This window comes from Methanosarcina baikalica (assembly GCF_031461075.1).
GTDB classification, from domain to species: Archaea; Halobacteriota; Methanosarcinia; order Methanosarcinales; family Methanosarcinaceae; genus Methanosarcina; species Methanosarcina baikalica.
This window is the reverse complement of the sequence record NZ_JAVKPK010000009.1, coordinates 1-57671: the sequence shown is the minus strand read 5'-3', so window position 1 is coordinate 57671 and position 57671 is coordinate 1. Positions and strand designations below refer to the sequence as shown.

General features: G+C 41.0%; 42 protein-coding genes (1 of these 42 running past the window's edge). 18 read left to right on the top strand and 24 right to left on the bottom strand.

What is annotated here, in order from left to right; all coding sequences use genetic code 11:
• From RG963_RS03515 to RG963_RS03505, 3 genes are all read right to left on the bottom strand, one after another.
• Nucleotides 1–1097: the 5' portion of a histone deacetylase family protein gene (locus RG963_RS03515; protein ID WP_310574896.1), read on the bottom strand. Its footprint begins 481 nt before the window's first position; 1097 of the gene's 1578 nt are visible here — the first part of the coding sequence; it begins with the start codon at nucleotides 1095–1097; its stop codon lies off the left edge, out of view.
• Nucleotides 1094–2806, bottom strand: coding sequence for a hydantoinase/oxoprolinase family protein (locus tag RG963_RS03510; protein ID WP_310574895.1), 1713 nt, complete (start codon nucleotides 2804–2806; stop codon nucleotides 1094–1096). The genes RG963_RS03515 and RG963_RS03510 overlap by 4 nt, the downstream gene beginning before the upstream one ends.
• A gap of 307 nt (nucleotides 2807–3113) precedes the next feature.
• Nucleotides 3114–5762: a PAS domain S-box protein gene (locus RG963_RS03505; protein ID WP_310574894.1), complete on the bottom strand. Its 2649-nt coding sequence runs from the start codon at nucleotides 5760–5762 to the stop codon at nucleotides 3114–3116.
• Nucleotides 5763–6227: 465 nt separating this feature from the next.
• On the opposite strand from RG963_RS03505, the gene RG963_RS03500 reads away from it, so the two are divergent.
• Complete coding sequence (locus RG963_RS03500) at nucleotides 6228–6377, top strand: hypothetical protein (RefSeq protein ID WP_310574893.1); 150 nt, start codon at nucleotides 6228–6230, stop codon at nucleotides 6375–6377.
• A gap of 377 nt (nucleotides 6378–6754) precedes the next feature.
• Here the strand turns inward: RG963_RS03500 and RG963_RS03495 are convergent, their stop codons facing one another.
• The 3 genes from RG963_RS03495 to RG963_RS03485 form a co-directional block, all read right to left on the bottom strand.
• The gene (locus tag RG963_RS03495) at nucleotides 6755–7459 is read right to left on the bottom strand and encodes a type 1 glutamine amidotransferase (RefSeq protein ID WP_310574892.1); all 705 of its coding nucleotides are present in this window, start codon (nucleotides 7457–7459) and stop codon (nucleotides 6755–6757) included.
• Between the two features lie 388 nt (nucleotides 7460–7847).
• A complete protein-coding gene (locus tag RG963_RS03490) occupies nucleotides 7848–8912 on the bottom strand; it encodes an acyltransferase (protein WP_310574891.1) in 1065 nt (354 codons plus the stop codon).
• 95 nt (nucleotides 8913–9007) lie between these two features.
• A complete protein-coding gene (locus tag RG963_RS03485) occupies nucleotides 9008–10258 on the bottom strand; it encodes an NAD(P)/FAD-dependent oxidoreductase (RefSeq protein WP_310574890.1) in 1251 nt (416 codons plus the stop codon).
• 437 nt (nucleotides 10259–10695) lie between these two features.
• On the opposite strand from RG963_RS03485, the gene RG963_RS03480 reads away from it, so the two are divergent.
• The 11 genes from RG963_RS03480 (at nucleotide 10696) to RG963_RS03430 (ending at nucleotide 28963) form a co-directional block, all read left to right on the top strand.
• Nucleotides 10696–12957 (top strand): phosphoadenosine phosphosulfate reductase domain-containing protein, encoded by a 2262-nt coding sequence (locus tag RG963_RS03480; RefSeq protein WP_310574889.1) that lies wholly within the window; start codon nucleotides 10696–10698, stop codon nucleotides 12955–12957.
• Between the two features lie 149 nt (nucleotides 12958–13106).
• Entirely contained in the window at nucleotides 13107–14213 is a 1107-nt protein-coding gene (locus tag RG963_RS03475; protein ID WP_310574888.1) for an AI-2E family transporter, read from the top strand.
• Between the two features lie 259 nt (nucleotides 14214–14472).
• Complete coding sequence (locus RG963_RS03470) at nucleotides 14473–16380, top strand: threonine--tRNA ligase (RefSeq protein WP_310574887.1); 1908 nt, start codon at nucleotides 14473–14475, stop codon at nucleotides 16378–16380.
• Between the two features lie 263 nt (nucleotides 16381–16643).
• Entirely contained in the window at nucleotides 16644–18956 is a 2313-nt protein-coding gene (locus RG963_RS03465) for a DEAD/DEAH box helicase (RefSeq protein WP_310574886.1), read from the top strand.
• 629 nt (nucleotides 18957–19585) lie between these two features.
• A complete protein-coding gene (locus RG963_RS03460) occupies nucleotides 19586–20887 on the top strand; it encodes a phenylacetate--CoA ligase family protein (RefSeq protein ID WP_310574885.1) in 1302 nt (433 codons plus the stop codon).
• A 381-nt stretch (nucleotides 20888–21268) separates the two neighbouring features.
• Nucleotides 21269–22531 (top strand): P-loop NTPase fold protein, encoded by a 1263-nt coding sequence (locus tag RG963_RS03455; protein ID WP_310574884.1) that lies wholly within the window; start codon nucleotides 21269–21271, stop codon nucleotides 22529–22531.
• Nucleotides 22532–22641: 110 nt separating this feature from the next.
• Entirely contained in the window at nucleotides 22642–24249 is a 1608-nt protein-coding gene (locus tag RG963_RS03450) for a tetratricopeptide repeat protein (protein WP_310574883.1), read from the top strand.
• Nucleotides 24250–25933: 1684 nt separating this feature from the next.
• Nucleotides 25934–26278 (top strand): hypothetical protein, encoded by a 345-nt coding sequence (locus RG963_RS03445; protein WP_310574882.1) that lies wholly within the window; start codon nucleotides 25934–25936, stop codon nucleotides 26276–26278.
• 135 nt (nucleotides 26279–26413) lie between these two features.
• The gene (locus RG963_RS03440; RefSeq protein WP_310574881.1) at nucleotides 26414–26623 is read left to right on the top strand and encodes a hypothetical protein; all 210 of its coding nucleotides are present in this window, start codon (nucleotides 26414–26416) and stop codon (nucleotides 26621–26623) included.
• Between the two features lie 562 nt (nucleotides 26624–27185).
• A complete protein-coding gene (locus RG963_RS03435; protein WP_310574880.1) occupies nucleotides 27186–28553 on the top strand; it encodes a tetratricopeptide repeat protein in 1368 nt (455 codons plus the stop codon).
• Between the two features lie 236 nt (nucleotides 28554–28789).
• The gene (locus RG963_RS03430; protein ID WP_310574879.1) at nucleotides 28790–28963 is read left to right on the top strand and encodes a hypothetical protein; all 174 of its coding nucleotides are present in this window, start codon (nucleotides 28790–28792) and stop codon (nucleotides 28961–28963) included.
• A 45-nt stretch (nucleotides 28964–29008) separates the two neighbouring features.
• Here RG963_RS03430 and RG963_RS03425 read toward each other — a convergent pair whose 3' ends face one another.
• Nucleotides 29009–29446, bottom strand: a complete 438-nt coding sequence (locus RG963_RS03425) for a CoA-binding protein (protein ID WP_310574878.1) — start codon at nucleotides 29444–29446, stop codon at nucleotides 29009–29011.
• Nucleotides 29447–29678: 232 nt separating this feature from the next.
• Nucleotides 29679–29879, bottom strand: coding sequence for a hypothetical protein (locus RG963_RS03420; protein ID WP_310574877.1), 201 nt, complete (start codon nucleotides 29877–29879; stop codon nucleotides 29679–29681).
• A 275-nt stretch (nucleotides 29880–30154) separates the two neighbouring features.
• Between RG963_RS03420 and RG963_RS03415 the strand changes: the two genes are divergently transcribed.
• The gene (locus tag RG963_RS03415; RefSeq protein ID WP_310574876.1) at nucleotides 30155–30928 is read left to right on the top strand and encodes a winged helix-turn-helix domain-containing protein; all 774 of its coding nucleotides are present in this window, start codon (nucleotides 30155–30157) and stop codon (nucleotides 30926–30928) included.
• 111 nt (nucleotides 30929–31039) lie between these two features.
• Here the strand turns inward: RG963_RS03415 and RG963_RS03410 are convergent, their stop codons facing one another.
• Nucleotides 31040–31270 carry a ferredoxin gene (locus RG963_RS03410; protein ID WP_310574900.1) on the bottom strand — a complete coding sequence of 77 codons (231 nt, stop codon included), beginning with the start codon at nucleotides 31268–31270 and terminating at the stop codon, nucleotides 31040–31042.
• An 81-nt stretch (nucleotides 31271–31351) separates the two neighbouring features.
• Between RG963_RS03410 and RG963_RS03405 the strand changes: the two genes are divergently transcribed.
• The 5 genes from RG963_RS03405 to RG963_RS03385 all read left to right on the top strand — a co-directional run bounded on the left by RG963_RS03405 (nucleotide 31352) and on the right by RG963_RS03385 (nucleotide 37465).
• Nucleotides 31352–31894 (top strand): hypothetical protein, encoded by a 543-nt coding sequence (locus RG963_RS03405; protein WP_310574875.1) that lies wholly within the window; start codon nucleotides 31352–31354, stop codon nucleotides 31892–31894.
• A 426-nt stretch (nucleotides 31895–32320) separates the two neighbouring features.
• On the top strand, nucleotides 32321–32644 hold the full coding sequence (locus RG963_RS03400; protein WP_310574874.1) for a hypothetical protein: 324 nt from the start codon (nucleotides 32321–32323) through the stop codon (nucleotides 32642–32644).
• Nucleotides 32645–33365: 721 nt separating this feature from the next.
• Complete coding sequence (locus RG963_RS03395) at nucleotides 33366–33773, top strand: DUF1699 family protein (RefSeq protein WP_310574873.1); 408 nt, start codon at nucleotides 33366–33368, stop codon at nucleotides 33771–33773.
• A 983-nt stretch (nucleotides 33774–34756) separates the two neighbouring features.
• On the top strand, nucleotides 34757–35215 hold the full coding sequence (locus tag RG963_RS03390) for a hypothetical protein (RefSeq protein WP_310574872.1): 459 nt from the start codon (nucleotides 34757–34759) through the stop codon (nucleotides 35213–35215).
• Between the two features lie 660 nt (nucleotides 35216–35875).
• Nucleotides 35876–37465, top strand: a complete 1590-nt coding sequence (locus tag RG963_RS03385) for a hypothetical protein (RefSeq protein ID WP_310574871.1) — start codon at nucleotides 35876–35878, stop codon at nucleotides 37463–37465.
• A gap of 206 nt (nucleotides 37466–37671) precedes the next feature.
• Here the strand turns inward: RG963_RS03385 and RG963_RS03380 are convergent, their stop codons facing one another.
• The 15 genes from RG963_RS03380 to RG963_RS03310 all read right to left on the bottom strand — a co-directional run bounded on the left by RG963_RS03380 (nucleotide 37672) and on the right by RG963_RS03310 (nucleotide 57219).
• Nucleotides 37672–39177: a hypothetical protein gene (locus tag RG963_RS03380; protein ID WP_310574870.1), complete on the bottom strand. Its 1506-nt coding sequence runs from the start codon at nucleotides 39175–39177 to the stop codon at nucleotides 37672–37674.
• 13 nt (nucleotides 39178–39190) lie between these two features.
• Nucleotides 39191–41281: a phage tail protein gene (locus tag RG963_RS03375; protein WP_310574869.1), complete on the bottom strand. Its 2091-nt coding sequence runs from the start codon at nucleotides 41279–41281 to the stop codon at nucleotides 39191–39193.
• Between the two features lie 93 nt (nucleotides 41282–41374).
• Nucleotides 41375–43378, bottom strand: a complete 2004-nt coding sequence (locus tag RG963_RS03370; RefSeq protein WP_310574868.1) for a putative baseplate assembly protein — start codon at nucleotides 43376–43378, stop codon at nucleotides 41375–41377.
• A gap of 2 nt (nucleotides 43379–43380) precedes the next feature.
• Nucleotides 43381–46530: a putative baseplate assembly protein gene (locus RG963_RS03365; protein ID WP_310574867.1), complete on the bottom strand. Its 3150-nt coding sequence runs from the start codon at nucleotides 46528–46530 to the stop codon at nucleotides 43381–43383.
• Between the two features lie 111 nt (nucleotides 46531–46641).
• Nucleotides 46642–47037, bottom strand: a complete 396-nt coding sequence (locus tag RG963_RS03360) for a GPW/gp25 family protein (protein WP_310574866.1) — start codon at nucleotides 47035–47037, stop codon at nucleotides 46642–46644.
• A 6-nt stretch (nucleotides 47038–47043) separates the two neighbouring features.
• Nucleotides 47044–47436: a PAAR domain-containing protein gene (locus RG963_RS03355; protein WP_310574865.1), complete on the bottom strand. Its 393-nt coding sequence runs from the start codon at nucleotides 47434–47436 to the stop codon at nucleotides 47044–47046.
• 153 nt (nucleotides 47437–47589) lie between these two features.
• On the bottom strand, nucleotides 47590–48273 hold the full coding sequence (locus RG963_RS03350) for a phage baseplate assembly protein V (protein ID WP_310574864.1): 684 nt from the start codon (nucleotides 48271–48273) through the stop codon (nucleotides 47590–47592).
• The gene (locus RG963_RS03345) at nucleotides 48273–49361 is read right to left on the bottom strand and encodes a phage late control D family protein (RefSeq protein ID WP_310574863.1); all 1089 of its coding nucleotides are present in this window, start codon (nucleotides 49359–49361) and stop codon (nucleotides 48273–48275) included. Before RG963_RS03345 ends, RG963_RS03350 begins: the two co-directional genes overlap by 1 nt.
• 6 nt (nucleotides 49362–49367) lie before the next feature.
• Nucleotides 49368–50054 (bottom strand): CIS tube protein, encoded by a 687-nt coding sequence (locus RG963_RS03340; RefSeq protein WP_310574862.1) that lies wholly within the window; start codon nucleotides 50052–50054, stop codon nucleotides 49368–49370.
• Entirely contained in the window at nucleotides 50055–53804 is a 3750-nt protein-coding gene (locus RG963_RS03335; RefSeq protein ID WP_310574861.1) for a hypothetical protein, read from the bottom strand.
• A 30-nt stretch (nucleotides 53805–53834) separates the two neighbouring features.
• Nucleotides 53835–54341: a phage tail protein gene (locus RG963_RS03330; protein WP_310574860.1), complete on the bottom strand. Its 507-nt coding sequence runs from the start codon at nucleotides 54339–54341 to the stop codon at nucleotides 53835–53837.
• Nucleotides 54342–54484: 143 nt separating this feature from the next.
• Nucleotides 54485–54709: a DUF6760 family protein gene (locus tag RG963_RS03325; protein ID WP_310574859.1), complete on the bottom strand. Its 225-nt coding sequence runs from the start codon at nucleotides 54707–54709 to the stop codon at nucleotides 54485–54487.
• Complete coding sequence (locus tag RG963_RS03320; protein WP_310574858.1) at nucleotides 54664–55026, bottom strand: phage tail assembly protein; 363 nt, start codon at nucleotides 55024–55026, stop codon at nucleotides 54664–54666. The genes RG963_RS03325 and RG963_RS03320 overlap by 46 nt, the downstream gene beginning before the upstream one ends.
• A 93-nt stretch (nucleotides 55027–55119) precedes the next feature.
• Nucleotides 55120–55557: a phage tail protein gene (locus RG963_RS03315; RefSeq protein ID WP_310574857.1), complete on the bottom strand. Its 438-nt coding sequence runs from the start codon at nucleotides 55555–55557 to the stop codon at nucleotides 55120–55122.
• Between the two features lie 90 nt (nucleotides 55558–55647).
• Nucleotides 55648–57219: a phage tail sheath family protein gene (locus tag RG963_RS03310; protein ID WP_310574856.1), complete on the bottom strand. Its 1572-nt coding sequence runs from the start codon at nucleotides 57217–57219 to the stop codon at nucleotides 55648–55650.
• Nucleotides 57220–57671 lie beyond the last annotated feature (452 nt).

The window sequence follows — 57671 nt, the reverse complement described above, 5'->3', positions numbered from 1 at the left end:
ATTGCAAGAATTATACCTGTATTCACATAAGGCAGTGCACTCTGGATTGCATAGCCTCCTTCAAGCACCGCCAGGTCAGGAGCAAGTTTCTCGTTCAGTTTTGCATAACCCTGTGCTGAAAAACGCATATTTGCGAGGGGGTCGGTATAGTGATTGTCCTGTCCTGCAGAATTAAGAACGAGCTCAGGCTTGAAATCCTTAAGAATCGGAAGCACCAGAGAATCGAGCACGTAGAGTATACCCTCATCAGGGGTTGCAGGCGGAAGTGGAATATTGATTGTCCTGCTAAGGGCTTTTGGGCCTCCCAGTTCGTTTATGAAACCCGATCCGGGATAAAGTGTCCTTCCGTCCTGATGGAATGAAATAAAAAGCACATCAGGATCGTTATAAAAGATTTCCTGTGTCCCATCCCCGTGATGTACATCAGTATCCACAATTGCTATCCTGCGGACTCCATATTTTTTCCTCAGGTATTCGACCAGGATAGCTTCGTTATTGATATTACAAAAACCCCTGTTCCCGTGAGCTACTGTCATCGCATGGTGGCCAGGCGGGCGGACAAGGGCAAAAGCGTTTTTGACTTCCCCTTTCATCAGGGCATCCCCAAGCACCAGGCAGCTGCCTGCTGCTATCAGGTGAGGGATTGTAGCCTGGGCTTTTATGTCAGGCACACAGAAGTGAACTCTGGCAATATCTCTGTAATCTGCAAGGCGGGGTTTATATTCGGCTATTTCTGGAAGGTCCATCAGGCCTTCCTCAAAGATCTGGTCCCTGGTATAGAGGAGGCGCTCTTCTCTTTCCGGGTGGGTCGGGGAAATGGCCCAGTCGAAGGCGGGGAAGAATATAAGGCCTGTTTTTTCTGCTTCATTCCGGTCTGCCGGAGATAAAGACCCATCTCCCGGTTCCAACCCGGTCTTTTTAAATTCCATTTTAGTTTCCTCGGATGTCTCATGCTTATATTCTTCACTTCTTACCTTCTGGATTTCTTCTTCGTCGACCTGCCTTTTCTCTTCGACATGTTCTTTTTTACCTTCTGAAGTGCTTTCCGCGGTCACACCTTTCAGTGCGTCCTTGATCCTTTCAAACCCTAACTTCATTCTTTCTCTCCCCTTTTCCATTCCGGTATCAGGCCTGCAGGAATCTGCATATTCACATCAAAAAGCCGCCCGACAGTAGACCAACCGCTGACAATGTTAAAAACTTCACTATTAACAATCTCGGCTTCGGCCGCATACTCGGAAATTCCATAGCTTTTGGCACGTTCCCTGAGGAGTTTTGCGGCAAGGGCTTCAGCTTCACCTGAACCCATCCTGTTGAAATTACCGATATCTGTTACATTAAGGCTGACGATCTCCCCTTCTTCGGCGACTGAGTACACTTTCCGTTCAGTATCAATGCGCAGGTTCAGAGTAAGCGTGGGCCTTGCAACGGCTGCTCCGATAGCATTTCCTACTTCTGCATATTCAGGAATAACAGGTTTTGCATCAAGTTTTTTCGCAATTTCTGCAATAAGACCTCTCGCCCCCCCTCCGATTCCTACCACGTTTTCGGGCCTTGCTTTCTTCTCTTGCAGAACTTCCCATATCCTATAAGCAGGCTCCTGTTCCCATTCAAGAAACATCTCATTGACTGCTTTGGTAATCATCTGTGTAGCTTTATCAACTATCAGGGATGCAGTTTCAATCTCGGATTTTCCCAGGCTGGAGCCTATGGCTTTAATTGCTTCCCTTGCACGTTCGGGATTTCCTACATCAATAAGCCCGAGCACCTTCAGGGCATCAGTCGGGGTAGTTTCTTCTCCTCCCATACAGTAAGCAGGGCCTGCCCTGTCAGGGCCAATAGTTATTAGCTTTGTACCGCTGTTTGAATTCTTAACCCTTACAACACTGTCTCCTCCAACAGCTATCGAACGGACAGAAAAAGCTCTAACATGCGTCAGGAAGCCTCCAAGCTTTGCGCCTTTAGAAGCCAGAAGAGGCTTGCCTGAAAGGATTAACGCAAGGTCTGTGGTGGTCCCTCCTATATCCGCTACCACGGATGTCTCCCCTTCCGGGGTAAGGGCAAGGGCTCCAATTGTGCTGGCAGCAGGGCCTGAAAAAATAGTTTCCACGGGGAACTCTATTGACTTCTCAACTGGGAGAGTTCCTCCGTCGGCTTTCAGAATATAAACAGGGGCCCTGATATTCCTCTCCTCAAGGGCTTTTCTAATTTTCTCAACAAATTCCTGATAGCTCTCTCTGGTAGCAGAGGCGAGCATTGTAGTTGCTATCCGCCTTGGGAAATTCAGTTTTCCCGAAACCTTATGTCCGAGTTCCAGTTTGCAGTCCGGATACACTTCCCTGAATATTTCCTCTATCCTGAGTTCATGAGAAGGATTTCTCTGCCCGAATTTACTTACAACAGCAGCCATGGAAAATCCAAGTTCCCGGATCAAAACCACTATTTTCCTGATCTCGGCCTCATCAAGGGGCTGAATTTCCCTTCCCCTGTAATCCATAGCCCCTTTAAGATAAAAGCTGTCAGGAAAAGTATAACTTGTCGGGTTAATACCAGGTCCGGGAATGAGCAGCATGGCTACCCGGTCAGTTTTGCCTTCGGCAATGAGATTTGTTATCACGGTTGTGCTGAATACCACTCTTTCCAGCTGCTCAGGAGGGATATCTCTGCTGATCGCGTCAAGGGCTTCAAGCAGGGAACTCAGGAGATTCCCGGGCTCAGTGGAAACCTTGGCAGTACTGTACACTTCTCCATTTCGGATCAGCACCGCATCCGTAGTGGTGCCTCCGACATCAATTCCTATTAGCATTCACAATTCGCCTATCCTCGCCTATATGTATTCCTTTGTTATTTTTTCTTCCTTATTTTATACCCAGTTTCAAATGAATTCTTAGTATAGAAGTATGTGTTATTTGTTTCAATTTATACAGCGCCATGTCTCTCATGCGCAAGATACTTATTTTTAAACCTTTAAGACAAAAAAATTTGAATGAAAAAAACCACTCTGCCCTGCAAAAAATTTCTGCCTTCAGGCATTAAAAGAAAACCCGATTTAAGATCAGGTTTGAAAATGGAATTCATCTTTTTATTATGTGCAAAAGTTAGTCTTTATACCTTTAGAGTGGTAACTTATCTTCAAACCTGAGAGTAAATTTTGTTTCGTTCTCTTTTTCAAGCTCGATTGTTCCGTTAATCTGCTCAACGAGAGCGTTTACAAGTTGCAGACCAAGAGTTCCGGGATTTTCGAAGTCAACATTTCCCGGAAAACAACCCCCATCGTCCGAATAGGTAAGAGTAAACCTGGAAGACGTCTCTGACACTTTCTTTCTTGTGGCTTCTGCAAAACCTGTTTTTTGACCTTCGGCTTCGTGTCTGTAAAGAGAAATCCTTATCTCTCCTTCTGAACCTCTGGGAAATGCGTATTTAAGGGAGTTTGAAAAAAGTTCGTTAATTACGATTCCAAGAGGAATGGCCGTATCAATCCCAAGAAATGTGCTGTCCACATCGAGTAGAAGCTTGACCTGCTCGTTTCTAACTCTGTAAGAATGCAGAATGTCAGTAGTCAATTTCCTGAGATATTCTGCAAAATCGATGCTCGTTGAGCCTTCTGATTTATAAAGCTCCTCATGGATTATGGACATTGAGACTACACGGTTTTCGCTTTCTCTGAAGGCTTCAATAACTTCCTGATCTTTAAATTTTTCAGCCTGAAGGCTGAGCAGGGACGAAACTACCTGAAGGTTATTCTTGATCCGGTGGTGAATTTCTCTCATGCCGATTTCTTCGGCTTTCGCAAGGGTTTCCTCAACTTTTTTCCTCTGAGTAATGTCATAAGCATAGCCCTGGATAAACAATGTTTCACCTGAAGCGTTGCAGACATTGTGGATTACCTCATGAACCCACTTCACAGTTCCATCCTTCTGCCTGAGCCTGTACTCATGCTCCATGATGGAGTTCGGGGAGGAAATCATTTTTTTCCGGCTTAGATTGAGAATTAGGCGATCTTCCGGGACAATAAGGTCAAACATATATATTCTACCGGAAATAAAGTCTTCTTCTGCATACCCGCTTATTTCCTCAATAACTCCCTCAATAAATATGGGAACAAAATTTCTGTCAAGTTTAAAAGAAATTCCTTTGAAATTCTGTAAAAATGACCGGTAGAGCTCTTCGTTTTCCTTCAATTTTTCAGAGGACTGTTTAATTTCAGTAACATCTTCCATTACTCCAAGAGCTCTGCATACACGGTCTTCCCCATCTCTCAGATACACACCTTTATTTTTCACACAAAAATAGCTTCTATCCTTCCGTCTGAACCTGAACTCCTCGTGGAATTTCTCCCCTGTATTCCAGCACTTTTTGAATGATTGCTGCACTCTTTTGCGATCTTCCGGATGAATATGCTCGAGCCAGTCATAGAAATCCAAATTCTCAATTTCTTTATAACTGTAACCGGTGAGTTCCGTGACTGCCCCTGCCCACTCAACATGGCCGTTTTTCAGTTCAATATCGTATATCAACTGCCCTGTCTGTTCCGCAATATGGCGGTATCTTTCTTCGCTTGTTTGCAGCTTTTCTTCCGTTTTTTTGCGTCCGGTGATATCAAGCATTACTCCTATAAGCCCTTCTGCAGCTCCACAACAGCTTTTGTATGTGGCCTTATTGAAAATAAAGTCCCTCGTCAATCCGTCAGAACATATCACTTTGGACTCGTAAACCTGGCTTCCTCTTTTCTGGAATAGACGCATGTCCATTCTTTTGTAGACTTCCCCAAATCCGGCGGGGATTGCTTCGGAAAGCTCATTCATTGAGTGTCCGGTTACCTTTTCTTTTGAACATCCAAGGATCATTTTTGCAAAGAGCTCGTTGCACCCCTGATAAACGCCTTTTAGATCCTTGTAAAATACAGGAGCCGGAATTGTATCCAGCAGCGTTTCCAGGAAATAAACCTTGTCTCGGTGGGCATCTTCTACTTCTTTTCGTTCAACCGTCAATGAAATGAGTATTGCAACAGAATTCAGGAAATGAGCATCTTCTTCGGTAAATTTCTCCTTTTTCGCGCTGTGGACCGTAAGCACCCCATAGGGCTTTTCAACACTTCCTATGAGCACACTTATCCCGCTCATTATATCCTGATACCCTTCAAATCCCATTGTTCTGATGGAATTCTTCCTATCCAGTTTTTCTAACAGAATAGGTCTTTTTGAAAGTACAGTGTAACCTGCTCTTGAGACTAAATCTTTTTTAATTATTTTGCCTGTATCCTCTGGCTTCCAGCCTATCCCCCTCTCAAACAAAAAATTTCCATCAGGCATGAGTTTCAGAATGTTACAGTATTCTACGCGAAGAGCAGCTGTAACCAGAGGTAAGGCTTCATTTAGCAGAGTCTGGAAATCCTGATTTTTGAGAGAAAGCTCGGCAATTCGGGAAAAGGCTTCGTGCTCCATCTTTCTTAAAAGTAGTTTTTCCTTGGTTTGTTTGAGCGGGGTGATATCAGATGCGCAGAGAATTATACCCTCACCGGCACGTAAAGGAGTAAAAGTAATTGAATATGTTTTTTCGCCTGCTTTGAGTTCCGTCTGCGCAGGTTTCTTTCGGAGTGCTACTTTCCGGACAGTATCCAGAATTTCAACCGGAACTTTATCTCTAACCTGGCTTTTAAGCACTTCCAGCAATGATTTTCCTGCCTTGTTTGCGTAAAGAATAATTCCTTCTTTCCCCGTTCTCAGGAGAGGGTCAGGGCTGTTTAAAAGGAATTCTCTCATCCAGTTTTCTTCAGTTTCCCCATCTACGCTGTCATTCCGGTTTATGCCTGACCCACCCGTTCCTTATTTTCTCTATTCTTCTTTTTAGGAAATTATTACTCAATATTTCGGATTCTTTATGCCAGGATTCAAATTCTTAAGCCTATTTTTTAAGCATTATTTTATGGTTATCTGTAAATACTTATAACCATATTAATATTCTGATAATTTACTTAAAATAGCTTATATAAGTACTCTGATAAAAATCCGGTTGAATTCAGACAATTAATCATGGATAGTTATAAAAAGCCTGGTATTTAAGCATCCATAAATTCCGGCACATCCTGCATCAATTCCGGATAAATACCCGGATAAAAATACCAAAATAATATAATTAATATATATAATTTAAAAATTAAATTTGGTTTTTGTAAAAAAGGTGTTCTTGTGGAGGACTTTAATCAGCTCAAAAGAAAACTTGATGATATGACCGTTTATGAACTTTTTGAGTATGTAAGGACGAACTACCCTGAAAACGAGGATCTTGGGCTCGGGTCCAAAAAAATAGTCATCAGGAAAATCCTTAACCTTGAAAGAAACAGAATGAATGAGCAGGAAGGCTTAAAGGAAGATTGAACAGGAAGATTTATTTCGCTTCCTGAATTGCGTCTCGCCCGAGTTCCGCTTCGGGATCACAGGAAATCGGAGATTTTCTGGGAGTTGCGATGTAATCGCAACAGCACGGAGTCCTTCTCGCCCGAGTTCCGCTTCGGGAGCACGGAGTCCTTCTCGCCCGAGTTCCGCTTCGGGAGCACGGAGTCCTTCTCGCTGCGCTCGAGAGGACTAATTTATGGAATGAAAAACATTATTTTTTACTTACTCAAGCGGACTAATTCACAAATCTACAGTTTTTCTATATTTTTCCGTGCGTGGCAATTATAGATGTTGTGCTTAACGATGATGTAAAAAACATTGAGGTAGCCCTTTTCTTTTAAAAGAAACTGTTTATAATATCAAAAACTGATTAGTGCTTCAAAATTATCAAGCAGTCTGAACATTAATTGCTTTGACTCTGTAAGGAATGAACACTTATCCAGCATTTCCTTTTCTTTCTGAATGTATTTTCCTACAACCAATTCATCTCTACAGTTTTCAATTACTTTTCCTATTGTTCTGTTGCTCATTTCAAGATGAAACTGGAGTCCAATAACCCTGTTTTTGTAAATAAATCCCTGATTTTCGCAAGCTTCGCTTACAAAAAGCTTCTTTGAGCTTTCAGGAAGGTTAAACGTATCTCCATGCCAGTGAAATGCAATAAACTTCTCAGGAATATCATTCAGAATAAAGGTTTCAGATTTCGTTTCTGTGCTTATATATACGGGAAACCATCCTATTTCCTTATAATTATTTTTAAATACTTCAGCTTTCAGGGCATCGGCAAGGAGTTGAGCTCCCAGGCAGATCCCAAGTATTGCTTTTCCTGAAGAAATCGTTTTTTCTATGAACGCTTTTTCTTCTCTAAGCCAGGGATATTTTTCATATTCGTAAATATTCATTGGTCCACCCATTATTATGAGAAGGTCAAAATCATCTATCCCGGGAAAATTCTCGTTTGTATATAAATGGGTTATAGATAAAGAGTGATTTTTTTCTTCAATCCATTCTGCATTAGTTCCCAACGTTTCAAATTCAACGTGCTGTAGACAGTGTATTTTCATGTGATAGACCTTCAGTTTTAAAGATTCAAGCTAATATTTAATTAATATTCATGTGTCTTCGGTTAAGTGAGGAATCATGATAAATTGAATTCATTCCCCTGAAATATATCTAAAACCCTGACATATATCTAAAATTTAGATGGACTTTGAACTGGAACAGGGTATTGATTTTAGGTAAAGAGGCTAAAATTTGAAGCCAATTTCTAATGTAAAATCGATAGCCTTCAGGCAAGAAAATTCCTTAACCGAAGACGCATGAATTAATATTATCTTTTTATTCTTCATAATTTTTGATTGATCAGGGTCAATACAAAGTAATGAAAACTGATGTAGCAGTTATCCGTATTTAAAAGAATAAAAGTAAAAGGATACAAATAACCAATTAAAATCAGGGCACAATTTTCCTTATCAAAGGTATTTTCTGCATTATTATCACCAGGATCAGAGAAACGAAGAACAATAAGGCCGTAACCAGCGGAACAGATATTATCGGGCTCAGAAAAGACGGAGATAATAAAAACACCCCGAATAACCCATGACGTATATAATGCAATAGGATTGGGTGGACGAGGTATATTCCCATGGAAGCTTCCGCAACAGCACTTATAGTTTCTGTCTTCATGCGCGACGTTTTTAACGTCATATGATCCAGGGTTTCCCGGAGCAAGATGAACAAACATATCGCATATGATGTTTGCGTTATATTTAACGAAGTTAAAAAATTATCGAATTTTCCGCTATTCATGCTCATAATATAAGACCCGAAGATCATAACCATTAACAAAGTAGCAACTATGACACCCGACAAATATACTATTTTGTCAGTTATCTGGGTTTTTTTGATGGCATAACCAATGATATATAAACCGAGATTCCCTGTTGCGGCTTCTACGGGTATCCCAATATTGTATCCGAAAAATCCTATTAACTGGTTGAGAGGCGTGAATAAAAACCAAAGTAGTAAAAAATATAATATGTCAGACATGTTTGCATGCGCTAAGATCCTGCGTAACAACGGTGTGAGGAGATATAATCCTATGATGTAGTAGAGGAAATAGAGGTGATAAAATATTTTATTAGACCAGAATTTTTGCACAAAATCTACGGTAAATATACTAAATATATTATAGTTGTTCGCGAATATCATATATATCATTGACCATGCAACTAGAGGAATAATGACCTTGCCAAACCTCTTTGAAAAGAAGGTCCGATCATCCTCCTGCTTATCCAATAATAGGTAACCGCTCAATATGAATAATATCGGCACCGCGAAAAGTATCATCGCGTTATAAATATTAGACGCCCACCAGTCTATCCATGATACTTTATTCCAAACGAATCCGAAATTGTTGACATGGATTGCCACCACTGCAAATATCGCTATTATCCGGATCAAATCAACCCAAATGTACCTATTTATAGTTACGGGTTTTTGAATAACATTCTCCATTTGATTCCTCAAATCCGTATTAATTTTTTATGTTGTAACGGCTTAACTTCCCATAATTGAGGTTTGTCTAAATTCTCTGTGCTCTTCCGGGCTCTTCAAAAAAGAGTTCCCAGGAATGTCCCAAAGGCTTTCATCAGCCTCAGGGAGTTTCCTGAAAACATGAGTTTCCTCATAAGGATAGAAGGATGGTCCATATCTCCATACTCAGTGATGGTGTTGAGAATAGATGGGGTATTTAGAGAGCCTATGAGGTCGTTTAACTGTCTGTCTTCCAGCTTCCCCATATAGTCATGGATTTTCATGCCAATTTCAAGCTCTTTTCCAAGGCCTTTCCGCCAGAGTTGATCATATTCGGAAAGCCTTTTTGCAGAAGTATCTCCCTCGAGGGCAGCGTTTGCTGCAACTTTTCCAGCTATTTTTGCCGCAAAAGCCCCTGTATAGATTCCGCCCCCTGACGTCGGTTTAGCTTGCCCGGCAGCGTCCCCTACCAGCATAATGCCATCGGAAACTGTTTTTTCCGGAGGGCCAATCGGAATTCCTCCGACTACAAAATCAAGCATACCTCCTGAATACCTGGATTTTACGTGAGGGTTGGAGTGGAGGAATTTCTCAAGGTAGAAAAGGGGAGAACAGTCTTTCTGACCGCTTTTCCAGGCAAGCCTCGGTTCAAGGGCAAGCGCGATCCTTGAAACTTTTTCATCAACCGGTACGGTCCAGGCAAAAAAGCCGGGAGCAAAAGAGCCAGGGAACAGTTCAACAAAGTGACTATCTTCCGAGGCATAGGGAGCTTCGATCTGGATGCCTGGAAGCACACGGGCAGGTTTTTCAAGGCCTGCATAGCTGGCTATCCGGCTTTTTACCCCATCTGCCCCTATCACAACGGATGCGCATATCGTTTCGAGCCTGCCGTTTTTGATTACTCTGAGTTTTACAGGAGAACTTTTCTTCCCTTTTTTACCGGCTTCCGGATTCTCTTTTTCAAATCCTACAGCCCTTGTCCTGAGAGAGAGTTCAACGCCTTCTTCCACAGCCATTACTGCAAGGGCCCGGTCAAAGTTTTTCCGCGAGACTACATATGCTTTTGTCTGCCTCCCGTCGATTGGCAGATATTGCCCGTCGGGAGCGTGTACAAAAGCCCCGCGCACAGAATTGAACACAAATTTTTCCGAAGGCTTGAGTTCGCACTCTGCAACAGCTCTCGTGCTCAAAAGCCCGGTACAGCCTACAGGTGACCCTATGGAAGAATGTTCTTCGAGCAGGAGGACCTTTGCTCCATTCAGGGCTGCATGGCGAGCAGCAGTGGAACCCACAGGACCGGCTCCAACCACAACAACATCGTACTTCATACCGTATCACCTTCAAGAATAAGCCTTTACATTAACAGGAAGCTTAATATATTCATAACTCATAAATATAATTACAATTACATACTAAATATACTACCTAAGTGATATTTCTATCGAAAATTGCCTTCTATCAAAGATTACCTTTTAAGTGATCTCCGAATGATGTTTCAAATCATCTTAAAACTGATCTTTAAAGTGACCTTTTAAAGGGTATTTTAATTATCTTAAATCGATCCTTTGGACAATCTTTTGAGTGCTTGTCTGGCCCTTCTATCACGTAGAATATCAGGTGAGATTTTCAGGTCCCAATGTCTTCTTAATTTTCCATACTTTCACAATCTTGATATATCGATAAACGTATCCGTGCTAAGACTGAACGGTAAAAACTGAACGATCAAATACTTAACCATTTCTTCGAATCACTGACCAGGATTTCCATGCAGCAGAAAAAAGACAAGTCCCAGGCATCGGGTCAACAGAAACAAAAAAGAAACAGTGAAGAGAGAAAAGCTTCCCAAATTCCTGACAAAAAAGTTTCCCGAACATCGGATATAGAGAATTCTCAGACCCGCAAAAACAAGGTAGAAGGCAAATCCGCGGATTTCAAAGGGAAACGTTCTACTGGGAAATATTCTCCGGAAAAGAGCCATGGCTCTGGAAAAAGTCCGGATCTGGCACTATCGAAGAAAAACAACTCCCAGCGTTTCGAGTATGAGGATGACCACATTTTCTGGTGCGGAAAATGTAATCTGCCCCTGATAGGGGAAGAATGCGGAAGATGTGGCAGCAAAGGAGAAGTTATTAGGCTCTCCCAGCCCGCAGATGTCCGTTTCTGTTCTCCTTACGAACGGGAAGTCCTGGAAGGGCAACTGTATTCGGCTTTCGGCTGCAATCCCCTTGGGGAGAAGCTTATTCTCCTTAATAAGATCCCCGGAGAGGATAAAACCGATGAAGTGCTTGTAGACGGCTTCATTTTCGGAATTCTCCGTTTCGAACTTTCGGAAATGGGTTACAGTTTCGAACCTTCCTTACAGGGAGCAAAAGTTCTCCTGAAATACGCTGAAGGCATGAAAGTCGAACTCAAAAAAACAAATGGGCACCTTAACGGGAAAAATGTGGCAGCAGAACTTGTGGAATCTTTTGCCGGGAACATAAAGGCAGAGGACTTCGTTCTGGTGACTGCAGGCAGCCTGACAGGATACGGAATTTCTTTTATCGACGGCGCAGATTTTCCAGGCCTGAAAACCCCGCATGAGACCGAAACCCGGAATGAACCCGAATCCTCATTCGAAGCCGGGAAGAAAGTCCTCAGGATCAGGAAAGTTGACAGTAGTGAGGCATTCCTTCATCCTGAAACTCCGAATCTCGGGGCTTGTGTCGAGGCTAACAGAAAGCACCTGCAGGTTCTGGGAAAAAATGCAATCAACACTATTCGCGGGCTTGTTTCCAGAAACGAATACCGAAAACTGCCTGTCTATGTTTCCTTCAGCGGCGGAAAAGACAGTCTTGTGGTGCTAGACCTGGCGCAGGCTTCCCTCAAGCAGAGGGAACTCAGAGCTTTCTTCCTGAATACCGGGATAGAATTCCCAGAAACTGTCGAATTTGTGCGGAGTTTTTGCCGCGAAAGGGAAATTTCGCTTGAAGAAGCAAGTGCAGGTTCTGCTTTCCGGGATCAGGTAACAAAATTAGGGCCTCCTGCAAAGGACTTCCGCTGGTGCTGCAAAGTCTGCAAGCTGGCATCTGCAGGAGACTTCGACGCAGGGAAAGAAGCCTGCTCTCTTAATGGAAAAAGAGCAGGTAATGGCGTGGCTTATCTAACAATCGACGGTAAACGGAAGCACGAATCTTTCTCAAGGGCAAGGATTGCGGCAAGTGAGACAAATCCCTTTGTCCCTGCCCAGCTCAACATCTTTCCTATCAGGGACTGGAAAGCGCTTGAAGTGTGGCTCTATATCCACTGGAGAGGACTGCCATACAATCCGCTCTATGACCTTGGCTTCGAAAGGGTAGGTTGCTGGCTTTGCCCGTCTGCCCTTGCTGCCGAGTATGCCAGGGTAAAAGAGTTGCACCCTGAAATGCATGAGAAGTGGAACACCTTCCTGCTCAAGTGGGCGAAAACCAGAGGGCTTTCGGAAAAGTTCATAGAACATGGATTCTGGCGCTGGAAGGAACTGCCTCCGAAAATGCTCAGGCTGGCAGAGGAACTTGGGATTTCCGTTCTTGCTAAGGAAAATATCGAAGACTTTGAAATTGAAGTCGTAGCAGGAATTTCCCCATGCAAGGCTGGAGGCTTCTCAATAGAAGCAGGAGTCAGGGGCATCAGGGAAAAAGAAGCTGCAGATTTCATGAATGTACTTGGAAGTACGGTTTATGCGGAGGACCTGGGTATGTTGCTGGTTAAAACCGGGGCCGGAACTGTAAAATATTTTTCAAATGGAAACCTGCTTGCAAGTTCGGAAACAAAGGAAAAAGCTGTTTGTCTTTTTAAGGAAGCTGCAAAGCAATTTATAAGGCTTTCACGCTGTACAGGCTGCGGCATCTGTGTAAAAGCCTGTCCTGTCGGGGCGATTTCTCTCAACGAAAAGAAACCGCATATAAGTGAAGCCTGCATCAGGTGCGGGAAATGTACGGAATCCTGTGTGGTAACCAGATATTTTGATAAGCTTGTACCTGATCTGGATAAAAAACTAAAAGTATGAATGGTCAAAAGTCCGGATTTGCCGGAATTTCCCAACTTTATGATATTTTTAAATAGTTCCTAATTATATTTTGATACTGGATTCTTATCAGCTTTCTGCATATATCTGATTAAATTTCTATCATCTATTTATCCAAACGGAACTGAAAAATGAAATTGAGCCAGACCCCTGACGGAGTAAGCCAGATAATTGCCAGCCGCTGGAAAATTGGAGCAGCCCTGGTATTAGCAGTGCTTTTATGCTTATCTTTTCTAATCCTCCTGCCTCTTGCAGACGGAATAGTACTCGGTATAGTCTTTGCTTACATCGCAAGACCTATCCAGATAAAATTCAACAGACACAGAAAAATCGGCGCTCTGGTTGCCAGCCTATGTATTTTCGTTCCCATAGTTTTCATTGTCGGAGCAGGTATTGTTGAAATCCTCAACCAGATCTCCTGGATTCTTGACAATCAGACTGCAGTCGTGGGTGCAATTCTTGATTTCATAAATGCTCTGGAAATTCCGGCAAAACTTCTAGAAAGTCTTAATTCTGCTATCTGGGACCTTTTTACCTCCCTTCTTCCTGCAATCGGCAGTATAGGAGTTATATCATATGCCCGGAGTATAGGTCTCTTTGTCATTAATTTTATAATATCGATCATTTTCTGCTATTTCATACTTGCTGACGGGGACCGGCTTTACTGCGCTTTTCTTGGCATGATGCCAAAAGAGTACAAAGGAATTGTAAACCGTTATGCGTGTCATCTGGATCTGATCCTTAAAGGAATTTTCCTGGGTAATGCCTACTCTGCCCTTATAGTAAGCGTAACTTCAGTTTTTGTTTTCTATGCTTTTGGGTTTCCTCATGTACTGGCACTCGCGACCCTCATCTTTATAGCATCAGTAATCCCTCTTTTTGCCGGTTATATGGTGCTTGTGCCTTTGTCTCTAATGCGTTACATTGAGCAAGGGTTTGAAGGTGCAGCTCTTTTCTTTGTTGTTTCGTCCCTCATAATCTATGGCCCTCCCGAACTGATTCTCAGGCCCTACCTGACCAGTTTGAAGTCCAGGATTCATCCGATGTTGCTCATGCTTGCCTTCCTCGGCGGAGCTTTTGTTGGGGGAATTGCAGGTTTTTTTGCAGCTCCTATTCTCCTGGGAGCTCTGGTTGCGGCTTACAGGGTTTATCAGGAGCAGATTCACCCTGAACTGGCAGAGATCAACATAGACCTCAAGAGTCTGAGACCCCCCTGTACGACTGGCTCAGAAAAGTAATTTCCAAAAATAAAATTACACAAATTAGCTGAATCTCGGGGATTTGAGAGCTTTTGAGGCTATAGTAAGAAATATCAGTCGAAAGGGATTGCTTTATATCGTTGCAGGATATTAGGACTGTCATATATTCTTCTTTACTTCCGTTAATCAAGATCTACTGACGGGTACAGACCGCAGACAGTCCTGAAATAAATTGATTATTTGATTAAGAACCGAAGCTAATTCGGAATCACATTCCAGCGGGAACACAGGTGTTAGAATGCAGTTATTGCTCATTCACTCTGATTATATTGAATACGAAACCAAAAAACAAACTCCAGTTGCTGAAAAAATAGAAGAGTCCTTAAAGTCCGGCAGGCTCGAGGAAGCACTTACCGTTTTCACGGCTGTAGAAAGTGTAGATGAGGTAAACCCTGAGGAAGCTATACAAAAGGCTGTTTCTGAAATCGAAAAGGTAGCAACCCAGGTCAAAACCGACCGCATAATGCTCTACCCTTACGCCCACTTAAGCTCCGACCTTTCTTCTCCGAAAGTTGCAGTAGAGGTCTTAAAAGGAATAGAGACAGCTCTCTCAGGTAAATACGAGGTCAAGCGTGCTCCTTTCGGATGGTATAAGGCCTTTAATATAAGCTGTAAAGGCCATCCCCTTTCCGAACTCTCCAGAAGCATCCGCCCTGAGGGGGCTTCAAAAGCAGCAGGCAAAGCAGCCGCAGCCGGGGAAAAAGAAGAGGTTGTTTCCGAAGCCCTGAAAGCCGAAGGGACTGCAAGGTCTTACTGGCGCATCCTGACCCTTGATGGAGAACTTCATGAAGTCGAGAGTTTTGACCTCACCCCTTACCCTAAACTTCAACAGTTTGTAAACTACGAAATTTCCAAGAGCAGAGCTGTTGAACGGGCTCCCCCCCATGTAGAACTTATGCGGAGGCTTGAACTTGCGGACTACGAACCGGGATCAGATTCCGGAAACATGCGCTATTACCCTAAAGGAAGGCTTATAAAGTCTCTTCTTGAAAATTATGTGCTTGATGTCGCAACCGAGTTCGGGGCAATGGAAGTCGAAACTCCTATCATGTATGACATGAACCATCCGACTCTGAAGAAATACCTGGATAGGTTCCCTGCAAGGCAGTATTCTATTGAGTCTGATAAGCGGCAGATGTTTCTGCGTTTTGCAGCCTGTTTCGGGCAATTCCTTATGAACCACGACATGACGATTTCCTACAAGAACCTGCCTCTGAGGATGATCGAAATGACCCGCTACAGTTTCAGGAAGGAACAGCGGGGAGAACTTGTGGGTTTGAGAAGACTCAGGGCTTTTACCATGCCTGATATGCACACCCTCTGCGAGGATATGGATCAGGCCGTTAACCAGTTCAAAAAGCAATATGACCTCTGCATCGATGTGCTTGAAAATATGGGAATCCATATTAATGATTATGAGGTTGCCATCCGCTTCACCAGGGACTTTTACGAGTCAAATAAAGAGCTTGTAGTCAGTATGGCAAAAACCGTCAATAAACCCGTACTTGTGGAAATGTGGGACACCCGTTTCTTCTACTTTGTACTCAAGTTCGAGTTTAACTTCGTAGACGCCCTTGCCAAAGCAAGCGCGCTTTCAACAGTCCAGATTGATGTGGAAAACGCCGAAAGGTACGATATTTCTTATGTAAATACTGACGGTAAACTGGAACGGCCTACCGTCCTTCACTGCTCTCCGAGCGGGGCAATCGAACGCTGTATCTACGCTCTTCTCGAAAAGGCTGCAATGGACACCGAAGAAGGAAAGGTTCCCATGCTGCCTGTCTGGCTTTCTCCTACCCAGGTCAGGATTGTGCCGGTTTCAGAGAAACATGTTGCCTTTGCTGAAGAGGTTGCACAGAAGCTTGACTGCAGGGTTGACATTGACGACCGCGACCTGTCCATAGGAAAGAAAGTAAGAGAAGCAGGCAGGGAATGGGTTCCTTATTTAGTGGTCATTGGTGATAAAGAAATAGAAGACGGCACCATTAACGTAACCATTCGGTCCGAATCCGAGCAGAATAAGCCGAAAAAAGTGCAAATTACTCAGGAAGAACTTAACGCGCGGATCAGAGGCGAAATATCCGATAAACCTTACAGAAAACTGCCCCTTGCAAAGTATCTCTCGGCAAGGCCAAAGTTTATCTAAACTTTTTAAAACAGTTTTTGGAGACGGCTAAAAGGAATAAATTTCCTTATTTGCCTCTTCCCTTTGACTTTTTTGGTACAATCTATAGGCATAACATATATATTGACGTAATTCTTATTATTGAAAAGGGATTCCTTTTAAATAAAAGCAGTTCCAGAATTATTCTTTTCCGCTTCTGAAAGAAAAGAACGTGACTTAAGTTTTTCTGGACTGAAGTTTTTATGAATTATTTGTAAGTTGCGGGGAGTTACTTCTTATAATGTTTGCAGTTGCATGCAACATCTACTGTTGCGTGGCTATACCAGTTTCCCAGAAACTTCTTTGAAAGGTATTTTCTGGTTTTTGAAAAGGTACTAAAAAGCTTCTACAGTGAAAAGTGTAAGGACAGCGTATTGATGATAAATTCAAATGAAACTGTAGCCGACATGGAAACCGTCGAGCTTGAGCCCTTGAGGGAAGATAAAAAGAAAATCTTCGAGGATATTCTGGAATATTTTGAAACCCATCAGAGAGGCTATATCAAGGTTCCCACCGGCTGGGGTAAGACCTTTCTTTCAAAACATATAATGAAAAAGTACTATGACGAAGGAAAAATTGTGCTTTTCCTGGTTTCTAAAAATAACCCTCTTCTTAGCCAGACTTATTACGACAGGAAGAAAAACAGGCCCCTTTTTCCCAATAGCGCTCTCCTCTCTTCTGAGAATAAGGTGGGTCGAAAGGAGCTTGCTGCAACTTTGAAATCTTTCGGGCAGGAAAAGGGTAAAGGTTTTGTGCTTTTCGCCTCTTTGCAGACAGTACTCGGAAAGCAGAGTTCTGAGATTAAAGAGCTGATTCTTGAATTTGCCGACCTTGCAATTGTGGACGAAATCCACAATTTCATCAATAACAGAGGAAATGATTTTCTCAATGAGTTAGGGACAAAAATCCTGGGAATGACTGCAACTCCGTTCCAGGGTGTGGTCGGAAATGTCAAGTTCGTGGATGAAATTGCAGGGGATATGAGGGAAATCTACGCAAAAACTCTTCCTGAATGCATCCTGGACGAAGAGCTTGCGCCCCTCAAATATACTATTGCCGAGAGTTCGGAAGATATCTTTGAGATCTTTGACTTTGAAAAAGGGTTGGATGAGCTTGATAAACAGGACCTTTTCCTTGACTGCAGCACTGCCGATAAGTTGAAAAAGGTAATCAGAAGAACTCAGCTTGCAAAAGATGTGTATGATTCTATGGTCAAACAGAGGAGTGCAAAGACTCTCGTCTTTTGCGCCCCTGTCCGAAAGCGCGTCTACGGAGCCGGTGCACTCGGCGAGAAAATTAATGCGTTTCATGCAAAGCTCACCGCCTCGGTCTTCAATGGGGAAATTTCGGTCCCGGAATTAGAACAGGACCCTGACCCTGTCCTGCCTGCTGATTTTGAGAATTATACCCCTGAAGGAGAGTTCAGAGATGCGGCTTTTATGACCTCCGAATTGCCCAAAGATGAACAAAGTGCCCTCCTTGCAGCTTTCAGGGAGATCGGAAAACCCCCCTATGTTCTCTGCACCGTAGGCATGCTGATTGAAGGTTTTGATTTTCCGGGGCTTGAAGCCCTTGTCCTGCTGCGGCCCACCCTGAGCATGCGGCTTTTTGAACAGCAGGTAGGAAGGATTACAAGGCTTTCTCCGCTATCGGGAAAGCAGCAGGGAAGCATCTTTGAGATTTCGGACAGTATTGACTCTCTCTACCAGCGCTTTGGGGAAGGGGTCTTTAACGGAGAAAAGGTTGATCAGGTTCAGATGCTCCAGCCCGAGATCCGCCTTGATGAGCTTTTCTCAGAAGGCGATGCAGCAAGGGCGATTGAGGAAGGAAAGATAGAGATTAATAAAGTGGACTTTGGCACCCTCATAAAAAACAAAGGAAAAGATACTCAACTCAGGGAAGTGCCTGTAAGGCTTCCTCCGACCGACATACGGGCAAAATACTTCTCACGCCTGCTCGCGCTGACCGAGGAAAAAGATATTGGAGCTTTTGAGCGGGAAAAGCGGGAACTCATGCGGGCTGTCCTGAGGTTCAGGATCAGGGAACTCAGGGACGCAGAAGAATTTTCAAACCTTTCAGGCCGGATAAATAAGCTCAAGCGAGAAGCCTATGAAGACCGCAGGCTAGGAGACGTTTCGAGGCAGCATAAACCCAAGGTTTTTGGGGAGGTTGAGTGGTTGCTGAAACTTCAGGCCCTAAATTCCCTCAAGTACGAAGGTTCACGCCTCTCGCTTCCCGAGAAAAACCGTATCCTGAAAACCCTTGGTTTCGAACCAGATTTCCGAAAGATCGAAAGCTACAGGCTTAAATGCCTTAAACTCGGTTCTGCCCAGAAGACCATTCCGGATCTTGTAAAAGTGCTCGGGTTCGTAAGCCGCCTGTCGTCTTCGGAAACATACCAGTTTCTCGATAAAAAGAAGAAGGAGCAGTGGAAACGGGAGTTTCTGCCTGCGGTTTACTGGGGTTTCTGTTTCATTGACGACTCTCCCGAAATCAGGGAACTTTTTGAGTCTACGGACTGGGACAGGCGGGTTAAAAACATTATCAGGCAGAAGTGATTTTTTTTTCAGCAATTTTTTGGGGGGAAATTTGACGCAGTTCCAAAATAAAGTGGTGAATGTAAAGTTAAAAATCACTCTATTTTGGAACAGAGTCGTCTGAAGAAAAAGTAATAGGGCCCTCAAAAAATGATCCGTTTTTTAAGGGTTATTGAGCCGTATTTATCAGATTAAATGTGGTTCTAATGCTTTCCCAATAAAAATACATTTGTATAAGAATTTACTTGTCATTTAACAGAATTATTCTCCTCAATTTACAGATTAAAAACTTTTTATTCCTTATTTTTAACATTAAATTTCTCTGGTGCACGACAGTTTTGTATGTGGGTTTTTATGATGGAAGAAAATATCAGTTTTTAGAATAATGTCAGTTTTTAGAAGACATCTGCGGAAAGTGGAATTCAGAATAAATAATGTTATTATTTAACCAGCTGCTGTTTCTTCTGAAGTATGAAGCTTTACTTCAACAATGTTTATATGTGGGAAGGAATTACAGTAGATTGATTTTTCCAGACGTTTTATCTTACTGATAAAATCACTCACTATATCGTGATATGTAGAGACATAGCATTCATGCATTGAAATTCATAACTGAAAACAGTTTCACGAATCAAAGGAAGGTTCTTTTAATGAAATACTGGCAGCCGAAATATGAAACGATGGATTCCGAAGAACTGAAGAGACTGCAGCTGAAACGCCTGCAACAGAGCGTAAAGCTGGTCTATGACAATGTTCCCTTTTACAGGCAGAACTTCATGGAGGCAGGAGTAACTCCTGATGATATCAAGACCCTCGAAGACATCCGTAAATTGCCTTTTACGAAGAAAACAGATCTCCGGGACAACTATCCATTCGGGCTTTTTGCTGCCAGAAAAGAAGATATCGTACGTATCCATGCCTCTTCAGGGACTAGCGGGAAGCCCACTGTTGTCGGGTACACTGCAAAAGATATTGAAACCTGGTCAGATATGATTGCCCGAAGCCTTACAATGATAGGGCTTTCAAAAGGCGATACTATTCAGAACTCCATGAACTACGGCCTCTTTACAGGCGGCCTGGGCTTTCACTACGGTGTAGAAAGAATGGGCGCTATGGTTGTGCCTGCAGCAACAGGAAATACTGCAAGGCAGCTTGAGATGATGATCGACTTCGGAGTAACTGCAGTCCACTGCACACCTTCCTATGCTTTTTACCTTGCAGAAACTGCAGAAGAACTGGACCTTGTAGACAAACTTTCTTTAAAAGCAGCTATATTCGGAGGAGAGCCCTGGTCGGAAAACACCCGGAAGCAGCTTGAAAAAAGGCTCAACCTTAAAGCCTACGATTGCTACGGCCTCTCGGAAATGTTCGGACCCGGGGTCGGTTTTGAGTGCCAGGAGCAGAACGGCCTGCACATCTGGAGCGATAATTTCATTGTTGAAGTCCTGGACGAAAACGGAGAACAGGTCTCTGAAGGCGAAAAAGGTGAACTTGTCATCACTTCCATTAACAAAGAAGGCTTCTGCAATATAAGATACCGTACAGGCGACATGACGAAACTTCTTGAGTCCGAATGCGACTGTGGCAGGACAACTACTAGAATATCCCGCCTCCTCGGCAGAGCCGATGACATGCTGATAGTAAGAGGTATAAACGTCTTCCCATCCCAGATCCAGGATGTTATCTCCCGAATTCCCCAGGTGGGGGAACATTTCCAGCTCATCCTTGACCGCAACAAACACATGCTCGACGAACTCACAATCGAAGTCGAACTCGAAGAAAACGCCTTTACCGGCGACCTCAAAGATCTGAAAGCCGTCCAGAACCACGTCCAGCACGAACTCAAAGCTGTCCTTAATATCCGCACAAATGTAGAGCTACTGGAAAAAGGCAGCATTGAGAGGACCGCAGGAAAGGCAAAGAGAATAATTGACAGACGGCCTCAGATCTAAAAGCTGAGCAAAAACCTGAAAACCAGATAAAAACCGATTTTTCAGGGAAAAAAACATTCCCTGACTTTTTTAACCTTTTTTGAATATTATTTTTCTGTATCCTTATTAAGATCAGCTCATTTTCTATTATCCAGCCCGCAGGGTTGAAAAATTCACTTTCAGGACCCGGGAACGTCCACGCTCGACGCAGGAGAGCGGCCTTTGCGTGAAGTCTGAGATGGAGCAATTTATCCGAAAACTTCAGAATTATTCAGAGCTAAATTATCTGCAAAACAAAAACTAGAAGCCTACTGAAGAGCGTTACATTCAAAAGGTTATATATTGTTCATTACATACACTTTATGCTGAAACCACCTAAATTTCTGAAAAGGAAGTAAAATAATGGTCGGAGACTTGAAAGAAATCTACCATCTATTTAATCCAAATAAAGCTCTTCAAAATGATGATTTGGAAAACTACTATGTAGAAATAGACCAGAATGAAACAAATATAGAAGAACTAAAAATCCGCCTTGAGCTTAGCCTTGAAACTTACGAACCAATCAAACTTCTTTTCACAGGACATAGAGGCTCAGGTAAAACAACTGCATTAAATCGTCTCGTCTCATACCTGAATAGAGAAATGGGAGACAAATTTTTTATCGTACATTTTAGTGTTCTCGACCTTCTGGATAACAATGACATAAACTACACTGATGTCTTATTTTCAATACTTACAAAAATAATGGAAAAATGTCAAGAAGAATGTGATATAAGCTCCTCACTGGTTGAAAGGACAAAAAAGTGGGGGAAAGCCATAACAAAAACAGAAATATGTGAAGATAAGCTTGAAGGCGGTGCAGGATTCAGTTTACCTTTCTATTTTGTTGAACTACTGGCAAGGATGAAGAGTGAAACAACCACCAGGCAAGAAATAAGAGAGGAAATTCAGCCGCGTGTATCAGAATTAATTAACCTGATAAACGATATAATTGCTGAAATAGAAATAAGTGGAAGACAGGTACTTGTCATAATTGACAACCTTGAGAAATGCGATTATGAAAAAGCGTTAAACTTATTCTACTGCCACAGCACCCAGCTAACTCAGCCAATGTGCAAGATAATTTATACATTCCCTATTTCTCTTCGAAGTTCAAATAAATTTACCCAGATTAAAATGAACTTTAGCGAGAACATAATTTATCCTAATATTAAGGTTCGTGAAAAAGATGAAAATATAACGGAAACAGCCGGTAGAGCTTTCATGAAGCAAATTGTGGTAAAAAGAGTTTCTCTTGAATTATTTACTCCCGAAGCCCTTGAATACATCATTGATATGAGTGGAGGTGTTATTAGGGAGTTCATAAGAATAATTCGAGATTCGGCAGTACGTGCTATATCGAGAAGAAAAACCTTGATAGACAAGGACATTGCTGTAGAAGTAATAAATGGACTTAAAAACTCATATCAGGCACAATTGAGTGATGAAGATTACGAAGTACTTCTAGGAATTTATGAAACTAAAGATATAAAAAGAGACGAGAGACTTGTTGGCCTGCTTCACAATCTCAGCGTGCTTGAATACAAGAACGGGAGAAGCTGGTGCGATATTAATCCTATAGTCAGGTCAATTCTTGAAGAGAAAAATCTCCTTCCAAAAAAATAAAAATGAATTTAATGGCAGTATTGAAAAATTATCATTAAGTAAGATTTAAAAGTTATTTTCATCTGTAGAGCTTAACAGGTAAAAATATGGAAATGGAACTCTCTCATTTAATGAAAATTGAAGAAATAATTACACTTCTTGATCTCTCCGATGACTGTACAATTGCATTTGTGCGCTGTAACGAGCCCGTCTTATGTGATGCGATCTTCAAGGAGATTTTTGAGCGGGTACATAGTAGAATTTACATTCACAATATTGAAATGAATGAAGAATCTACAAATCTTTTTCAGCTTTTAGAGGGAATAACTAAATCCGATTCATACAAATCAAAACTTAATGAAAATAAAAAAATTGCATTTTTTGTTTTTGGGCTCGACGAAGCAGTAAGAAAGAAAAATATTAACGGAAAATCAGAAGCCTTACTTCTACTAAATATGATGCGGGAAAGGTTTCTGGAAATCAAACACCCTATTCTTATCTGGATCAACAGCGCATCGCTCAATTTAATCCTTGAAGAGGCACAGGATTTCTTCTCATGGAGAACCACGATTTTTGAGTTTGATATAATACGAAAAATAACTTCCAGTCCAGTGTTTGAATTTGAGGATTTTGATGGTCTGGACAAAAAAGGACTTGAAGAACTTGTTGATTATTACAAAAATCTAATCATAGAATATAAAGACAGCGAATTAAAAGATCCTTATAAATTTGCGTACTGGAATTACAATCTCGGAATAGTTAAATTATTTTTGGGCTATTCACAAGAAGCTGCAAAATATCTTGAAACTGCTGCATCAATATCATCCACAATTGACAACAAGCACCTAAAGGGATCAATATACAGTAATTTAGGCATAACATACTACCAGCTTGGAGATTTGGAAAAAGCGATTGAGTATTCCGGGCAGGCTCTTAAAATTGCTAACGAAATTGGAAATAAGAAAGAAGAAGGATTTATCCTCAAAAACTTTGGCGTAATCTATTCACAACTTGGCTATATAAAAAAAGCAATTGAATATTATGAACAGGCACTGAAAATTTCGAAAGAAATCGAGGACAGGCGCGGAGAAGGTGCAGACCTTGGAAATCTGGGGTTAGCATACAGTGATCTGGGAGAACCAAGAAAAGCAATTGAATATTATGAACAGGCGCTGAAAATCTCTAAAGAAATCGGGGACAGGCGCGGAGAAGGAAATCATCTTGGAAATCTGGGATCAGCATACAGTCATCTGGGAGAACCAAGAAAAGCAATTGAATATTATGAACAGGCGCTGAAAATCTCTAAAGAAATCGGGGACAGGCGCGGAGAAGGTGCAGACCTTGGAAATCTGGGGTTAGCATACAGTCATCTGGGAGAACCAAGAAAAGCAATCGAATATCATGAACAGGCGCTGAAAATTTCTAAAGAAATTGGGGACAGGCGCGGAGAAGGTGCAGACCTTGGAAATCTGGGGTTAGCATACAGTGATCTGGGAGAACCAAGAAAAGCAATTGAATATTATGAACAGGCGCTGAAAATCTCTAAAGAAATCGGGGACAGGCGCGGAGAAGGAAATCATCTTGGAAATCTGGGGTCAGCATACAGTCATCTGGGAGAACCAAGAAAAGCAATCGAGTTTTTGAAGGAATCCCTTGCTATAGGAACGAAGATTGAATATCCGAGGCTGATTAGCTTCTGTGAGCAGAAATTAAAGGAACTTGAAGGATCTGTTGAATAACATTTCGTATTCTTTTTTCGAAGAATTTTTCACTTCAAACCCAATAACCTAAAACGAAACTTGCATTCAAAGCAATTGAAATAAATAATAAGACATAAATTGAATTAAAAGTTTAAAACCAATAAACTATTAAGTAAGTAACCCCCAAACTTTAACTATTATTTTTATCGGATATTAATTTCTTAACAATCATATTTTTGCTCAATTATAACCTGAATTTGACAGAAGCGTATATTTGATAATGTATAAATAGGCTTCATGATTCTGTTTTCGTAATACAATTCAAAGTTATTTCTTTTGCTTTATGAGCATCAATATTTTTCATTTTTCAAACAACATTGCGCTGATACAATGCGTTTTTTGTGATGGAATACTGTATTAATTAGCAGAATCTGTCAAATTCAGGTTATAAAAGGTGTAACCATATACCTCATGTAATAGAATTAGTCGGAAAAACAAGAGGTGTGCCTGCTGATAGGCGCAGTTCGCAAGCTCAGACTAGTCACAAGGATGCAGGAATCTGTTACTTTTGACAAGTTTCAACGTTGGGTCTTTGCGCCTCACTGTTAGCATTGTGTTAGCTTCAAAAGCCGATTTACCCTCGTCTCTTTTTTCTCCACCTAAGTATTCTTTTCGCAATCCAATAAAATACAATCATCTTAAGGATATAAAGCGATATAAAAAACAATATCATGTAACACTCGTTATTTATCCAGTATAGGATCGCCTGCTTCATCCATCTATTTTTGTATATCTACAGTCGATATCTTCACATAAAGCATGGTCATTGTAATATTTTTGTGTCGAGGATATTTTGATACTTTTGCAAGTGTGCGTGCCTTCTCTTTATATACCTGCTTCCTTGCACAGCATATTAATCTTCCTATACCAGCTTCTCTCTGCCTGCTTGCCCTTATTTGAGCTGTCAAGGTCTTATTCAATAGATCAAAGCTCGACTTTCAGGATGATGAATCGAGGTTGTGTATTCCCACGGAACTGAGGCTCTGAAAGTTTATCAGATAATCCTGAAAGACAACTAAAAGTGTTATATATTTTTCGAATATATATCTAAAATTATCTTTTATCCAGAGGCTTTTTTAGGTTATATATCTCTCGATTCTCTACTTCTTATAATATTCGGGGCTACGACTGAGTAACTCTCATCCGTAAAGCTCTATATGAAGAAAAAAGAGACGAAAAAAGAGAATATTACTTAATACAGAGTCCTTAACATAAGTAACATAGAAGAAGCCCAGAGGCGCTGTCTCTACTGTATCCCCCAATACAGTCTCTTCGAAGTATTATGCTCCCCCAAGCACATTGGTTCGAAGAAGGATCAGCGACCCCAGGATATTCTTTTATTTTGATGATACCCCAGCTCTACTCCACAACTCCAGAATATAATAATAACATAAATTATATTAAATTAATTATATCAAAAATTGTATTCAAACAAAAAATTGTATTTAAGCAAAAAATTGTTTGACGCAAAAAATTTCAAACCCAGCATAGCTCTTTTCTTATAAGTCACCCACTCTGTAAGCTCTGTTTATTTCTCCGTTCTATTTTTTTAAAGAAATGATTATGAGAATCCTTCTTTACCCTTTTCCATATTTTGAACACTTCCAGATAAAAAACTTACATCCACAAAATAAAATTGTGAAACATATGCACAAAAATAGTAATGCACATACTGACACTTGTATTTCTACTGGCGACGTTTTCCTTACTCCTTTTACTTTTTAGTGATATTGAATACACAATAATAGTAACATTATTTTTAGCTTTTCCGGTAGCCAGAGAAAACGGAAAGCCGTTGAAATTTATTAAGCAAATATCTCGTCCTCTTTTGAGGCTCAATAGAAGACCCTTATACATTTCAAGCCAGGTTGCAGGAGGTCACAAGAAAAGTGGAAAAAGATCCAGAATAGAGACGTTTTATTATTTATCCGGATTTTTAATTGAAGTTGATGTGCAGCTAATTCTAGCGCAAGGGATATTTCAATATAAAGATACAGGACTATATTGATATTTAGGTCTAATCAATACATCATCAGAAGGTATGTATATATAGTGTGAGCTATATATATAGGTAATAAAAAAGAGTATAAAGTATCTAATATTTCTGGCTTTTTGATTGATTACAGTTACAGAATACTGAAAAATGAAGGCATTTAAGGAGTATTTTATGGAGTTTAAAGATTCTTCGATGACTATTAGGCAAAAAAATTTAGTAGTAAAGTCCCTTCGGTATCTGGAGAGGCATAAAAAAATTAGTCAATATTGTGGGGAATACGAAAAGAACTGGCCTGAATTATCTTTTGATGAGGCAAGCAACTTAATCAGGATACTCGATAAGATGTCTTGGCAGTAATCAATCTTAGCTTCTGCACTCTTTCTTATTTAGTTTCAAATTTGTTTTTGCTCCATACTGTTGATTTATACAGTTTGAAAACGGTGGTATGCCGACTGGCTCCAAGTTGAGGAGTGCCCAATGCCCCAGGAATTTGAGGAGCGGTCGCAAGCAAATAAAGCCCCATATTTTTTGCGATCTCCTGCCTGGAAGATCGAGTGAAATCAAAAAAGAAACGATGATTTAAATAGGGATTTGTAAAGAGCAGAGGGGCAGATTACGGAACTACCAGTGAACTACTCCTGAGCTAAAAGCCCATGAGTTTTACGCTTCTTCATGTAACATAGAGAGCACGCGAACAGACCCCATGCCCAGAACTATAAACAACAAAACGTAGTTCTAAACCTACAAACCCATAGATTATGACTACAAACTTATAATACTTAATATAGGGGCACTCCTGAATATTTAAAGTTAGATATAGTTATATCTCCAAATAAAAACCTTCATTATCCTGCTTTTCATTAAGGAGGGGTGAATTACGATCAATTCCAGGAAAAACTCAGAGAAAGAAGAAACAAAAGTGGGCGAAAAAGCGGAAAACCACAAGGCTATGCTTGAAAGGTATGGACAGCGGCTGAAAGATCTGGACCCGGAACTCGTCACCGAGGAAGATGAGATAGCCTTAAAAGAAGCTTTTATGCATGCAAAAGAAGTTCTTGAGCCTGGGGAATTGGTAAGCTGGTTCACCGTAAAAGCCGAGCCTTTCTATAGATCCGGGTCCTGGAAAATGCTGTTAACTTTGTATGAAGAGCTGCTTGATATTGCGGAAAAGAACCTCGGACCTGAAAGTCCGGGAACTGCAACTGCGCTGAATGGGCTTGCAGGGATTTACCGCTATATGGGAAACTATGACGAGGCCCTCAGGCTTTTTTCCAGAGCGCTTGAGATCCGTGAAATTATCCTTGACCAAAAACGACCTGAGACCGGTGATACGCTCAGTGAACTGGGCACTCTCTACTATTTAATGAACAGGCACGAGGAAGCCCTTTCATTCTATAGCCGAGCGCTTGAAATTCAGGAAAAACTCCTGAGTCCAGAAAATCCTGCGGCTGTCAGGACCCTGAACAGAATAGCTTTTTTATATAAGGGGATAGAAAAACCTGAAAAGGCTGAGGAACTCTTTACCAGGGCTCTCGAATTTCTTGATAAGCTTCAGGATCAGGAGCCTGATAATCGCGGGGTTATGTCACATAAAGCCGGAACTCTGAATAATCTGGGTGTCCTGCTCTCGGAAATGGGCAAACTTGAGGAGGCTGAAGACAGGTACGGGCAGGCTTTAAAGCTTCAGGAAAAGGTATACGGTCCGGAGCACCCGCAGGTAGCGCAGACCCTGAACAATCTTGCTCTTCTCTATTTCCAGACCACAAGGTATGAGAAAGCCATGATCCTCTATACCCGGTCCCTGGAAATCATGGAAAAACTCGGAAAAACCGAACACACGGGTTTTGCCACAACCCTCAACAACCTTGCAGGCGTCTACGTCCAGAAAGGCCGCCACGAAAAAGCCCTTGAACTCTACACGCGAGCCCTTGAAATCCGAGAGCGTATCCTCGGCCCTGACAGCCCTGACGTTGCCAAGACCTTGAACAACCTTGGTGAACTCCACAGAATCCTCGGCCAGCACAAAAAAGCCCTCCCCTTCTACACCCGCGCCCTCAAGATCTACGAAACAACCCTCGGCCCGGCCCATCCTGATGTCGGCACAACCCTGAACAATCTCGCAGGCCTCCATGAAAGTATGGGCGAATACGATACTGCAATAAACCTCTACGAAAAAGCCCTTGACATAATCGAAAAAGAATACGGTCCCGACCACCCCTATTTCAAGATCACACGAAATAATTTAATTGGCCTGTACGAGAAAATGGAACGGAGCTGGCGGAGCTAAATTTCAGAAAAGTGAGAACGTAGAAAAATAGAAAATTATCGGCAATGGAACACTCAAAATACTTTACTTTTTTACCTGAATGCTAGCGTTTTTCGTGTAAGCACTCTTCCATCGCGCATAATTTTTTATTTTATTATGTATGTTTATTTTATTATGTATGAAGAAGCTTTACCCTTGTTTGAACGCTTCCTTAAATACTTGAGAGAAAACTTGGTTCTTCTTATTCATATTTCAAGATGGCTGAACAAAATATTCAGGTTCTCAAGGCTAAATATGGAAGAAAAGTGAAATTTACTTCAGAGCATGTTATCACTGGCGTTGATATGATCTGGTATTCAGATATTGGTTTTCGAATTTACGTTCTGGAAAAGCCGTTCGCTACGCGACCGAAGGTAGGGACCGGGTTTTAAAACCGTGAACAAGCAAAGGTTCCAAAAACAAATCCATCATTTTCTTCAATACTTCCCCATCATCTTCGCGATCGCCCTGTGTATACCATGTATACTTAATCCGTTTCCAAGGTACATCATGGGGCAGTGCCCGGTCATGCACTCAATCCCGATTTTCTGGCAGGTATCCACGGCTTTTTCGGTTTCTGTCGTCCAGTGGAGCCAGATTTTTTTTGCGCCTTTTTTCTTCAGGACAGGGATGAGGTCTGCTGGTTCGGTTTTTGTTATTCCGATAACTGCACGGTCTATGCCTGAGGGGAGAGAGGATACATTTTTTAGAGATTCAGAGTCAGGTTTTTCGGAAAGGTCCACAAGATAGACTTTTTTGCCACGGCTTTTCAGTTCCGAGGCAGCCCATTTCATAGCTGGCTTTGTGCGGTCGGTAACTATTGCAAAAGTTTGTGCTTCCCAGAATTTTTCCCAATCCAAGGTTGTCGGTTCCATATTGAATTCACCTTTTGGCATATTCTGAATTTAAAATATATCACTTAAGTTATAAGTAAGTTGCAATCTTCCGTAAGTAAGTTGCAATCTTTCGGTCCATATGACGGGTTTTTTTCGAAAAACTTGTGTGAAAAGTAGGTTGTAAAGGCCTTAAACGCATGAAACACACCTGAAAATGGAAAACGTAAAAAATAAAAAATGAAGGGGCAGCAGAACTATGATAAAATTCTGCTTACTGTCCCTGAAGTCTCTGTCCGGCAGTTTGAAGCGCTCCGCCCAGTGCCTTTGCAATCTCGCAATTCTGGTTGCATTTGGAGGCGCAGGTGCAATATTTAGGGACGTTTTCCATCATCCACTGCCCCAGGAAGCCAAAGGCTTTGAGCTGTTCTTCATTTGCGGTTTGCACGAAGTTGTTTATATCCTGTAGTTCCATGATTTATCACCGAAATTAGGAAGGTTGTATATATTTATATACTTGAGCGTCATAATTATATACAAATTTCGGATTGTATATAATTATGACCTTTAATAACAACCTTTAACAATGCCTTCAATTAACAGCTTCAATTAACATTTTTAATTAACATTTTCAATTAATATCTTTAATTAACAATGTTAATTATTGGCTCTAATTAAAACAGTCTTTAATTAAAATAATTTTAATTCCATCCAATCCAATTTTTGAGCATTTTTCGAGGCAAATAATACATGGAGACAGCACACGAAAGTTCTGAGATTTATTACCGGGGGGAACTGCAATCTATTAAGGAAGAAGTTACGACCCTGAGAAATGAGTTCTCGAGGTTTTTGCAGCGGGCGAACCAGCAACACATTGAGGGAATGCTTGGAGAAATGAGGAAGAGCTTCATGAAGCCCATGGTGAACTATCTATGTGAGGACGCAAACGATAGAATGCACAGCCAGATGGTACGGGACTGCGGGATGCGAGAGTTCTGTGAAAAAACTTTTAGGGATATATTACAGGAAACCGCAGGGCTTGTTGGCAGGGGCAGGATCGAAGCCGAGACTGTAAAACTGTACAGGGACAGGCTGGAAGAGTTAAAAAAGGAAGCAAAAACCCCCAACTGCAGCAAGTGCTTTTCAGAGGCTACGAATCTCTTTGAAAAGCAGGTTAAACTCATGCGCTCGCTTCAGATCTATGAAGAAAAGGAAGAAGGAGCTAAAAGAGCTGATATAAGTGAGATAGAACCTGATAGGCTGGTCTCTGAAATCTGCGAGCCGGTAGCAAACAAACAGCGACTCCTTATGCTCAAAATGCTTTCAGGAGAGAACAAGACCTTTTCAGAGCTTTCGAAACTTACAGGGTTGCGTGGAGGGAATCTGCTTTTCCACCTTCAGAAACTGCTTGAAACAGGCATGATCTTACAGCGGAGCGAACGCGGAGATTATATAATCACAAGAAAAGGATACTCCACTCTTCAGGGGCTTTCCAGAATTTACTCGGAAATTGAACATCAATAAAGAAGCAGAAAAGTGGTAAAAAGTAGCAAAGGACGATAAAGTAAAAAAATTGATAAAATTGGAAATGGATAAAAAGCTAAGGAAATGACGGTTTAAATCAAAAAAACCGCTTTATCCGTCGTTTCCTATCGCGTCAACCGGGCAGTTTTCTAATGCCTCTTCGCAGGCTTCTTTTTCCTCGTCGTTTTCAGGCTGCTTGTATACAAAGGCGTTGGAATCGTCGTCATTCATCTTGAAATTTTTTGGTGCATTGTCCACACACAGATTACATGCGATACATTCGTAGTCACAATAATAAGGTCCGGGAATATTTTCAGCAACTTTGTTTGCCTTATCAGCTATATTTCACTCCCCCTTTATCGCGTTTATCTCACAAAAAGCGACTGCTAACGTCAATATATCTTCAATTTAATCCCATCTAATATGAAGATCGACGATCTAAAGTTAGACCCAATTGTCATGGAATGGATTAGCATTATTAATATAAAACAATCTACAATAAAAAGCTATCTTTTTGGGATGCAGGTCTACACAGATTATACGAACATGACATCTGAACAACTACTCGACGTCGCCGAATCTGAAGCTCATCTGATTATGCGTAAGCGCAGCGTCAATAAAAACATCAACGACTTCAGGGAATACCTAAAATCCCAAAATCTAGCCGAGTTGACAGTTAAGACATATCTCACAGGTGTAAAAAGTTTTTATCACTCTTTTGAGATTGAATTTAGAAATATAAAAGACAAATCGCACCCAAAACCCTTGGAAGAAAATATCCCAATCCCAACAAAAGATGATTTGCGTGATATTCTAAAAATCTGTGATCCTTTGGAGAAAGCGATTGTACTTGTTGCCGCAAGTAGTGGACTGGATCGACAGACGATTATGAATTTAAAGATCAAGGATTTTATATCTGGTTATGATCACGTCACAGGCATCACTACACTAATAATTAAGACGTAAAAAAACGAATGTAGACTTTATAACTTTCCTGACCCCAGAAGCAAGTAATGCATTAAATGAGTATTTTAAATATAGGGCGCGAACAGAGAAAACCACAGAGATTAGGCGGCTAAATCAAATCAATAAACAGAAAGTGTTTTCTGATGATGGCTATTTGTTCATTCAAAGACGCATCAGTGACGAATTTCTAGAGCAAAAGGATGAAGCGTATAGACACATCAGCGAAAATGGCTTTATGAAGATCTACAGAGACATTTCATCAAAAGCATGTAAAAATGCTGACAAGCATAAAAGGAATCTTATACGGCCACATAACATTAGAAAATTATTTGATAGTACGATGCTCAATAATGGATGCGATTATTTCCATACTGAGTTATGGGGCACAAACTACCTGGCACGCAAGAGCACTATTTCAGAGCGAATGTGGATAAATTGAAAGAATACTATACAAAGTTCATTCCGTATCTAACGATTGAGAAGGAATTAGATATTTCCGAGAGTCCTGAATATCTCGCAATAAAAAACGAAAACGCGATACTGCGTGCAGAAACCGAGCGGCACGTAATAAGCAGGCAGGAATTTCAGGAGCTCCGCAACATGATTGGGAGTTTGAGAACCACTCCTATCCCGGCACTGGACCCATCTGCAACCTCGGAGGAGAAAGCGCTTTACGAGAAAATGCTTGAAAAAGAAAAAGAAATTAATACGCGAAAAACGTTCTTAAAAGAATTTTTCAGATGTGAATGACTATTTTTCAGACTTGCAGGGAGGACTTAGAGCCTATCCGAAAAATGATTACCTGCTATAACTTTTACAATGTGCAATACGCAAAACCGGAACATATACTCTGATATTATAGACCCATTGTGACTTTTCAACATGTATTATTGACTTTCTAGTATATTCACTGATCACGAATTTTTCATTAAATAAGGAATTTATTTTGGAATCGAAGCACTAGTGTCCTGGCAACTTAATTATAGGGCATTAATATTTAAAAAAGTCCTCATCCGTAGTCCCTTTCTTAATTATGATGACTCATAACTAAATTTCTTAGACACTAGGTGATTCCGATTTGTGAAAATGTGGAGTTGCAGACAATCCGGAGAGAACAAAAGTATATATTAATCTCTCATTTCAAATAATGAGGAGATGATCCCAAAACTCAAAACTTTTTCTTTAAATCTCGAAGTTGAAATAGATCAAAAATTAAAATAATTTGTCTGTCTTTGGAAATAAATTATAGCATTAAATAGAGCAGAAGTGAAGCAAAAATAGGAAAACAAATTTTAAAAATCGGTTACTATTCTTTTTTTGGCTTTTCTAGATCAAATTAGAGGATCTAATATAATCATCATCTCCAGAATACTATCTAAATAATATTAGTCCAATGAGATAATTATTTATAATCAGTATATGTAGTTTATATCAAAGTAAAATTAAAAGAAGTTTGTAGTGGGGGAAAAATATGAGAATTCGAGTAGTTAGTTCAAGGGAAGAAATCTTTACATTAAATCCTAATGAGCGTATTGTTCACCTGGCTTTCAGACCTTCTAACAAAGACATTTTTGGATTGGTCGAAACCTGCCCAAAAATTGAGGTAATTCAGTTACCGAAGTCTTACATGGCTACGGTCTCAAAATCCATAGAGCTGTTCCTTGAAATGCAGAGAATCCAGCTTATTGAAGGAGATGTTTGGGGTCACAGGAAGGACATTAACGAATACTACACCATTCCATCTTCAGTGACTGAGAAAATAAAAGAAATGAAAATCGAAGGTAAATCCGCTGAGGATATTGAAGCAAAGGTTTCAAGGGAAAGCAAGCTTAACCCCGGAATGGTTGCTTATATCATGAACAAAGAAGCTCCTGCCTGAATTCATGCAGGACAAAATATGTCGTCAGTAGGCAGACACTTTACTGGAGATTAGAACGTACAGAAATGGGTTGCATCTTTCGTGATCTAATCTCCAGTTTAATTATTCTATTTAAGGTTCCGTTGCAAAAAATTCTAAAAAAGATGTAAATCTATAAGTAATGAACAAAAATCAAAATATTCAAGGAAAATGTACCAATATTATAAAACTATACCAAACAATTGATTAATGTATTTGACTTCATAAGAACAGAGTAATTTAAATTATTGACTTGTCTTTTTTTCACCATATTCATAGCTTCAATTCCTTTTAAAATCTTATTAGCAGATCAAAAAGACTGAAATCCTAACATTGGAGTAATCATCAAAAGTTCCAATGGAAATAAACCATTGTGAAATTTGAGGAAAACTAAAGGTTTAAGTTCAAAAATGAGATTTTCTACTCAAAACATTATTCATATGAAAAATATTAACATTCATGATACTGAACTTATATACCCAATAAGATTTTACCTTTCCTTCGGGTGGAAATCAGTTAATTCATGTAAGTGCCCCAATTTCAGAAAGTTCCTTCATTTTTGACCAAGTTTTGTTAACTCAATTGAAAATATCGATATCGGCTAACACTTGCTATGTGTTTTTGTTTATTGTCATTCCAAAGACTATTTAATGGTTTTAAAAAACCGTAATCAAGAGGCTTAATATTTTGAAGAGCTGTATTTTCCCTTGATAACCGTGTACTGCGATAGCAATTCACATAAAAATAAACATAGATGGATTTAATTGACCCGTCAGGCCAATGGAGCATCCATTATTCTAACGGTGTTATGAGTAAACTTATCTTTTCCAAAATTGCAAGTTGACATTAATATATTTTTTATAATCTCGAAGCATATAGATATATAATATTTCTTAAAAGTCTCTCTAAACCACTCAACAAATGAAATTAATCAATTGAAATTTTTAAATTTAGAGGTGGAAAAGTTGAACAAAAATCATCTTATTATATCACTGATTTTTATAGTAACTACGATAGCCTGTGGCTGTGCAGGTGGCGGCTATCAAGATCGCCAGTGGGAATACAGCATGGCACGCCACACTTCGTCATTATCATCCGATTTCAAAACAGTTTCAGATGCTTCAAAAAGCGACGATTTTAAAACGCTTGTTACATACGGTCAATACATTGCCGATGATACTCAAAAGGCAATCGATGAAAACAACCAATTTAAAGTCTCTCCGAAACTACAAGAAGCTCAAAAGGAATGGGGTCTTGCTATGCAGGACTATAATTCTGCTGGGAAGCTAATGGTAAAGGCAGGTAATGAAGAGCTTGCTAATATAGATGCAGTAGCAGACATAAATCAATATAAAGAATATTTGAAAACTGGATATAATCATTATAATAGAGCAAATACGCTGTGCTTAGATATCCACGGCTAAATAATTTAAGCCCATTTTTACACTGTACTTTGCCATTTTCATAAGTATTTCCCTTGATTTTACTCTGAATAATGTGTTACTTAAGTTATTTCGTAACTAGCCCTTAGGAATGACGAAAATTTAATTTCAATTATTTTGCACCGGTATTGTATTTGATGGTTATTTATGAAATGGAATTATATGGGCCATTACCAAAGTGAAAAATTGAAGTTATTTATCAATCATTCCTTAAAAGATTTTTTTATAGAATTCGCCTTCCTGCCAAACTAGAAAATCCCAACGTTTTAGGATAAAAGGTTCGCATTTTTGGTAGGGTACAAGTTTTTTGGAAAATCATAAATCGCAGGAAGTCACTAATCCAGATATAATACAAGTATCCTGAAATTTAACTTTGAATTTACAGCAAATTTGCAACACTACCCTTTTCTGAAGTAAAAGAAGCATGCTGGTCATTGAATGTTCCACTGGAGCTTTGTAGCCTTATTGGGAGCTACACTGAGATGGAATTCTACATTATAAATAGCTTTCACATCTATGCAATTTTTCTGCAATTCATAGGATGATCCATATCAGTTATCTATTTCTAAAGACTTTAAAGAAAATAGTTTTATGAAGATAAACCAAATCTTTATATATTTATTAAACCTGTTAAATAGTTATATGAAGAAAAATCTGCGCTCAACCTGCTTGCTTATTCTTGTCTTCCTCTCTTTTATCACAGGATTTGCGGGCTTAGGAAGCGCAGAAAATGTTTCCTATAATTATTCATTTGACGAAAATAATTACACTGGTAAATGGGATAAAGATTTCAGTTCCCCTGTAAGTGAATATAAAATATGGGGATATCCTAATAAGAATTATACTTTTATCACAACGTACAACCGCTCGCTATTTTCAGATAAAAGAGTTATCGTGTTTTACTGGGATTGTAACAATAATACATCTGATCATACACCACCTATCCCAATGAGCGGAAATTGTAGTAATATAGGTGTAGCTTATCAATCAAATTGTACTCACAAATGGGATAAAATTGGCACCTATTATGTCTCTGCAGCAATTTTTCAGGACGGAATTCCTATAAATGTTTCTTACTGGGTTCCTGTTGAGATCAGAAACAATACCTGCATAACAGTTCAGAATTTCTCCATGCTGGACGAGAAAGAAGGATTTGACAGTAATAACAGTGCCCACATTTATAAGATTTCAAATTTCACTGAGATCATGCTGGACGGGGAAGAAGAATTTAATTGCAATAGCAGTACTTATAATTTGGATAATTCCTCTAAGAATTGCTGTTACTGTGGTTACAAGGATAACGATTATTCTTTCTCTACTTGTCTCAATGCAACTTGTGGAAAACGTAAGAATATTCCGGCTCTACCGGAAACTGATATTCGGACCCCAACAAGAGCTGATATTCAGAAGAATCTATCGGAAACCGATACTCGGACTATAATGGAAACCACTACTGTAATTGAGTGGGATAATAATTCTTCTGACAATAGCATTTTCGGAAATATATCTTATTCTAATGAAACAGAAGATGCATTAGCAGTATCTAATAATAATGCATCCATAAAATCTAATAATAGCACTGCATACATACAGTGGAATGAAAATTTCACTCACGAATGGGACGACACAGGCATAAAAACTATTAATGCCACAAGTTTTCATTGGGACCCTCTTGATGGAAACGAGAGTAACTCAAACTATAAAAACAAAAGCATATTAATAATATCAGACCCAAAGAATTTAGCTCCCTATCCCTTAATAGGAAATTTACAGAATTGGGGAATCCTTTTATCCATTCTTGGGTTAATAATATTCTACTTTACTTATACGAGAAATAACATTCCTATAAAAATCGCCCTATTTGGAATGAAGCCTTTTTACCTGAAATCGGTAAACTCCTTAACAGGAACTCTTATTTTTGTGGCGGGAATGTACCTGTGTTTTGTATTCGGAAGGTGCCCCTGGGACATTCCGATTGTGAGTAGTTCGAATTGGCTTTCAAATATGTATTTTAGCATATTATATCGCGAATATGGCATTAAACAATGGAGCGTTCCTTATCTGTCGATTTTGATTGGTATGTTGGACGTTATTATTTTATCTTTAATTATTCACATGATTGCGATTCCATTTTACAAAGGAGAATTTAAGATTGGAGAATTCCTGAGAAGAAAGATTACTTCTACTTCAGCTCAACCTAAGTTGGTTTCATGTTCAGTTGAGAATAAATAAATCAGGATAATTAACTGCCTTATCTAAAAAGAGATGGATTCCTCGAAAATCCGAAAAAGAGAAACAAGAGGGATTCATAACCTGATTAACCTGATATATCATACAGCTTAATGAGTTATAAAATGAGACTTGAAGAAAAGGAAAAATTCAGTATCTTTTCTCTTAACTTAATTTCCTTTTCTTTCCCATCTTTTTCTATCAGTATTTTAATCAAGAGTTCTAAAATTTTTCGATACTGTCCAGGTGTATTTTAAAATGACCTTTGCTTCTCTCCCGATCAGGCTCTTAATTCCTGGGATATATATATCATCGATGTAAGTCACAAATAGAGGCACTCCGGTTTCCCCTGCAATGTCTTCGCAGTAGGTGATAAGATCCCCTTTCGAGACTTCAAAGGACTTCAGTTCTTGTTCTTCGAATTTGAGTTTAATCTCGACTACAGGCGGCTTTAACGTGCTGTCGAAATTCTCCACTTTCAGGACCCAGCCACCACCGACTTCCCATTCCGTGTAAAGTTGTTTCGTTTCGTCTTTATTCTGTTGTTCCCTGACGATCTCGGCTAGTTTTTTCGGGTTTCCGTTCAGGGCAACATCATTTCCTATCCTGGCATAATGGTCTCCTCCGTGGATGACTCCGGACTCCATACAGTTCTTGGCTCCGGACTCACACAGGCCGTTTTCCACGAGCTTTACTTTGACATCCGGATCGGATACAAACCTGTATTTTGTTAGAGTAACATCGGATTTGACTTCTTCAGTCCTGTAGCGCGTATCAGCCCTTGAAGCCCACCAGCGAACTCTGATCGATCTCCTCTCGCTTTCATCTTTGAAAATTACCTGGACGTTGAACTTGCCCGAAGAGGCATCAAAAATAGTTTGGAGCTGGAGTCCTGAATAGCCGTTTTCCACTCCGGATACTGCAAACCCTGTCAGGATCTGGTTTTCTTCCGTTTCCAGGCCCAGTTGAATGAAAATCGGGCCTGTACCCAGTTTGGGATCGATAAGGGGGGAGGTAATGGAATTTACAGTGGGCTGCTTGAAGTACACTACCCCAGTTGCACTTGTTTTCATTGCGGCTTCTTCACTCCGGGTCTGGAGAAAATGCCTGTGGGAGCTTTCTTCGTCATTAATCGAGAGGTCATCATTGACTGCGGCAAAGAAGACTTTCTCATCGGCCTCTGCGCATGCCGTACATGATACGGATAACTTTTTATTTTCGTTTTCTGCCGGGTACTCAAAGGTTGCAATTACCTCAAAATCCTCCAGGATTCGGTTCGGGCAGGCAACCTCCTCACAGCTCAGAGGGTTTGAGGCTGCTCTTACAAGTTCCGAGACTACAGAGCTGTATTTCAGGTAAAGGTAGGCTGGCTTTATTAATTCCTGCTTCTTGAAGGGAATTCCTTCTAGGGTCATAACCTTTTTTTCTATATCTACGGGCACAACAATTTCCCTGCCAAGGATATCCAGGGCTATTCCCCCGTCCCTGAACCTTATCTTTACCTCACCCGATTCTTCCGGGAACAGCTCAAGGCTTGAGAAACCGCATAGGATGCCCTTGCCGTGAATCAATCTGTTAAGCAAATAACGCTTCCCGTTAAAATATTCCTGCTCGATCTCGAAATCCCTGACAGTCATCAGTTTTCCATAAAAATATCTGTTCCGCTGGAACTGATGAAGTTCGAATTCCTCTTTTTCCTCTCCATTTTCTAACATTTCCAAATCTCCTTTAGAAATAATCCAGACCTTTACTGGAAGTAACCTGTCCGATTGAATGAGCATGATTTTTATCTCTGTCAGCAACATCAGGGCTTTTTTCCACTCCTAGCGCGGTATCCCTGCCCAGGACAGAACACTTGCCAAGAAGGAACTTGGGGCGTCTTAACATTGTATTTTTACCCAGGTAAGTATGGCCATCCAGATAGAACCAGGGTTCAAGCACCTTTATTCTGTAGGTCGTATAGGCCGGTTTTTCTTCTTCTATTATATCCTTAATAAGTTCCAGCTCAGCTTCTTCCGGTTTTTCTTCGAATAAGACGACAAAACTGAAATTTTCTCCTCCATAGAGGACGTCATGCAGGGAATCTTCCCTCCGGGCGTTTCCTTTTCCATCAGGACGTTTTACTCTTGCTTCTTCCGGAGGGAAAAAGAGAAACTTTTTTTGTTCAGGATTTCTGTTTTTCTTCGGGCTTTCATTCTTTGAATTATCCCCTTTCTGGTTCTCACGCCTTTTATTTTCCTTTCGATTTTCATATTCAGATCTTCTTTTTATGCAGCCTGCAGGGAGATTTTCAATTATGATTGGTTTTTTCCCGGTGTATAGGAAAATGAGGTCTTCAAGCCCTTGCCGGGTTCCTCTGTCCCTGTACATTGAAACAGCATGAGAAATGAACTCCCTCTGCTTTGCCTCCGAAACTTTTTTTCGGGTTACCCTTTCTCCTCTTCCTTGATTGACGGCTACCCAGCTTGACAACCACTCCAGAAATTCCGGGGGAGTGCCTGCAGCGTCAAACCATCTGCCCAGGTGGTCAATTGTAAAATCAATTTCAAAAAAAAGGCTCTCGAAAATAGCAAGAAAACGATCAAGAAAATCCCTGTTTGCAGGATTTTCACTGTAAACTGAAGGCAGGTATTCAAGATAGGAGACCTTTGGGAAGAAAATTGTGACCGCAGAGACCTCTGGTGAGAGCTTTTCAGTCCCTACAAGGGTGATCCTGAACCAGAGATAGCGCCCTTCACGTTCGGTCTGGAAGAGTGCATCCCTTTTTTTCTCTCCCTGGACAACCGAACTCCCTGGAAGCCCTTCCTTCCATTTGCTCTCAGGAAATTCCCTCAATTCATTTTCGTCCAGAAATTCATCCGATATGTAATAATGAAATTCGACCGTTGTCCCTCTGGGAAAACTACCTTCCAGCATGAAACGATACCATTGGGTCTTCTGGACCTGACTGTCCACGGGCTTTGAAAGGTACGTCCCTTTGAAAACCCCTTCAGGATCAGGGCTGTATTCCTTAACATACTCGAGGAGTCTCAGTCTTGTTCCATTGTCGATAATCAAGTACATGTTATTTCTTGAGTCATGAGTCCGTTTTCTGCTAATCATTCCCTGCATGGAGGAGGTAATGTCCATTTTTTCAGCAATACCGTCTGTTCCAAGTACAAAATATCCTGCCTTACTGTCAAAAATCTGCAGCTTTCCTTTCGTATCAACATAGATATTTTCTGGCTCCTGTAACTCGACCTTTCCTATGTCGGAAAAACCCCTTTCTCTGCAGGAAAGAGGGAGTTTGAGAACTCGATGCCTGCCTTTTTCCAGGACGTACAGGTTTCCGGCAGAATCCATATCAAGATCAATGAGGTCTGTAAGGGCAAGCCCATCAGGCCCTTCACCTACCATCCAGAGGACTTTAAGGTCTTTTTTTCCAAAGGCAACAAGAGCTTCTTTTTTCTCCCCGTCAGGAACTCTTAGTGCGCCGATTACATAAACTGAGTTTTCATCGATAGTTATGCCTTCAGGAGACTCAAACACCGAAGCTAGAGCTCCTGATCCGTAAGCAGGGAATCGGAGCTTTTCAAAATCCCGGTGGCAGGTAAGAATGGAGGCGTTCTTTCTGTCAAGAACATAAACGATATCGCATTCATCGGTATCAACATCACGCATTTCCATGTCAGGTTCATTGAGGATATCATTCCCTGGCTTATAGAGTTCCCTGCGGGTCAGACGAAGCCCTTTCTCCGTTAGTTCCAGGTTTTCAAGTCCGCTTTTGAACTCTCCGAAAAGGGACTTTGTATTGATCCTTTTATATTTGCTCTCCTGCATGCTTCTCTCCTGCAAGTCTTTTAAAAAAAGCTTGAGCGAAAAAGCTCTTAGCTCTTTTAAAAGTTTTTTTATATTTACTCTTCTGCAAACCTTTTAAGAAAAGGTTTGTATTTCCACTGAATGCTCTCCGGAATAAACCGTAGCTGTATAAGTCAGTTTCAGGTCTCCATTTTCGTCCAGGTTTGCACCGTTTTGGGAAGAAATACTAATTTTCTGTATCAGACTCACGCCTTCGGTTTCCATAATAAGCCGGTAAATTTCCGAGCGGTAAACCGGTTTTCCTACTGGCCACCCTTTCCCGTTTTTGCCGCCTTTTGCCGGATGGAGATAAAGGTTAAGTTTTTCAAGAACTATCTTCCGGATTTCTTGCTCGAAAAAGCCTTTTAAAATTCCCAGGGTAACTTTCACCTCAACCCGGACATATTTCGGAGAAACCACATACACACGGGTTCCGAGCAAACGGTGATTCTCAAGGTGCCTGGCAACCGCTGCTCTGAAACCCAGGGAAGGCTCGGGCGGAGTTTCTAAAACGTCAAGTGGACTGAACGGAATTATAACTACCGTTACTATGCCCTCTTTTTCGACCTGCCTGTAAGGGTCAAAATTGGGGATAACTTTTGCCTGCGCTATCCTCAGGTCAGGGGTCTCGCGAGCAATGTATTCGAAGTCCTCTGAAGTAACTGCCCTGTATGGTACTGTCAGGTCCCTGATGAAACGTTCAAAGGCCTCATCTATGCTCTCTTCCCTCTTTCCGCCGACTGCGGGTTTGAGGTTGCTTATTGCCAGTCCCTCAAATTTGTCCCCTTTTACTGCCCACCTGGAGCTAGCCGGAAAGTTTCCCTGATCTCCTCTTGAGGATTCGTATTCGAGAACCTGAATTTCGGTATCTTCTGGGGGTACTTTTCCCTGGAGCCCATCCCCGAAGCGGATTTCCCCTTTCATACTGTCCAGTGTAAAATGAGGGCTTTCAGGCCCAGAACCGTCAAAGTCCTCAACTTCGTTCCACTCTTCCCCTGCAAGAGCCAGTTTGAGGCTCCCCCTGAGAACCCGGGTTTCAGGCAGTTTGAAAACCTGTCCGGGAAGCCCATTGCTTTTTTCAAGCATCCCGTCAGTCACTCTCTTTTTCTGGATAACGGTTGCCACATTCAGGTTGATCTTTTCAATCCTTGGCGGGTATTCGTATTCGGACTCCAGAAGGGTGCAGCGCAGCCAGAAATATTTCTCTTCTTCCTCCAGGGAACGCAAGGCCTCGAGATATGAGCAGACCCAGCCTTCAAGGCCTGTGAAAAGAAAGCTGCCACTTTTCCTGAAGTTTTGTGTCCTGTCTTCAGGGAAAACTTCCTTCCATTGTTTTCCTTCAGGGGATGGAATGTAGATCTCCCACTTCAGTTTTGAGTTTTCGAAGGAATATTCGGCTTCTTCCCCGTGTTTTCCAGGTTGAGGAAGGTCTTTTTCATAGAGATAGCACATTAAATTGAGCGAGTCATAGGGATACTCCAGGTCAGGACTTATGATTTTTCGGGTTTTAAGCTTGAAGCCCAGGTACAGTTCACTGTTTTTCCTGGTCTCCAGGCCAAAAGGTGCGAAAAAAAGGTCTTCTTTGGAGTTTGCAACTGTTCGGTCGAAAATCCCTTTAGAAAGCTTTGGAGCCTGTGAAAAATTTATGGACGAGGCCTGAGACAAAACTACTGACATTTCATTTACAATTATTTTTTCGAGCTGAACAGGAATAACAGTGACGCCTTCCGAAAGTTCAAACTCGATATTCTCACCGGCTTTTTCGGCCAGAAAATCCGTGCCTTTATCGAGATGTATTACCTCATCCATTTCAAAACTGAGATCCGCAGTGGCAGGTGAAATGCCCCGGGGCCTGACCCCCAGCAGCTTCAGGTATTTGAGACGATGCTCATCGGTAACGAGATTGATCCTATAACTGGTAATTTCTACCAGCCAGGCAAAAAGTTCGACAAGAGTGATCCCAGGGTCAGCAGGGTTATGTTTTGTCCATTGAGAAGCATAGTTCGGGATGGACTTTCTGGCTTCTTGAAGGAGCTGTTCAAAGGTTCTATTATCCAGGTTCGGGACCGGCAACGCCATCTTTACTCCTCCTTCTCGGCTTTCCAGAGCAGATTGATCTCATGTTTCCCGTTGCAGGGCAGGGCGGAAGGTCTGGGTTGTTTTTCAGGAGTTTCGTTTTCGGCTTTAATAAAATCAATCTTTCTCACATAACTTATCCCATTCAGATCTGATAACAGAGAATAAAAATCCGAGGTTGAAGGAATCTGCCCGAAATCCCAGCCTTCTCCTTTTTTTCCTCCTTTCAAAGGATGTAAAAATTCCTCTACTTTACTTTTCACCCGGTTTTCGATTTCACTTAAAGCTTCTAGGTCTGTTGTAACCAGTTCGGCCCTTACGCTCACCTCGTAATAAACAGGGCCTGCTACCTTCAGTTTCCCTATGTTCGGAGTTTTCTCATTCAGATGAGCTTCGACGATTTGAAGTATTTCGGCAGTAGGAGCAGGCTTCTGTTCCGGAAGATCGGGCACTATGACAACAGTCATCAGTCCCGGGAACCTGTTCCCTTCTTCGTCTGAACCTGAAAGCACCTTTACCTTTGCTACTTTCTGTGAGGCTTCTTTTGTGAAGCATATAATGTCCTCCCTGTTTACCGCCCGACCTCTGTGCTTGAACGTAGCCGGAGCCCGTGCTACCAGTTCTTCCAGGCTTTCGGTCCGTGCTCCTCCCTCGGAAGCGGCAGGGTTGTATACTGCATTAATGTGTTTTAGAGAGCTGTACAATTTCTTGATCGAAAAAGCTGTAAGGTTTCCGGCTTCTCCACCTCCTGTTCGGTAGCTGGCCTTTATATTGTTCATTCCCAGAGGAGGGATCATGCCTCGAATTCCGTTCCCGAAGCGAATTTTTCCTGAAGTCCGGTCAAGTAAATAATGCCGGCTCCTTCCGTCCGAACTGCTGAAGTCTGCAACTTTCTCCCACCTGACCCAAAACTCCAAAATTCTATCGCTGCTATCTTTTACTGTCTTCACATCCCGAGCTCCATTTTTATTAAGCAGAGCCTCTTTTTCTCCTTCCGAAAGCCAGTCTACCTCGTTCACCCAGACCTCCGCATCCACCACCGGCCTGTTCCTGAGCTCAAGCTCCTGCCCTGTTTCTCTAAAACCGGAACCGAGAATTTCATCTTTAACAGTCTTTGCCTGGAGTGCCCATATGCAGTTAGGATAGAGTCCGGAAATCCGGGGAGTTCTTTTTCCTTCTGTGAACAGGAACCGGATCCAGTATAACGGACTTTTTGAGCCGTAGCACTGCAAAGTCTTCATCTCCTCAGGGACAAAGAATTCTAGGATTCCACTTTTTGCAAGTCCTCCGGTTTCATCAAGAACCTGAAGTTCTTTCCATTCTCCTGCACTTTCCTTTCCTGCAGCTACAAGATACTGCCATTCGAATTTCACGGGAACGCCCTGATCTACAAAGGTTTCCTCGAGTTTGATGAACAGGCTCAGAGGGCCTTTCACAAATTTGGACGTAAAGCCAAGATATACTGCAGGCAGGGGTTCAGAAACCGTTTCAAAAGGCTTGAAACTTCCTGCCCGTTTCAGCTCTTTCCTCCTATTTACAAAAGCCAGGTTGTTTTCAGAAACAAGGTAATCTGGCTCCCTTCCATTCCTATCGGAATAACTGAAAATTAGTTTTCTTATTTCGGGAGGGTAGAATTTTTCGGGTTCTATTTCATACGTTGGAGGTCTTCCGGGTATTATTGAGTTCTTTTTTGAAATCCCGCACTCTTTCCCGAAAATCCCTTCAATAAGCCTGACCCGGATCCAGTAACTTTCCTCTCCGTTGATGCTTCCCGGCGCCATTGGGGGCATTTCCCGGATTTTAACGTTCACATGAACAAGTAAAAGATTTTCTTCCTCCTTTTTTCTATCTTCTTTTTCTTTAGAAATAAAGAGTCTGCCAATTCCATTAGGTTCCTTTTCAGCCTCCATTTCAGCTTCCGTTTCTATTATGTTCTTTACCAGAAAATTTTCCAGTTCAAGTTCAGGAAGTTCTCCTTCAGACCCACTTTTTCCTTCCTCGCTCTCCCCTATATTTGCGCTAAAATCCATATATTTTTTGAGGCTTCTCCAGCTTTCTCCGCTCCAGTATTCCCAGGAAAGCACGGGTTTTTTTGAAATAAGGCCTGGCCTTCCGGGTTTAAGATAAAAGTCTATCAAAACCTCGCTCCCCTGCCTTGAGAAAGCCTCCGAGCAGGCTATGTAGAAAGTGTCATACAGGATCGGTTTACTTCCAAAGGGCTGCACCCCTGCTTCTCCATCTTCGAGAGGGATATCATTGTAAAACAGAAAGTCAGGTTTGATCCCCTCAGCAGATACATCTACTTTAACCGGACCAAGGAAAAACTGCTCGAGTTCCTTGATTCCTTCTCCTTTCAAACGGCAGCGAATCCATCGGCTTTCGAGCCCGTTTATTTTCCCCTTTCCGATTACTTCCTCTCCCTTCAGAATCTCAAATTTTTCACCTGAAAACCTTGCTGCTGAAAATGAGAACCATTCAGTAATCTCCATTTTATCCTTTTCATTCCCGCTTGCCGGAGCTGCATATTCCCAGACAAACATGTTTTCTTCAGCCAGCATCCTTGCCTCGACAGCCCCTGCGGCTGTGAGAGTAAAGCTGATTTTTCCTTTTCCGCTCCTGAAGAATTCCTCATCTCCTATGTAAAAAGCATGTTTCTGCATGTTTGTTCCGGAGAGCAGGGTTGATGGTTCAGTTCCATCTACTGTGGAACTGTGGTCAAAGATTGCATCTCTTTCCCGATCCAGGCTGCATACAAAGCAAAGTTTTGAAGGGGTTATCGCAAATGTTTTCTCGGTCTCAAAAAAGAGGGTTTCCCCGTCTGGGCTTTTGGCTGTGACGCGGGTTTTGGCAGGGATAGTTACGTTTTCCGGAGCCTTTGAAACCGGGACAAAACAGAGTACCGTACTTGCGGGTCTGGCAGGACTGAGGGAAAAGTTCAGCATATCAAGGAAAGAAAGGAGATGTTTTCTGGGGGCTTCGTTCAGGTTATTTAGAAGGTTTTCGGCCATGTCCGCAAAGATCCGGGAAAGGGCATTTCCGAAGTCGCCTTCGGCTCCGGGTGTCCATTCCGGGACATAGAAGGGCGCTTTCTTTTGAATCTTTTCCAGCACCGTATCTGCCGTAGTTTCCCTTATCTTCGGAGTTTTTCTTTCCATTGGACTCCTCCAGGTTCCTCTTTTTGTCCATCGTTACTTACGGACAGGCCTGACAGACAGGATTTCTGAATATCCGACCTGACTCGACTAAATTTTGACTAAATTAATCCTTCAGGTTCCTTCTTTCAGGTAAAACGGATAGACAAGGTTTACCTGGGTATTGCTCCTCCGCACCTTGTAATCGATACTTATCAGAAGTTTTCCTTCCAGGGCTTTTTCTGTGAGGGTTTTGATCTCATTCACCTCAATGCGAGGCTCCCAGGCCACAAGGGCTTCATATATAGCGTTTTCAATCATACGCAGAGTAAGTGTGTCCATCATACTGTAGGTATAATCATGTATGGAACAACCGAATTCCGGACGCATCAAGCGTTCGCCTTTGGCAGTTTCCAGAATAAGCAGGATCGATTCCCTGATGTTTTCCTCGTAACTGGAGCTTGAAATACTCCCATCAGCTTCCACACCTACCGGATACTTCCAGCCAATTCCGAGAAATTCCTTTTCCATCAGTCTTCACCCAATATTAACAGTACCTGTTGCGATTACAGTGCCTACAGGCAAGTCCGAAGGGTCATTGCAGGTCATTGCTATATCCCCGTTCCTTGCTGCCATTTTTCCATTTATTTTCACTGTTGGACTTCCCATCTTAATCGTGGCTTTATTGGAAGGCGGTTTCTGGAACTGCCCACCCTGCGGAACATGAGAAGGCGAGTTCGTTGCCGTGGAATCCACAGTTGCTGCCGGCTTTCCCATTATCTTCACGTCACTACTGAGGTTCCCGTCAATGGTTCCATTGAACGGATGGGGGAGTGGGGTCGGAGTTTGCCCTGTTGGATTAGTTATCATGACTGTATGGATATCAACTCCAACAATTTTGTCTCCCTGTTTGGCTGCTGGCATTCCCATATTTTAGACTCCTTATTTTAGACCCTTTATTTTAGACTCTTGCGCTGATCTATTTATTGATTTTTTGAGGCTAAGTTAGGATTTTTGATATGATTCAGTTAGGGTTTTTATTGAGATTCATTTGATTGAAATCTGGGCGGATTAAGTCCCGACTCAGTTAATATTCACCGTTGAACCTTTGATGTTCATGGCACCTGTATTTGTCAGTTCCATTACGGCTGACGACGCTTCGATTTTTGCCGAATCTGAAGATTTTATTTCGATTTTCTTGGTGTTGACGGTAATTGAAGATTTTATTTCAATTTCCGTGGCATCGATGGTAATTTTTCCATCGGATGCGAGAAGCTCGATGTCTCCTGCAGATACTATGGAAATTTTCTTATTAGCTGAATCGATGCTGATTTTATTTCCCTTAGTCTTATCTATGATCTCAATTTTTTCGCTTCCGTCCGTGTCATCAAGTTTTATTATGTGACCGGTTCGGGTTTTAATCATCTTAATATTGTTTTTCCCGTCGCTGTTTTCCTCTGGAATTTTGTCCTTACTGTTCCATAGAGCCCCAATAATATAAGGGCGATCTATATCACCATGCTCAAAAGCTACAAGTACTTCATCTTCGATCTCCGGGTAAAAGACCATTCCCCTACCGTTTCCGCCCATTAAAGTTGCGAGTCTGGCCCAGTGTAATTCTTCGTCCTCTTCTTTTCCTCTCCAGGGAAAAGTTATCTGCACTCTTCCGAGCCCATCAGGATCCTTTGTGCTCTTTACAAGAGCAAGTACTACTCCGGGAATCTGATTTTTCGTTCTTTGAGATTTAAAAAACCCGTCGAAATCCATTATTTGCATCTCCTCAGCGTGAGTGTTGTACTGTACCCTTTTTGATTTATGGAATGTTTTGTTTTTTCCACGTAGTAGGTTCCGCTAAAGCGGTCACCTACCTTCTTTATTTCTACGGTCATTCCGGGACGAATGGACGGATTTCCGATACTTTCCAGATTACCTATTATCAGTTTCTTGTTTCTTTTTTTCAGCTCTGCAACTGCACGGGCGTTTGCTTCCTCTGCGCTGGAGACGTTTACATTTTCCAGAATTATTTTCTTGCCTTGCTGGCTTGTAAAATCGAGACCAAAGGAATTTCCCACCTCTTCCTGTTTAGCAGTTTGCGGACTTTTTTCCTTCTGGTTACTGCTCCATAAATTGATCTGCACTTCACTAACATAGGCTGAAGTATTCGCTTCCACAGAGAAACTTACAATATTTATACCATTTGTAAAGGTAAAATTTGCATTTTCACTGTCCTTTGGTTTACGGAAGTAAAGAGACTCTTCTCTTACAAAAAATTCATAATAAAGTTCATTTGCAAGTCTTTTCACAAACTTATAATCATCTTCATTTTCATCTTCACTGGAGTTCCTGGAGACAGATTCATAAACCGGTGTGGAGGATTCGATCTGATCCTGCTTCAGTCCGTATTTTTGAGCTATATCTCCAACGATCTCGGAATAACTTTTTTTATTATAAATTCCCTGTCCTTCACGGCTTCCCATAAGGTTACAGGACAGATCATACCCTCTTATTTTCAGCTTTGCACTACCTCCAGGATCAAAATTCGGAGTAATGGCATGGAGGCTGCCTATGAACAATAATGTATTTCCTCCAGAACTCGACGCGTTTCCTGAGCCCTGAGCATAACTAAAAGAAATCTCAATACGAGTTCCGATCTTTATGCGGGCATCATCAAGCCATCGGAATTTCTGTTTTTTCATATCCAGCATATCATTGAACGAAATTGTACACATTCCTGAGTTTTCAATCTGCTCATCAACCTCTACATCGGTTATGTCTTCAGTTGGGATCTCCTTGCCTCCCAGCTTGATTGTAAAGGTGGGAGCGTAGATAGCAATGCCTGATGATGGGAATGTCATTAAAGCTCACTCCAATGGGGGAATTAATAGCTCAATACCTGGTTCAAGAAACCTCGGGTTTTTTATTTTGTTTTTATCTGCAATCGGTCTCCACATATAAGGATCCCCGTACTTTTCATTGGCAATTAACCATAAACTGTCCCCCCTTTTAGTAACATAGGTTTTTGTTTTGTCAGGGGATTGTTTGCTCTCTTCCCGCGTATTGAGGGTTGTTTTAAATTCTTTAAGAGTAATATTGAGTCTGGCTCTAACAGGTGTCCCGTCCGAGAGGAACATCGTATATTTTGCACTTACTTTCTCCAATACACATGTAAACGGTTCTTTATCTGGCATCCCCCAGATAAAACTCAGAGGTGGAGGCGCATGGAGGTCCGGGTCTATCTTCAAGAGGTCGGACAATTCTTGCGTATATTTTCTGACGTCGCTTCTTTCATTGTATGTATCGTAAAAAACTTCAAGGGAGATACTGCCTGAGTTCCCTCTCAAATACTGGATGTACGGAGTTTCCAGACCTGGCACGTTTACTTCAGAGAAAATATTACTTTTTTCCATTGTATATTCAGTTGGATAGTAGAGAATCTTTATTTCCGTATCCTTTTTCTTCCCTTCAAGGACTTTAATAAAACCCTTTTTTCCCCTTTCGTTACTTAAGAGGTTTCCACCTTTGATTTTCTTCAGTAATTCCGATGCCATTTATAGGATACCTCGCCTTTCTGCTTCAATTTTCATTTTGTGACCAATTAACTGACTTACTTTTTCTGAAATGTACTCTATGTCTATTTTCTGCTTCAGGTTGGTATTGTTCAGAAAAGTGTCCTTTGAAGAATTTACTACAATTGCTTCTCGGGTATCGAACACTACCTTTTTAATTTTTTGTACCTCTTCGGCTATGCTTTGAGTGATCTCATTTTCCTGGCTGCGATATACAAGGTTCTCATTACCGACTGGCAGATTATTTTCAGACTGGAAGTAATCAGTACCATCTGCGGACTTGAATCCAAAAAGCTCTCCTCTCTCCAAAAAAAAGTTCTCAGCTTTGCACTTGGTCATTATGAACATAAGATTTGAATCTCCCGCTCCGGAAATAGCCTGATGTTTAAGGATAAGATTGCAATTTCGGCTGGCAATTATTTGTGAGATCTTGTACAGGGGACCTGTTTTGAGTAAAAGATTTTTTCTTTTTAGAGGGATCATGTTCTTTGTTGAATAATTATTTGTAGAATATCTAAATGATGATAAAAATGAGGGCAGTTTAGCTTTGCTATCCCGGGGATTATCCATGAAGATTTTTTTGCTGTAAGGATTTCCAATAAATGATAATTTATTCCTTTTGTTTTGGAAATAGCCCTCCAAAAAACCATCAATGATGTTTGTCAGGTTTCGGTTCCTTGAAATTGAGATCTTCATCTTCAATAATTTTGTGTTTTCATACCGTAAGCCGGCCTGGAATACATGAAGAAAACCTGGGGACAAAAGTTTTTTTGCCGCGTAAGAATAAATTTCCCTCACTTTGCCTGTATTATGAACCTCTTTGCCAGGAGAAGGGGTCTTTCGTTGCTCGGGACTGCTTTCTATTTTTTTTACCAGATGTCTGAACCGAATGTTGTTCTGGAAAATACTTGTTCGCTTTAAGGACTCCGGAAAATGTCGGAAATAATTCCCATTTGCCAGGTATCTTGAAGAGTCTATGTCAAAAGAGTCTATGTCAAAAACGCTGGCAAAATTAGGACTTTTCTGGAGAATTGTTTTTAAAGACTTTAGGAAAACCTGGCCCAGGTTTTTTGAATAATGATAATTGAAAAGGTAACTGTTAAAAAGAGAAGGATTTTTTTCTGAGTTATGTAAATTTTTAACAAAAAATGAGCCATCAGATGAGTCCTCTGAAGTAATGGCATTAAACAGGTCTTTTTTCAAATAAACCAGGCCAATAAAATATCTACTAAATAAACTTGATTGCTTAAAGGGAATTAACGTGGAGATATATTCGTTATAAATTAGCTTTTTTAAGTGGTCTGCTTTGAACGATGTTTCTATAAAATAACCTGGCTTTTTTGAAGCTTGTATTCCATGGAAATTGGCACGTAATTTGATCAGGTTCTTTAAAGAAATACTGTTTAACCAATTTAGGATAAAAGCCGAATATTTTTTGTAGCTTGGTATTTTAAAAATATATTTGATTGAGCTGCCCCTTTTTGAAGAGGAGTAATTTTCAGATTTGAAAGTTTCTCCTGAATAGCCCTTGCCAAAAATATATTTAGCAAGTTCGGTATGTATCCCGGGAGATGGTTTTCGGAACCTTCTAAAAACAGGATTCACATTATATGATCTGGGATTTAAAAGAGTATTTAAAAAAGAAGAAGAATTTTCTGAATAACAAATTTTAGGGAAATTTCTGAGAATGGAACCAGGGTTTACAGGTGAATTTAGGTTACAATCTTGGGCATAAATATCGTGGATATTCAAAAAACAACTAAAATAAGCTATTTCTGACGGATGATCGATGTCAGGTAAACCTTCATTATCTATATTTCGTATTTTAATAAGAGGAGCTTTTTTTCCTGAAAACGAGGTGTTACATCTTAAAAAAGTTTCCATTAATAAATGTCCAGAGTTATATTCTGCATTCATTTGAAAAATTCGTGCTAATACCTTTGTAGAAGCAGAATTTTTGGATCCTAAGGAAAAAACATCAAGCAAACCGATTTTAGGCTGATTGAGTTTTTTATGAGAATCTAATTTTACTGGAAAATCCACGGTTAAAAAATGATGAGACAGTTTTGAATTCTTATAGTTAAAGTCAGGTATCCACAAGCTTTTTGGTATTTTCAAACCTTTCCCATGTAAATTCTTCAGGTGACTGGAAAAGTATGTCCAGTTAGAGTACAATGCGAGTTTCGAGACTGCATTGCAGTAAAGATTCTCCGTAAATGATAATTTATTCCTTTTGTTTTGAAGATAATCCGCATCTTCCGTTTCTATCTTTTTGCTGTAAGGATTCCCAATAAATAATAATTTATTCCTTTTGTTTTGGAAATAGCCCTCCAAAAAACCATCAATGATGTTTGTCAGGTTTCGGTTCCTTGAAATTGAGATCTTCATCTTCAATAATTTTGTGTTTTCATACCGTAAGCCGGCCTGGAATACATGAAGAAAACCTGGGGATAAAAGTTTTTTTGCCGCGTAAGAATAAATTTCCCCCACTTTGCCTGTATTATGAACCTCTTTGCCAGGAGAAGGGGTCTTTCGTTGCTCGGGACTGCTTTCTATTTTTTTTACCAGATGTCTGAACCGAATGTTGTTCTGGAAAATACTTGTTCGCTTTAAGGACTCCGGAAAATGTCGGAAATAATTCCCATTTGCCAGGTATCTTGAAGAGTCTATGTCAAAAGAGTCTATGTCAAAAACGCTGGCAAAATTAGGACTTTTCTGGAGAATTGTTTTTAAAGACTTTAGGAAAACCTGGCCCAGGTTTTTTGAATAATGATAATTGAAAAGGTAACTGTTAAAAAGAGAAGGATTTTTTTCTGAGTTATGTAAATTTTTAACAAAAAATGAGCCATCAGATGAGTCCTCTGAAGTAATGGCATTAAACAGGTCTTTTTTCAAATAAACCAGGCCAATAAATTTTGGAGTAATCGGTTTTAAAGTTTTTAAGCATTCAAAATCTGCTTTTCTTGAAGAGTCAATTAGAATGGGGTAATTATTTAAAAACCTTGGGTGAACACTGGAAATCAATTTCAGGAGCTTTCCAAAAGGCGGTTTGGATTTTCTTGAATAAGTATTGAACGAACTGTCGGGAGAGAAAAGCCTCTTATTCAGAACATGAAGATTAAGAGGATAGTTGTTCAGGATTCTAGTACTGGGATTCCAAAGTAAGTTCATAAAACTTGACTTTTTAATAGATCCGAAGATCACGGATTTTTCCAGGAAATAAGGAGTTGATTTTGGAATCGAAGCACTAGTATTAAGTAGAGTGTTATCAAGGGAGTGAGAATTAAAAAAATAGTTTGTTACAGGTAGAAAAGACGTTGAATTCTCATTACCTGACTTCACTTTATTGAAATTAATCAAAGGCGCTTTAGATATATTACCCCCTGTATTACTTTTTGTTGAAGTAGTCGAAATTAATTTTTCCTCAATGGGGGAATAATTCAACAAAACATTATGAATAATATTTTTGTAATACCTGATGTTTTGGAAAATTGGTGCAGAGTTTATATTTTGCTCATGAAAATTAATTTTTAACTGAATTTTATTAAAAGTTGTTTGAAAAGTTATTTCCTTTCGAAAAACAGATTTTCCGGTTCCTGTAATTCTATAGAAAAAAAGAGTTGGAAATATGGATCTCTGTTGCCCGTACTTTCCATGTTTATTCATAAATTTCCAATGAAATTCAGAATCAGATAGGGTCATCTTATTTGAATTCAGTACAATTTCATCCATTTTCCAAACTCCATGTGCAAGCTCAAAATATTAGAGTTTTTTAGACACATTTGCCATATTTGTCGCTGCCGTGGCTTTTGAAACGAGGTTGCCAGCTTTTCCTAAAGGTGCTCCTAAAATCCCGGAATGAGCTAATTCAATGGTCTCAAAAGCGACCGTATTACTGTCAGCCTTTAGATCCGGGCCTATCCATTTCACAGGATATGCATCCAGAATGAACCACCACCACGTATCATTGCCCTTGATATCCATCAAAACAATGGCAATGGTCTGCTGTATGGCCACCCCGAAAACTACACTCTGATACCATGCCCACATTTCAGGTAAAATTGTAACTCCTCGTTTGAGGACAATATTATGATATTTTGTTTTTTTAGGGAACTGATGCACAAAATCGTTTACTCCACCTTCTTCATAGGTTTCGATCTCAGTTTCTACCTGAAGACCTGTCACCTCGGAGATTTTAGCAATACTAATCCCATTAATTTCAACTCGAAATCTAAAGGATGTAAAAGGGTCTCCGACCATTGCTCTCATTAAACTAAATGGGTTCATAAAGATAGCTCACATGTAAAAGACAAGAAGTCTCATCGTTTAACTTGGGGTAGTGTTGACTTCCGTAACTTATTTGCAGACAGCTAGACATCCTTTGTAGATCTAAATTTCATATAAGTTAGTTCTCAAGCGTCCAGAATGCTTCTCTGTTTTTCTCCGCTCAGGTTCCTGTTTATTCGGGAAATCTCCTCACACCAGCGCTGCCTTTCCCTGTGTTCCATATTCATGATCTCTTCGTAAGACCAGTGAAAATAGTAGGCGATGAAGGCTACCTCCTCGTAAATCCTGGTAAGGGGGTAGCCCCTTATTCCCCCGGGGTATTTTCTTCCACCTCGAAATGGTACCCGCACTTAGGGCAGACTGTTTTAATTTCCGGGGAGCCGTTTTCATTGATCCTGCCGTAAAAGTCCTGAAGGTAAGCAAGGTCCGCAGCAAAAAGGTCTTCGATCGCTTTCGTGCTGATGACCTGCAAGTTCCCGAGATGGGTTATGACCCTGGAGAGCAGGATTACGGCCAGGTAAGCAGGATTTCCCTGGACCCGCGGGTCTTTAAGGGGCAGGATCTCGTCAGCTGCCGTTGCAAGCCTCATGACCCCTTTTTTGTGGAGGTTTCCTTCGGCGTCTACATAGCCTTTGGGGAGGGTAAATTCAAATTCCGTTTGAAACATTGCATCATCTCCAAATAAGAAATCCATTTAAAAAAAATAATTTTAAGGAGAAGCTTCTTCGAGGCTACTCCTGACATCTTCCATTATCTCCTCTCAGGACGCCCTTGTAAAGCCTTCGTGGGCAATTTCGAGAGTTTCTATTCCTACCTCATTATTTTTAGCATTGAAGTCTGTAGGGTCATATTTTATCGGCCACGCCTGCACAATGTCCCAGCGAGCTTTATCATTTCCTGCTTCGTCGATCAGGATGATGGCCATATTCTTTCTTGCACCCTCTGCTCCCGTGTCTATGATTTGCTTTCTCCAGTTGTAAAGGTCCATCGAATCCGTGATTCCCCATTTCAGGGTAATATTTCCGTATTTGGTAAGGCCGGAAAGTTTCCTGAATACTGGAGGCTCGTTTCCTTCCCTGTATTCAATGGGCTCAGTTGACGTATCCGCAAACGTACATTCGCTGAACCCTGCCTGCCCAATACCGTCAATCTCAACCCTGAACCTGAAATTCCTGTAGGGATCTACTCTGTCGCCCATATTTTATTCTCCTTTATGCAAATTCCTGTCCTGATTATTCCTGAAATATCGTGAATTTACTATCCTGTGCTAAAGATTCCTGTCCGGGAATTATTCTGTAGCTGCCGAGCCGCCCTGCCACTGGGCTATCCTGAAGATCACAAATTCTGCAGGCTTCACGGGGGCGATTCCTATGATGCAGATAAGCCGTCCGTTATCGATGTCGTCCTGGGTCATTGTGCTCCGGTCGCATTTTATGAAAAAAGCTTCTTCCGGTGTTGTCCCCATAAGGGCTCCGCTCCTCCAGATGCCTGTCAAGAACTGGTTTATTGTTGCCTTTACCCTTGCCCAGAGGCGTTCGTCGTTTGGCTCGAACACGACCCACTGGGTCCCTCGTTCTATGGACGCTTCTACGAAGATGAAGAGGCGGCGGACGTTGATATATTTCCAGAGGGTGTTGGAAGAAATGGTGCGGGCTCCCCATATTCGGATTCCCCTTCCGGGAAACGCACGGATGACGTTTACGCCTCTCGGGTTCAAAATATCCTGTTCCCCTTTCATGATCTGGAACTCGAGGTCCGAGGCTCCAAGTACGACCTCGTTTGCAGGGGCTTTGTGTACCCCTCTCGTCGTGTCACTGCGAGCGTAAACTCCTGCAACATACCCGCCTGGAGGTATGACCTGCAGCATCCCGGTTTCCGGGTTGATTACCTTGATCCAGGGGTAGTAGAACGCTGCAAAGTCTGTGGGGATAGAACCTTCGGGTTTATTGCTTCTCGGGTCAAGATCGGAAACATTTGAAGACCCCTGCGGGGCATCTAGAATTGCAAAACGATACCTGAGGCTTTCGCAGTGCGAGATGAGGGAACCCACAAGCCCGGAGACCGAATAAGCGTTGGGGGCATAGATGATTGAAATGTCCTCAATTCCTTTTAATGCTGTAAGACCTTTTCTCTTCCCGGGTTTGTCGTCTTCAGGAGCGCTTCGTTCATAGTCCGAAAGGACGAAATCTCCTTCCCCGTCACTGCCGTCTGCAAGATATTCAAGTTCCAATAGAGCTTCCAGGGCATTCAGCAGCTCTGCAGAATCCCCTTCCTTGATCATGATTTTTACAAAGTTTGAAATCCCATTAACGGTTTTTTCGAAATGGTCCGGGGAAGCTTCATCTATCGACACGTTGTCAAATGATTCGACGCCGGCCGGGCGCGGCTGGATTCGAGTCTCTTTGTAAGGGTTGTACAGGGATGCTGGTTTTACTTTCCAGTAAAATACGTCCAACCTGAACCCGCTGAAGGTCCCTCTGGAAATCTGCACTGCAACCCTGGTCCCCCACTCTCCTTCTCCGACAGCTTCCACTGTCATGGCATTTTCTCCGTTGACTTTCAGCTTTAAGCTGGCTGTCGTGGCTGGTTTGTCTCCGGCTTTTACGATCCGGCTTATATAGCACCGCTTTCCTCCGTTTTTGAGAAACCCGTCCACCGAGCCTGGGAGGTATTTGTCGTTTCCGAAATAACCTCCGAAGACCCTTTGATACTGAAGCCAGCTGGTGATCAGGCAGGGGGTTGTCGGACCCCGTTCGGTTTCTCCCAGGAACCCTGCGGTACTGGTTGAAACTCCTTCCATTGGTTTTGCGCCAATTTCAAATTCTTCTATATATACGCCGGGGGAAAGATATTCTGGCATACCAAGCTCTCCATTTATATCGTTTACATTTGTATCATTTCTTTTCTGAAAACCCGAAATTGCTGGATCTTCCTAACAATTAAATTAATTTTTAGATATGTTTTAAGTTTTTTAAAGTATATGAATATTTAGATTTGCCATAACGTATATATTATATATAGTAAGTATTCATATCACATATATAAAATTTTAAAGAGTAAAGATAGATTCTTCTAAATAGTTTTCATAATTACTCATATAATATGAGATGTTTGAAAATGATCCATCAGGCATATTTTTTTTAAAACATAATCCCTCAGGCTCTATTTTTATAAATTATATTTAATATTGAGTAATTGTAGAGAAGAAATTTAATTTAAAAAATTAGTATTAATAATTGAAAATATGTTATTAATTTCGGTAAATATGGATTTTTTTCCCTTCTAATGTAGAAAATTCTTATTTAAAAATAT

Bases quoted from the DNA above. Each gene is read 5' to 3' on its own strand.
- RG963_RS03510 (WP_310574895.1), bottom strand. From the start codon at position 2,806: ATGCTAATAGGAATTGATGTCGGAGGCACCACTACGGATGCGGTGCTG.
- RG963_RS03505 (WP_310574894.1), bottom strand. From the start codon at position 5,762: ATGAGAGAATTCCTTTTAAACAGCCCTGACCCTCTCCTGAGAACGGGG.
- RG963_RS03500 (WP_310574893.1), top strand. From the start codon at position 6,228: ATGACCGTTTATGAACTTTTTGAGTATGTAAGGACGAACTACCCTGAA.
- RG963_RS03495 (WP_310574892.1), bottom strand. From the start codon at position 7,459: ATGAAAATACACTGTCTACAGCACGTTGAATTTGAAACGTTGGGAACT.
- RG963_RS03490 (WP_310574891.1), bottom strand. From the start codon at position 8,912: ATGGAGAATGTTATTCAAAAACCCGTAACTATAAATAGGTACATTTGG.
- RG963_RS03485 (WP_310574890.1), bottom strand. From the start codon at position 10,258: ATGAAGTACGATGTTGTTGTGGTTGGAGCCGGTCCTGTGGGTTCCACT.
- RG963_RS03480 (WP_310574889.1), top strand. From the start codon at position 10,696: ATGCAGCAGAAAAAAGACAAGTCCCAGGCATCGGGTCAACAGAAACAA.
- RG963_RS03475 (WP_310574888.1), top strand. From the start codon at position 13,107: ATGAAATTGAGCCAGACCCCTGACGGAGTAAGCCAGATAATTGCCAGC.
- RG963_RS03470 (WP_310574887.1), top strand. From the start codon at position 14,473: ATGCAGTTATTGCTCATTCACTCTGATTATATTGAATACGAAACCAAA.
- RG963_RS03460 (WP_310574885.1), top strand. From the start codon at position 19,586: ATGAAATACTGGCAGCCGAAATATGAAACGATGGATTCCGAAGAACTG.
- RG963_RS03455 (WP_310574884.1), top strand. From the start codon at position 21,269: ATGGTCGGAGACTTGAAAGAAATCTACCATCTATTTAATCCAAATAAA.
- RG963_RS03450 (WP_310574883.1), top strand. From the start codon at position 22,642: ATGAAAATTGAAGAAATAATTACACTTCTTGATCTCTCCGATGACTGT.
- RG963_RS03445 (WP_310574882.1), top strand. From the start codon at position 25,934: ATGCACATACTGACACTTGTATTTCTACTGGCGACGTTTTCCTTACTC.
- RG963_RS03440 (WP_310574881.1), top strand. From the start codon at position 26,414: ATGAAGGCATTTAAGGAGTATTTTATGGAGTTTAAAGATTCTTCGATG.
- RG963_RS03430 (WP_310574879.1), top strand. From the start codon at position 28,790: ATGGCTGAACAAAATATTCAGGTTCTCAAGGCTAAATATGGAAGAAAA.
- RG963_RS03425 (WP_310574878.1), bottom strand. From the start codon at position 29,446: ATGGAACCGACAACCTTGGATTGGGAAAAATTCTGGGAAGCACAAACT.
- RG963_RS03420 (WP_310574877.1), bottom strand. From the start codon at position 29,879: ATGGAACTACAGGATATAAACAACTTCGTGCAAACCGCAAATGAAGAA.
- RG963_RS03415 (WP_310574876.1), top strand. From the start codon at position 30,155: ATGGAGACAGCACACGAAAGTTCTGAGATTTATTACCGGGGGGAACTG.
- RG963_RS03405 (WP_310574875.1), top strand. From the start codon at position 31,352: ATGAAGATCGACGATCTAAAGTTAGACCCAATTGTCATGGAATGGATT.
- RG963_RS03395 (WP_310574873.1), top strand. From the start codon at position 33,366: ATGAGAATTCGAGTAGTTAGTTCAAGGGAAGAAATCTTTACATTAAAT.
- RG963_RS03385 (WP_310574871.1), top strand. From the start codon at position 35,876: ATGAAGAAAAATCTGCGCTCAACCTGCTTGCTTATTCTTGTCTTCCTC.
- RG963_RS03380 (WP_310574870.1), bottom strand. From the start codon at position 39,177: ATGTTAGAAAATGGAGAGGAAAAAGAGGAATTCGAACTTCATCAGTTC.
- RG963_RS03375 (WP_310574869.1), bottom strand. From the start codon at position 41,281: ATGCAGGAGAGCAAATATAAAAGGATCAATACAAAGTCCCTTTTCGGA.
- RG963_RS03370 (WP_310574868.1), bottom strand. From the start codon at position 43,378: ATGGCGTTGCCGGTCCCGAACCTGGATAATAGAACCTTTGAACAGCTC.
- RG963_RS03365 (WP_310574867.1), bottom strand. From the start codon at position 46,530: ATGGAAAGAAAAACTCCGAAGATAAGGGAAACTACGGCAGATACGGTG.
- RG963_RS03360 (WP_310574866.1), bottom strand. From the start codon at position 47,037: ATGGAAAAGGAATTTCTCGGAATTGGCTGGAAGTATCCGGTAGGTGTG.
- RG963_RS03355 (WP_310574865.1), bottom strand. From the start codon at position 47,436: ATGGGAATGCCAGCAGCCAAACAGGGAGACAAAATTGTTGGAGTTGAT.
- RG963_RS03350 (WP_310574864.1), bottom strand. From the start codon at position 48,273: ATGGATTTCGACGGGTTTTTTAAATCTCAAAGAACGAAAAATCAGATT.
- RG963_RS03345 (WP_310574863.1), bottom strand. From the start codon at position 49,361: ATGACATTCCCATCATCAGGCATTGCTATCTACGCTCCCACCTTTACA.
- RG963_RS03340 (WP_310574862.1), bottom strand. From the start codon at position 50,054: ATGGCATCGGAATTACTGAAGAAAATCAAAGGTGGAAACCTCTTAAGT.
- RG963_RS03335 (WP_310574861.1), bottom strand. From the start codon at position 53,804: ATGGATGAAATTGTACTGAATTCAAATAAGATGACCCTATCTGATTCT.
- RG963_RS03330 (WP_310574860.1), bottom strand. From the start codon at position 54,341: ATGAGAGCAATGGTCGGAGACCCTTTTACATCCTTTAGATTTCGAGTT.
- RG963_RS03320 (WP_310574858.1), bottom strand. From the start codon at position 55,026: ATGTTTCAAACGGAATTTGAATTTACCCTCCCCAAAGGCTATGTAGAC.
- RG963_RS03315 (WP_310574857.1), bottom strand. From the start codon at position 55,557: ATGGGCGACAGAGTAGATCCCTACAGGAATTTCAGGTTCAGGGTTGAG.
- RG963_RS03310 (WP_310574856.1), bottom strand. From the start codon at position 57,219: ATGCCAGAATATCTTTCCCCCGGCGTATATATAGAAGAATTTGAAATT.